Raw genomic sequence first — 57,475 nt, 5'->3', positions numbered from 1 at the left:
GTTGCGCAACATCGAAATTGGAGACGCCGATAGCGCGAATCTTTCCCTGTTCGCGGGCAGCGGCCAACGCCGATAGCGCCTGCTCGATCCCTTCACTGCTAGCGTCGGCAGGAAAAGCCGGCCAGTGGATCTGATAGAGGTCGATGGTTTCGACTTGCAGTCGGCGCAGGCTTGCCTCGACCTCGGCGAGCAACGATCGAGGCGCCAGCGAATGTGAGATCGTCTTCGTGAGCGGGTCCCAGACCAGACTGCCCTTGGTGAACACCAACGGACGCCGCGAAGCCGGTACCCGACGCAACAACTGCCCGACCAATTGCTCTGCATGGCCCAAGCCATAAACCGCCGCCGTGTCGATCCAGTTCACCCCGCGCTCGACGGCATATTCAAGGGCGCCAAGGCTGTCCTCGTCATCCTGCGCGCCCCAACTGTATGCCCAGCCGGTGCCGGCGATGGCCCAGGTGCCCAGGCCAATAGGGGAAATCAGGAAATCCGATGATCCAAGACGATTCTTTTGCATAGCGCGTTCTCCACAGAAGATGTGGGCCAGTATCCGCGAGCGATCTCATGACGATAAGATGGGTAATCTTGTTTGAACTATTGAAGAGTATTCATGAGTCACAACCCCGATTTGTCCGAATTGGATGCCTTTGCCGCCGTCGCTCGCCATCGCAGCTTTCGCAAGGCCGCCGATGAGCGTGGCGTTTCGGCTTCTGCATTGAGTCATGCGATGCGTGCATTGGAGGGACGCCTGGGTGTCAGGCTGCTCAACCGCACCACGCGCAGCGTTACCCCGACCGAGGCTGGCCATCAGCTGTTGGCAACGCTGGCCCCTACCCTGCAGCACATTGCCGATGCCTTGGCGCAACTGACCTCGCTGCAGGACGTACCCGCCGGCAAGCTTCGCCTCAACGTGGCGCGTCCGGCGGCGCGTGCGGTCTTTGCCAAGGTGCTCGGGCCATTCGTGGCCCGATACCCGCGCATTCAACTGGACCTGGTCACCGATGATGGCCTGACCGACATCGTCAGCGGCGGGTTTGACGCTGGTGTGCGCTTTGGCGAAAGCCTGGCCGGCGACATGATCGCCGTCCCTGTCGGGCTCCCTCAATCGTTCGTGACCGTGGCGGCGCCAACCTATCTGGCCGCGAAGAGGATCGTCCAGGCGCCACGGGACTTGCTCGACCATGCCTGCATCGCCCGGCGTTTTCCCAGCGGCAAGCTCTACACCTGGGAGTATCAGGCAGAGGGGCAACCGATCCGGTTGTCCGTCACCGGCCCACTCATTCTTGAAGACGATGCGCTGATGATCCAGGCGGCAAAAGATGGCGCCGGGATTGCCTACGTGTACGAGGAGCTGGCGCGCGACGACCTGCGCAACGGGCATCTCACGGAACTGCTTGCGCAATGGAAAGCGCCGCCAAGCCGGTTTTTCCTCTACTACCCCAGCCGACGCCATGTGCCGCCGGCCCTGAAAGCGCTCATCGAATTCCTCCGGGCGCAAGATTGGCTAACCTGAAACCGCCAGGCAAAAAAAAGCCCCGCGACCGAAGACGGTGCGGGGCAAGGGAATTGGTTGGTTGCGGCCAACCAAAGGAGCACGGTGAAAAACGTTTACGGGCCGGTCAGATGCATTCCTGTGCGGCGCGTTCAAAACTTGAAGGCAAGAGATTGGAAGCCAGCAGGTGGCGCTCGTAGATGAACACCTTGCCGCCGCTGCCTGCCTTGTAGGCTTCCAGCACGTTGTCCGCCGACACCTTGCTCGGCACCACGATGCGGTAGCTGCGCTGGGTCTGGGATACCAACGGGTTCAAGGCATTGCCCTGCAATTTGGGTACGACGCACTCGGCGTATTGGGCCGGCGTCTTGCTGGTCTGCAAGGTCAGCGTCGGGTCATTCGGTGCCGAGGCACAACCGGCCAGCAGCAACGGGGAAAACGCCAGGGAAAGCAAAAATAAACGGCGCATGGGTTGGGGTCCTGAAAACAAAAATACGGGCTGCGTGTTCGATGGCGCTGATTTTCCAATGATTGCCGGCAAAGCAGAACTTGCATTTGGTAATGGTCACTATTACTCCTAGCAATAGTTGCAAGCCGAGAAAGATTGATGAGGTCTATCCATGAGAACGTTTGATCTGATCCGCGACGCGGTATTGCCCGACTTCCGTGAGCGGGTGGCGGACTATCTGGTCGAGTACGAAAGCGTGCTGTTGAGCGACACCGAACCTGATCCGGAGCTCAAGCGGGCCACGGCCCATCAACTGCGAGGTTATTTGCGCGGGTTGAACACGATGCGGGTATTAGGCATGGCGGATTGGGAGGAGTTGGATCGGCGGGTGGTGGATACGTGGCTTTAGCGCCCGGCCAATGACAGGCTGGCCTTCGTGGAATGTGCTCGATTCATTGTGGCGAGGGAGCTTGCTCCCGCTGGGCTGCGCAGCAGCCCCCTGCCGGCTGCGGCCCAACACTGGCTTGCGCCCTGTCCACCAGCCGTTGCACCCACGCGGCATCCTGGTCATTGACCACCCCATAGCGGTTCGGCGGTAAGAAATTCCAGTGATGGGCGGCCTCGTCCAGGCGCTTGAGTTCATCGGCAGACAGCCAGTACGGCGTATCCATCAATGGCATCGGCGCACCGTCGAAACGCCGGCCCAGCGGCAGGTTCGTACCGGGGGCGAAAGCGATCGCCAGTTCCTGACGGGGTTGCAGCAGCTTGTCCGACGCCGGCATTTGCCCTACCCGACCGTAGCTGAAGTCGCCCGAAAACTGCTCCTTGAGCACCAGCCAATGCCCCGCCGCGGTCCGGGCCAGGATCCATTGCGACACACCGCTGTCCTGCACGTACTTCACTTTGCCGTCGGACCATTGCATGAGGGTGTTGCAATCCGGGTCATAGTCGTTGGACCACAGGCAGATGCCGGAAACCAGGGTATGGTGTTCGAGCTCGACCAGCCCTTGATCGGGCATCGACGCCCAATAACGCTTGGTCGGGTCGCGCGTATCACGCCAGACGTTGTGCACGATCCACGCCGCCATGAACAGCAAGGTGGCGAGCACAAGCCAGCCAAAGGAGGCCCCGATGATCCGGTCAAGGTCAACGCCTGGAGCGGATAACCCCTGATAGGCCAGCAGCCCCAGCAGAAACACGATACCCGGCAACACCGGGCCCAGGCACAACGGCGGCACCAGCACCACGACCCAGCTGAAGCGATGCATCGTCGCACGCTCGCGCGCCCAGGCCAGTTCCTGAGCCAGCATCGGCGCCCGCTCCCGTGGGCCGATGCCAGGATCGGGGGTCTGGAAGCGGGTGAACAGGTTGTAGATGTCATCGCTCATGGATCGGATCATGCCCTTGAAATCATCATGGTCGAGCGCCCCTTCGGGACGCCCTTTGACGCTGGAACAGGCGTATTATCCGGGTAACCAAGCGCCGTGTAGACCCCCAATCATGCCCATCTCCCAGACCCGCCCTTCACCCGCGCCCTTGCTCAAGCCAGGCGAGACAGTGGTCCTGTTCGACGGCGTTTGTAAACTGTGCAATGGCTGGGCGAAGTTCCTGATCCGCCATGACCGCGACCGACGCGTGCGGTTGGCCTCCGTCCAGTCGCCTGAAGGACAAGCGTTGCTGGCCTGGGCGGGCTTGCCCTTGCAGCAGTTCGACACCATGGCCGTGGTTCGCGACCAAATTTACTGGGTGCGCTCGGAGGCGATTCTTGAAGTGGTTGCCCTACTGCCCTGGGTTTGGCGTCCGGTGCAACTGCTGCGTTACGTCCCCCGCGTGTTTCGGGATTGGGCCTACGATCGCATTGCCCTGAATCGTTATCGGCTGTTTGGCAAGTACGACGTGTGCCTTTTGCCGAGCCCGGATCATGAGCGACGTTTCTTGAAGATGCCAACGCCTGAGAGCAATCCGGTGGAGCGGATCGGTACTTAGCCCGCCAATAGCTCAATCCACTGAAGTGGCGTCATCTTCGTCACCATGATCAGCACAATGACAAACATCCCCAAAAATCCAAAAACACCCATCCAGAACCACTTTTGATACACGGATGAGTATCGATCATCGAGCGCCCGCCCGTCCCCAACCGCGTTCGAAGCCATCACATGTAGCCGCTTCTGGAGCACCAGTACCGGAAGCCAGAGCGCGCCCACGCAAAAAAAGATGATCAGCGACGTCATGACCCATTCAGTGGTCAGGGGAAGTCCGGCCAGCCTCAGCAGCAGGTAGCCCGTCCCTATCTGAATAAAGCCCGCGGGCGTGGTAATCCAAGTGTCGAACTGAACGACCGTCCTGGCCACGTGGGCAATGACCTGAGGGTTGGCGGTGCGGCTGGCCGCGATCAGGTAGAGATAGGACCCCATGCCGAAGCCGAAGAGAAAAATGGCAGCAATGATGTGGAGGTACTTCAGGCAAAGATAGAGCATCTGTCAGCCCTGCTCGTCAGAGAAGTGTACAGACAGGCTCAAGTTTTCGGGGTCGTTGATGGCGGCCATGTATTCGTCGACACTGATTTCACCCACGCAGGCCCTAGCACCGGGTTCGGGCAGATACCCTTGGGCGACTTTTGCCGCCAACGCAACGGCTGCACAGCTGGGAATCTCCGGGCCCTTATCGTTCATGGCGGTGAGTTGCACGTTCATCGACAACGGTTCGCCATTGGCCCCCATGCCATGGACGTCGATGTACATTGCGCTTTTGCCATCGCCAAATCGTTCGAACCAGAGCCCCCACCGATGTAGCCTGGCGGCCCAAATAACATGATCACGCACCAGCCCCATCCGCATTGCCTGGGCCAGCAGGTAGTTGGCGATGCCGCCTAGCTTCAGGCCTGCGCCGGCCTTGAAGCTCAGGTTCCGGGCACCATAGCGGCTGGCGAAGATATCCATGTCCGGCACGTCGACATTGGCCAATACCCGGGTCCCCATGTGCCGCAATCTGCGAAGCGTCAGATCCTGCCATCCCAGGACCTCATGCACCCGGCCATTCCTGAGTTGCTTGATCGGCTTGCCCGCATAGGCGAGGACGCCTTCGACGGTGGACAACCCCGGCATCTTGGCCGAAGAGGAAATGCCATGTTCGATGGTGTCGATGCGTTTAAATCGATACCGCTGCTGATCGATAAGGGCGGCCGAGAGCGTCGGCACTGAGCTGCAACCACTGAGGATCGCCACGCCTGCCTGTTTTGCCCTGGCGTCGAGTGCGCCAATGCCGGTGACAAAGGCTCTGGAATCGGACAGGTCACAGTAGTTCACGCCCGCGTCGATGCAGCTCTCGGCGACTGCATAGGATTGCCCTTGAAAGGGGCCGCCGGTATGAATGACCCATTGGATGTTCATCGAGCCAAGGACGGATTTGAAGCCCGGCCCCATGGCGTCGCCGCACCAACTTTCACACACCGAGTTCGATTGAGTGTTCAACTCATCGACTTTGCGCTGCAGTTTTTGGGCGTCACGCCCGGAAATAACCAATTGCACGCCTGGCATCACCACCAGATGCCTGGAAACGATACTGCCGAAATTTCCATACCCACCGACCACCATGACCCTGAGCGCCATTCCATCCGTCCCTAAATATTCGATGAGGCAAGCACCTTGCCACAAGAAAGACTCGGTGGTGTACCCCCAGCGGTGGGTCACTGTCCCTTTGTGGCGAGGGAGCTTGCTCCCGCTGGGCTGCGCAGCAGACCCATGTCGTCAACTCAATTAGCCTGACACACCAAGGTGTCAGGGTTCAGGGCCGCTTCGCGCCCCAGCGGGAGCAAGCTCCCTCGCCACAAGAGCGGTTCGGTGGTGGGGCAGTTCAACAGGCGCAGGCTGTTGCCTTTGTGGCGAGGGAGCTTGCTCCCGCTGGGCTGCGCAGCAGCCCCATGTCGTCAACTCAATTAGCCTGACACACCAGGGTGCCTGGTTTCAGGGCCGCTTCGCGCCCCAGCGGGAGCAAGCTCCCTCGCCACAAGAGCGGTTCGGTGGTGGGTCAGTTCATCAAGAGCGGTTCGGCAGAGGGTCAGTGAGCGGCCGCATTTGCCCCCTGCTGATACTCCCGGGGCGTGCAGCCGAATTCGCGGCGAAACACGGTGTGCAGGTATTGCGCCGATTTGAAGCCGCAGTTCTGGGCGATGTCGGCAATCGGCGCGTCGGTGTTTTCCAGTCCGTTGGCGGCGGCGGCGAGTTTGAAGCGCAGGATTTCGTCGTGGACGCTGCAGGCCCGTTCCTTGCGAAAATGCGCTTCCAGGGATGAGCGCGATATTCCTACGTAAGCCGCCACCTGGGCCGTCTTGATGCCCTGGCAGGCGTATTGGCGGATGAAGAGCAGTGCCTGCATGACATAAGGATTGCCCAACGGTTGATGCAGGCTCGATACCTGTACGTTGATCGCATCAGGCGGGACCAGGATCTGCGTGCCCGTGGACGGCATGCCGTGCAGCATCTGGTGGAGCAGGCGCGCGGCGGTGCGGCCCATGGTTTCGGTGCCCTGGATCACCGAACTCAGCGGCACCCGCGTCAGGCTGCGGGTGAGCGGGTCGTTGTCGATGCCGATCAACGCCACTTGCTCCGGTACAGCGATGCCGGCGGTCAGGCAGGCTTGCAGCAGTTGCCGGGCGCGGGCGTCGCTGACGGCGATGATGCCGATGGGTTTGGGCAGGCTTTGCAACCAGGCGATCTGCTGTTCGACGGCGCTGTCCCAGAGCGGTGCACTGGTGCCCATGCCGCGATAGACCTCGGCGTGCAGGCCATTACGCTGTACCAATCGGCGAAAGGCTTTCTCCCGTTCCTGGGCCCAGCGATTGGCTTGCGCTTCGGGCAGGCTGAAACAGGCGAAGCGGGTCAGCCCGGCCTCGATCAGGTGCTCGTAGGCCAACTTCATCAACGCGTCATTGTCGGTGGCGACGTAGGGAATGCCCTTCGGGTAGGCGCGGTCATCCTGATAGGAACCGCCCACCGCCACCACCGGCAGCTTGATCCCGGCCAGCGCCTCGCCGATCAGCGGGTCGTCGAAGTCGGCGATGATCCCGTCGCCCTGCCAGCGCTCGATGCCTTTCAAGCGGCAGAGAAAATCCTCCTCGAGAAACAAGTCCCAGGACGCACGCGTGCTGCTCAGGTAGTTGCCGATACCGCTGATGATGCCACGGTCGTAGATCTTGCTGCCATTGAACAACAGCGCAATGCGGTGAACGGGCGGGACGGTTTTCATTGGTTTAACCCTGTGCCAGTCGTCACAGACTAGGCGCGCACACGGCGAATCTCAATACTCAAAATCGAACTGCCCGTTGGTGATTTTCATAATCAGCAGCCACGGGGCCGGCGTTAGTATCGGGACACCGCCAAGAATAAAAAGGAAACCCGCACATGCCGTACTTCCCCGGTGTCGACACGATTCGCTACGAGGGCCCCGCCAGCGATTCACCATTGGCCTTCCGTCATTACGACGCCAACAAACTGGTGCTCGGCAAACCCATGCGCGAGCACCTGCGCATGGCGGCCTGCTACTGGCATACCTTCGTCTGGCCAGGGTCGGATGTGTTTGGTGCCGGCACGTTCAAGCGCCCGTGGCAGCACGCCGGGGATCCGATGGAAGTGGCCATCGGCAAGGCCGAAGCGGCCTTCGAATTCTTCTCCAAACTGGGCATCGACTACTACTGCTTCCACGACACCGATGTCGCCCCGGAAGGCAGTTCGCTCAAGGAATACCGCGAACACTTCGCCCAGATGGTCGACCACCTGGAACGCCATCAGGAACAAACCGGGATCAAGCTGCTGTGGGGCACCGCCAACTGCTTCAGCAATCCGCGTTTCGCCGCTGGCGCCGCCAGCAACCCGGATCCGCAGGTGTTCGCCTGCGCCGCCGCCCAAGTGTTCAGCGCCATGAACGCCACCCAGCGCCTCAAGGGCTCCAACTACGTGCTATGGGGCGGTCGTGAAGGCTACGAAACCCTGCTCAATACCGACTTGAAACGCGAGCGCGAACAGCTGGGCCGCTTCATGCGCATGGTGGTCGAGCACAAGCACAAGATCGGCTTCAAGGGCGACCTGCTGATCGAACCCAAGCCCCAGGAGCCGACCAAGCACCAGTACGATTACGACAGCGCCACGGTGTTCGGCTTCCTGCAGCAGTTTGGCCTGGAAAACGAGATCAAGGTCAACATCGAAGCCAACCACGCCACCCTGGCCGGTCACAGTTTCCACCACGAGATCGCCACGGCCGTCTCCCTGGGGATTTTCGGCAGCATCGACGCCAACCGCGGCGATCCGCAAAACGGCTGGGACACCGACCAGTTCCCCAACAGCGTCGAGGAAATGACCCTGGCCACCTATGAAATCCTCAAGGCCGGTGGCTTCGGCAATGGTGGGTTCAATTTCGATTCCAAAGTCCGACGCCAGAGCCTGGACGAAATCGATCTGTTCCACGGCCACGTCGGCGCCATGGACGTCCTCGCCCTCGCCCTGGAGCGCGCGGCGGCCATGGTGCAGAACGACCAGTTGCAACAGTTCAAGGACCAGCGCTATGCCGGCTGGCAAGAACCGTTTGGCAAAGCGGTCCTGGCCGGCGACTTCAGCCTGGAATCGCTGGCCGAGCACGCCTTTACCAACGACCTGAATCCCCAGGCCGTCAGCGGTCGCCAGGAGATGCTCGAGAACGTGGTCAATCGGTTTATCTACGCCTGACAACGGGCAATGGTCGGGACACAGGGGCTGTTACATTCGCGCGACAAATCTGTGCCCACGGCGCCCTGCAACGCTCTACAGTTCTACCCGGTATCACGCTCATCGTCAGGCAGTGTCTTTCAAACAACAATAAAAGGACGCACCACATGAAAAGCTTCAAACGTACCCTGCTCGCCGGCGCCCTCGCCCTGCTCTCGCTTCCGGTCATGGCCGATGCGACCCATCCTAAAATCGGTTTCTCCATCGATGACCTGCGCCTGGAACGTTGGTCGCGGGATCGTGACTACTTCGTCGCGGCGGCGGAAAAACTCGACGCCAAGGTCTTCGTCCAGTCCGCCGATGCCAACGAGCAGAAGCAGATCTCGCAGATTGAAAACCTGATCTCCCGTGGCGTCGATGTGATCGTCATCGTGCCGTTCAACGCCACCGTGCTGACCAACGCCGTCGCCGAAGCCAAGAAGGCCGGGATCAAGGTCGTCTCTTATGACCGACTGATCCTCAACGCCGATATCGACGCCTACATTTCCTTCGATAACGAAAAGGTCGGCGAGATGCAGGCCAGCGGCGTGCTGAAAGCTGCGCCCAAGGGCAACTACTTCCTGCTCGGCGGCGCGCCTACGGACAACAACGCCAAGGTCCTGCGCGAAGGCCAGATGAAGGTGCTGCAACCGGCCATCGACAAGGGCGACATCAAGATTGTCGGCCAGCAGTGGGTGAAGGAATGGAACCCCACCGAAGCCCTGAGCATCGTGGAAAACGCCCTGACCCGGAACAACAACAAGATCGATGGCATCGTTGCTTCCAACGACGCCACCGCCGGCGGCGCCATCCAGGCCCTGGCCGCGCAGAAAATGGCCGGCAAGGTGCCGATCTCAGGCCAGGACGCCGACCTCGCGGCGGTCAAGCGCGTGATCGACGGCACCCAGACCATGACCGTCTACAAGCCGCTGAAGCTGATCGCCTCCGAAGCCGCCAAGCTCTCGGTGCAACTGGCCCGCAACGAGAAACCGACCTTCAGCTCGCAGTACGACAATGGCAGCAAGAAAGTCGACACCATCCTGCTCACCCCCACGCCGTTGACCAAGGACAACATCGACCTGCTGGAAAAGGACGGGTTCTATACCAAGGCGCAGATCGCCGGGCAGTGATCCAGGCACGGATCCTTGGTTAGGCAAAAATCCTGGTGGGAGCGAGCCTGCTCGCGAAGGCGGCGTCACAGCCGATGATGGTATTGGATGTGCCGGCCTCTTCGCGAGCAGGCTCGCTCCCACAGGTTTTATGTTGTGCGAGCCTTTATTTACGAGCCCTTGCCATGTCCGACTACCTGCTGCAAATGAACGGCATCGTCAAAACCTTTGGCGGTGTCAAAGCCCTTAACGGCATCGATATCAAGGTCCGGCCGGGCGAGTGCGTCGGCCTGTGCGGTGAAAACGGCGCGGGCAAATCCACGCTGATGAAAGTGCTGTCGGCGGTCTATCCCTACGGCACTTGGGAAGGCGAGATCATTTGGGACGGCCAGCCGCTCAAGGCACAGTCCATCAGCGAGACCGAAGCCGCCGGGATCGTCATCATTCATCAGGAACTGACCCTGGTCCCCGACCTGTCGGTGGCCGAAAACATCTTCATGGGCCACGAGCTGACGCTGCCCGGCGGACGCATGAACTACCCGGCGATGATCCACCGCGCCGAAGCCCTGATGCGTGAACTCAAAGTGCCGGACATGAACGTCTCGCTGCCGGTTTCCCAGTACGGCGGTGGCTACCAGCAGTTGGTGGAAATCGCCAAGGCGCTGAACAAGCAAGCGCGACTGCTGATCCTCGACGAGCCCTCCTCGGCCCTGACCCGCTCGGAAATCGAGGTGCTGCTCGACATCATCCGCGACCTCAAGGCCAAGGGCGTGGCCTGCGTGTACATCTCCCACAAGCTCGATGAAGTGGCCGCCGTGTGTGACACCATCTCGGTGATACGCGACGGCAAACACATCGCCACCACCGCCATGGCGGACATGGACATTCCCAAGATCATCACCCAGATGGTCGGGCGGGAAATGAGCAACCTCTACCCCACCGAACCCCATGAGATCGGCGAGGTGATTTTCGAGGCGCGCCACGTCACCTGCTACGACGTCGATAACCCCAAGCGCAAGCGGGTCAACGACATTTCATTCGTCCTCAAGCGCGGGGAGATTCTCGGCATCGCCGGGCTGGTCGGCGCCGGTCGCACGGAACTGGTCTCTGCGCTGTTCGGCGCCTACCCCGGTCGCTACGAAGGCGAAGTCTGGCTGGGCGGTCAACAGATCGACACCCGCACACCACTCAAGTCGATCCGCGCCGGCCTGTGCATGGTCCCCGAAGACCGCAAGCGCCAAGGCATCATTCCCGACCTGGGGGTGGGCCAGAACATCACCCTGGCGGTGCTGGACAACTACGCAAAACTGACCCGCATCGACGCCGAAGCCGAACTGGGCAGCATCGACAAGGAAATCGCGCGCATGCACCTCAAGACCGCAAGCCCGTTCCTGCCGATCACCAGCCTCTCCGGCGGCAACCAGCAAAAAGCCGTATTGGCGAAAATGCTCCTGACCAAACCCCGCGTGCTGATCCTCGATGAGCCCACCCGCGGCGTGGACGTCGGCGCCAAGTACGAGATCTACAAGTTGATGGGCGCCCTGGCGGCCGAAGGCGTCTCCATCATCATGGTGTCCTCGGAGCTGGCCGAGGTCCTGGGGGTTTCCGACCGCGTCCTGGTGATCGGCGACGGCCAGTTGCGCGGCGACTTCATCAACCACGAACTGACCCAGGAACAGGTGCTCGCCGCCGCGCTCAGCCATCCCGATGGCCATAACAATAACGATCGGAAGTCCGCGTAGATGAATCAGGTCAAACAGCTGTTTTCCCGCTACAAAATGCTCGCGCTGGTGATCGCCGTGGCGCTGATCTGGCTGTTCTTCAGTTGGCAGACCGACGGCGGCTTCCTGACCCCGCGCAACCTTTCCAATCTGCTGCGGCAGATGTCCATCACCGGGATCCTGGCCTGCGGCATGGTGCTGGTGATCATCAGCGGCGAGATCGATTTGTCGGTGGGCTCGTTGCTTGGGCTATTAGGTGGCCTGGCGGCGATCCTCGATGTGGTCTATCACATCCCGCTGCTGGCGAACCTGAGTCTGGTGGCTCTGTGCGGCTTGGTGATCGGCTTGGGAAACGGCTACATGACCGCCTACCTGCGCATCCCGTCGTTCATTGTCGGGCTGGGTGGCATGCTCGCGTTTCGCGGCATCCTGCTGGGCGTGACGGGCGGCACCACCATTGCCCCGGTGTCACCGGAGCTGGTCTATGTCGGCCAGGGTTATTTGCCGCACACGGTGGGGACCGGGCTGGGCATCCTGCTGTTCGCCCTGACTTTGTTCCTGACCTGGAAACAACGGCGCAACCGCGCGCTCCATGGCCTGGCGGCCCATTCCCTGGTGCGTGATGGGTTGCGCGTGGTGTTGATCGGCGCGGTGCTGGCCGGGTTCGTCTATACCCTCAACAGCTACGACGGCATCCCGGTGCCGGTGCTGCTCCTGCTGATCCTGCTCGGGGTGTTCAGCTACGTCACCAGCCAGACCGTGTTCGGCCGACGCGTCTATTCGGTGGGCAGCAACATGGAAGCCACGCGCCTGTCCGGCATCAACGTGCAGGCGGTGAAGCTGTGGATCTTCGGCATCATGGGCGTGATGTGCGCCCTCGCCGGCGTGGTCAATACCGCGCGCCTGGCCGCCGGCTCACCCTCGGCCGGCAACATGGGCGAACTGGACGCCATCGCCGCGTGTTTCATCGGCGGCACTTCCATGCGCGGCGGTTCCGGCACGGTCTACGGCGCTCTTCTCGGTGCGCTGGTGATCACCAGCCTGGACAACGGCATGTCCATGCTCGACGTCGACAGCTACTGGCAGATGATCGTCAAAGGCAGCATCCTGGTGCTGGCGGTGTGGGTGGATGTGAGTACCCGCACGGGCCGTCGTTGACCTGTATCCATCACTTGCTGGCAGAAGCCATCAACACGCCGAAGCACAGGAAAGTGATGCCCGACAGCTTGCCGACAATCCTCGCGCCCTTGTTCGTGGAGAGCCAGCCTCTTGCGGCTTGGGCCGTCAGGGCATAACCGGAATGCACCAGTAGGACGAGCACACTGTAGGACGACACCAGCAAGAAAAACTGGCGGTAGTCATCGCCCTCCGGCTTGATGAACTGAGGGAACACGGCCAGGAAGAAAAACCCGGCCTTGGGGTTGAGCAATTGGATTGACAGCGCCTCGATGAATCGCCGCCACGGGCGCGGCGACGTGGTTTTGAGTTCAGGAATAAAGCGCTGTGTGCGCCACATCTTGATGCCCAGGTACAATAAGTACGCCGCCCCGATGTATTTGAGCAGCGTGAAAGCCGTCGCCGAGGCGGCCAGGATCAAGCCCAAGCTGCTGGCGCAAATAGCCGCCACGATAAACGCGCCCGTCGCGATCCCAAAGATACCCGGCAGCGCACCGCGCCAGCCATGGCGCAAGGCATTGGACAGGGTCAGCACTACGCCAGGGCCCGGGCTGAGCACCGTCAGGGTCGCCAGGATCAGAAAAAGTCCGTAACCGGCCATGCATTACTCCACATTGAAGGCGAATTGCTGTGGCCTTCAGGGTGGCGTGGCAGCAGGAGGCTGACAAACGCTTTAATTGCGCCGCATATGTGACTAAATTAGACACATGATCACCAACCTCCCCCCGTTGAACGCCGTCCGCGCCTTCGCCGCTGCCGCTCGCCACCAGAGTTTCAGCCGCGCCGCCGAAGAGCTGCACGTCAGCCACAGCGCCGTCAGCCGTCACGTCAAGTTGCTCGAAGAGCGCCTGGGCGTACTGCTGTTCGAACGTCGAACCCGGCAATCCTTGCTCACCCCGGCGGGTCGGGTTTTCTATGAGCAGGTCAGCGAAGCCCTGACCCAGATCGCCAACGCCGCCACGGCGCTGACGCGCAGCGCGGCCCAACGCAAAGTGACCATCAACGTACGCCCCTCCTTCGCGGTGCGCTGGCTGATCCCTCGGCTGCCGGACTTCATGGCGCGCCATCCGGACATCAAGCCCGAGGTCGTCACTAGCACCCGGCCCCCGGATCCCGCACGGGAACCGTTCGACGTGGTCATTCGCCGTGGACACGCCGGCTGGTCGGCCGAGGTGCAGCCCACCCTGTTGCTGGAAGACGAACTGCTGCTGGTCGCCGCCCCGTCGTTGCTGAAAAACGTACCGGTGGAAAGCGTCCACGACCTGGCCCGGCACACTTTGTTATCGGGCAGGACACGCAGCAGTGATTGGCAAGATTGGGTGGAACACGCCGGGATCGATCCATTGAACAACCCACCGACCCTGCAATTTGATCATATGCACCTCGTGCTACAGGCGGCCGTCGATGGCCTGGGCGTGGCGTTGTGTCCGGCTTCGCTGCTGGGCCGGGATTTGTCCAACGGGCGCCTGGCCTGCCCACTGCCGGCGTTGCGCATGCCGCTGGCCCGTTATTACTACGGGGTTTCGGGGAGTGCGGAGGCTGAGACGCAGGTTTTTGTTGAGTGGTTGTTGAATCAAGTCCATCAGCCCATCGCTTGCCCGCCCGATCATTGACTGAGCGAGCCCTTTGACCGCTTTGAGCTGTGGGAGCAAGGCTTGCCCGCGATGAAGATGACGCGGTCTCCCAGGGAAACGAGGCGCCTGCATCGCGAGCAAGCTTTGCTCCCACAGAATTCCTCGCAGTTCAGTGGTAGCGGCAAGAGGCGGTCCGAAAATCTCGTAGGAAATTACTTCCCGTGGCGAGGGAGCTTGCTCCCGCTGGGGCGCGAAGCGGCCCCGAACCAGGTGCCTCTTTTCGCCAGATACTGCGCAGGCACCGGTTTTGCGACTGCTGCGCAGTCGAGCGGGAGCAAGCTCCCTCGCCACAGGGTGCGGGGACGTCCTACAGATCGGTTGTGGGTGGCGGGATCGACTTCTATAGTTGGGTCGTCGCTGGCTTTGGCTGGCGATTGGGTTTCGCAGCCCGATAGATACGCTGGCAACTAGGCATCATAAAAGTAACAATGGGCGCGTTTGGCGTTCAACGTCACTTATGGTGGCTGTGTGTGGGAGATCTTCGGGTCTGCCGAGTTCCTCGTATCCTCGGTCTGCGAACCCACATGCAGCTACCACCCGTTCGTTTCGCAGCGAATTGCAGTAGCTATCTTTCTTGATATGAGGAATGAGTAACTATGCGCCAGAATACTATGGATCAACGCTTCACCCCTCTCACCCAAACCGCCACCACCCACCCCGTTTTACTAATCGACACCCAAGCCCCACTCCCCGAACTCCACGCCTGTGCCAGCGAACGCCTGCACGCCACACTCGATTACCTGACCTTGGTGGCCTGCAGCAGCCTGCGTGACTCGGCGGCCAGTGACCTCAACACCATCACCAATGTCGCCCGGATCCTGGTGCAGGATGTCGCCGATGTGTTCGGCGTGATCGAGCGGCGCGGGCTCGAAGACTGAGCCATTGTGGGAGCGAACCTGCTCGCGATGACGGTGCATCAGCCCCTATCGATGCCAACTGAACCGACGCCTTCGCGAGCAGGCTCGCTCCCACAGGGATCTGGGTCGAACCGAATCTCAAGTTCAAAGCCAATCTACTGTGGGCTTGCTCGCGAAAGCGGAGTATCAGGCCAATTGATACCGACTGAACCGACGCCATCGCGAGCAAGCTTTGCTCCCACAGGGCAGGTCCGGCACAAACAGAGCTGAGGGGTGTACGACCGAAAGAGCCAGGTCGGCTACTAGGCCGCCTCGCTTTTGCTTTTGATCTGCAGGCCCCGTTAACTACGATGGCCGAACGCAGGCATTGTGGAGTGGGCATCCCGGCATGGATGCCGGGATAGCCGCGCTGGACCATGGATGGGCCTTCGCGGCGGGCCCACGGAGCAATGCCGGAGTGAGGGCATGCCGAGCCCTAGCGAGGCACCGAGTGGTGGGGCAAGCCTTTTTTGCTTACTTTTTTTGGCGTCTGAAAAAAAGTGAGCCGCCGTCAGGGCGGAACCCTAAGTAGCCGTTACCGCAGCAATGGATATGTACCCGGCCAACAAAATCCACATCGACTTACACACCGCCATCGCGAGCAAGCCCGCTCCCACAGTTGGATTGGGCACAGCCGGAGAGACAGGCCGGCTGTCAGGCCGCCTCGCGAGCAAGCTTTGCTCCCACAGGGCAGGTCCGACACAAGCAGAGCTGAGGGGTGTACGACCGAAAGAGCCAGGTCGGCTACTAGGCCGCCTCGCTTTTGCTTTTGATCTGCAGGCCCCGTTAACCACGCTGGCCGAACGCAGGCATTGTGCAGTGGGCATCCCGGCATGGATGCCGGGATAGCCGCGCTGGACCATGGATGGTCCTTCGCGGCGGGCCCACGGAGCAATGCCGGAGTGAGGGCATGCCGAGCCCTAGCGAGGCACCGAGTGGTGGGGCAAGCCTTTTTTGCTTACTTTTTTTGGCGTCTGAAAAAAAGTGAGCCGCCGTCAGGGCGGAACCCTAAGTAGCCGTTACCGCAGCAACGGATATGTACCCGATCAACAAAATACATGTCGACTGACACACCGCCATCGCGAGCAAGCCCGCTCCCACAGTTGGATTGGGGCACAGCCGGAGAGACAGGCCGGCTGTCAGGCCGCCTCGCGAGCAAGCTTTGCTCCCACAGGTTTCAACTGCTCAAGCCTCAGAACCAGGTCTCCATCTGAATGCCGTACTGCCAGGTGCCGCCGGCATTGAAGTCGGTCTTGCCAAATGAATCCGTGGTGCTGTACCTGTCCAAGTCCGAGGACCAGTTCATGACACTGGCAAACAGACGCAGCTCAGGACGCGTGAGCAGATCGCCCAAGTCAGGCTTGAAGGTCGGGGCGACCGTGAACTTCCAGAAGTTGCCGTCGACCGCATTGCGTTGCAGGTAACCCTTGGGGTCGAGCTGCATGGTTTGCCAACTCATCTCGTAGGCCATCTCGAAATTGCTGTTGATTTCGTTGGCCAACCGCACGTTCAAAGTCATCCAACGATAGTCGTCGCCCTTGACGTAGCGATCCTTGCTTTGCTCGGCCAGCAGGCTCGGGCCGATGCGCCAGTTGGGCGCCAGGGGCGTCTCGCCGTACAGCGCCAGACGCAGCGCACGGGCGTCGTCGATCAGTTCGCCGTCGGCGCCGACGTTTTTGACCTCAGCCCCCAGCCCCTGGCCATAGAGCAGCGCCGTCTTGAAGAAGCCTTCGCGACCGAAGAAGTTCTTCTGGTGATTGGCGACCATGCTGTGCAAGCCGGAATCGGCCGGCGTCAGCCCCGCTTCATTGGTGCGCGTGCCAACGTCGTTTTTCCTCGAACCGATGGCGTTGAACATCCACTGCCACTGCCCGCCGTCGAAAAACTGATTGGAAGTCAGGATGTAACTTTCCACGTCGGCATTGACGCCGCCCTCGCTGAAATCCCCGTAGTTGCGACCGATCAACGAATAGTTCGAGCGCCAGTCCTTGGTCATCTGTATGTCATAGATGCCGCCGCCGGTGCCGGCCAGATAGACCACGTCAGAGTCCAGCCAGTGGATGTCGAAGTTGTCCCTGTCGAAGCGCTTGCCAGCCCACAAGGTGGAGTTTTCGAACATCGAGTTGCCCTTGAAGGCCGCCAGGTGATCGAGTTCGGTGAACACCTGGCGCACGTTCAGGTTGCTTTCCTCGGCGGTCCAGTCGTTGGAACTCTCCACGCCATCGGCGATGGACACCGTGAATTTGGAGCGGGTGCCGTTCTGCGCATACAGCTCTTTCGACAAGTCGATGCGCATGTAGGTGTCGTCCTCGTTACCGAGTCGCCCGACGGCGCCGCCGACAGAACCCGCGGGGGTGGTGTACGGACCGCCACGACCGCCGCCCAAGCCATCGTTGATCAGCAAGCCGGAACGGGCGTAGCCCTTGAAGCTGAAGCCGTCGGTGAGGTGTGCGCCACTGCCCGGCTTATCCGTGCTTTGCTGACTGGCTTCGAGTTTTGCCAGGCGGGCATCGACTGTTGGCGTCGCGACAGCGGCAGCAACCGGTGGCGTGGCGAGTTTGATTTGCTGCAACTCCCTGGCGAGTGCCTGGGTTTGCTGTTCGGCGGCGGCGGCACGTTTTTCCGCTGCGCTGGCACGGGCCTCGAACGCGGCCATGCGCTCTTCCAGCGTCGCAGCCTGAGAAGTGGTCGCCGAGACGCCGAGCACGCTTGCGAGTAGCCAGCTTGATGCTTTCTGCATGTGGATTTTCCCTGTTTTGTTTTTATTGTTCTGTTGCCGCAAACGGCCTTTTTCGCCCAGGTTATGAATTGTCTAACCGAAGGAAAAAAAGGATGCCTCAGCGCAAATACACTGCTACATTTGGCGATGTTAACGTTAACTTTTCTAAAAACAAAAATAAAGAGGGCTTTATGAAACAGCTCAAATCGCTCCTTCCAGCGGCGTTGCTCGGTCTTTGCGTCGGGTTTCCAACTCTGTCGATGGCCGCCAACCTGACGATTTCCTGCGGTGCCGTGGGCGCGGAATTGCAACTGTGCAAGGAGGCTGTCGAGGCCTGGTCGAAGCAGACCGGCAACAGCGTCGAGGTGGTGTCCACGCCTAACTCGGCGACCGAGCGGTTATCGTTCTACCAGCAGATTCTCAGCGCGCAATCCAGCGACATCGACATCATCCAGATCGACATGGTGTGGCCGGGCATGCTGGCCAAGCACCTGATGGACCTGCGCGAAGTGCTGCCTGCCAATGCGACCCAAGGTTATTTCCAGGCCCAAGTGGACAACGCCACGGTGAACGGGCGCCTGGTGACCATGCCGTGGTTTACCGACTCGGGGCTGTTGTATTACCGCAAGGACTTGCTCGAGAAGTACAACAAGCCCGTGCCCCAGACCTGGGAAGAAATGACCACCACCGCCAGGGCTGTCCAGCAAGCCGAGCGCGATGCCGGCAACGCCAATGCCTGGGGTTATGTGTTCCAGGGGCGCGCCTATGAAGGCCTGACCTGTAATGCGCTGGAATGGATCAGCAGCCAACCGCAAGGCGGCCTGGTCAATGCCCAAGGCGACATCGTGGTCAACAGCCAGGCCTCAAGGGCGGCGTTGACCTTGGCCAAAAGTTGGGTCGGCGACATCGCCCCCCGTGGCGTTCTCAATTACACCGAGGAAGAAGGACGCGGTGTGTTTCAGTCCGGCAATGCGCTGTTCATGCGCAACTGGCCGTATGTCTGGGCCTTGGTGCAAAGCCAGGACAGCGCCGTGAAGGACAAGGTCGGCGTCGCGCCCCTGCCCCGTGGCGGCGCGACGGGCACCCATGCGTCCACCCTCGGCGGCTGGGGCCTGGCGGTGTCGCGCTACAGCGCCAACCCCAAGCTCGCCGCCGAACTGGTGAGCTACCTGAGCAGCGCCCAACAGCAAAAACATCGTGCCTTGGTGGGCGCCTATAACCCGGTGATCGAGTCGCTCTACCAGGACCCCGAATTGCTCGCGGCCATGCCTTACTACAGCCAACTGCACAGCATTCTCAACGATGGCGTCATGCGCCCCGCCTCGATCACCGCCGACCGCTATCCACGGGTCTCCAATGCGTTCTTCGATCAAGTCCACGGCGTTCTCGCCGGCGAGCGACCGGTGGATCAGGCCCTGGCCGAGCTGGAAAGCGAACTCACACGGATCAAACGCCGGAACTGGTAAGCCACAAGGAAGGAAATCACCATGTCTGTCTCCACCACGCTCGCCCCCGACGACGAGTACCTGCTCACCCGGGAAACGCCGGTACAACGCCGTCGCGTTCGCGCCGCCTGGCTGTTCCTGACCCCGATGCTGCTGTGCCTGGCGCTGGTGGCGGCCTGGCCGCTGCTGCGTACGTTCTGGTTCAGCCTGACCGACGCCAGCCTGGCCGACACCGGCGACGCGACCTTTGTCGGTTTGAGCAACTACCTGTTTCACAGCAGTGCCGGCTGGTCAGGCCTGCTCGTCGATCCACAGTGGTGGAATGCGGTGCGCAACACCTTGCATTTCACCGTGGTGTCGGTGGGATTGGAAATCGTCCTCGGGCTGCTGGTGGCGTTGCTGTTGAACGTCCAGTTCGCAGGACGCGCCTTGGTACGGGCGTTGATCCTGATCCCCTGGGCGATCCCGACCATCGTCTCGGCGAAAATCTGGTCGTGGATGCTCAACGATCAGTTCGGCATCATCAATCACTTGATGATGGGCCTTGGCCTGATCGATGCGCCCCTGGCCTGGACCGCGGACGCGGACCTGTCGATGTGGGCGGTGATCATCGTCGACGTCTGGAAGACCGTGCCGTTCGTTACCCTGCTGATGCTGGCGGCCTTGCAGATGTTGCCCAGCGATTGCTACGAAGCCGCCAGGGTCGATGGCATTCACCCGGTCAGGGTGTTCTGGCGGGTCACCCTGCCGCTGCTGATGCCGGCGTTGTTGGTGGCTGCGATCTTCCGCATCCTCGACTCGCTGCGAGTATTCGATGTCATCTACGTGTTGACTTCGAATTCGTCGAGCACCATGAGCATGTCGGTCTATGCCCGCCAACACCTGGTGGAATTCCAGGACGTCGGCTACGGCAGCGCCGCCTCGACCTTGCTGTTCCTGGTCGTCGCGGTGATCGCCATGGCATATCTGTACCTCGGACGCCGTCAGTTGGAGGTGCGCTCATGAGCCCGCGCCTGCTGAAAAAAGCCCTGTTGCGCGCCGGCTTCTGGTGCCTGATCGGGATCTTGCTGGTGTATGCGGTCTTCCCGTTCTACTACGCCATCGTGACGTCGCTGAAACCGTCCAGCGCCTTGTTCCAGGTGAGCTACTGGATCGACAATCCGGACTTTTCCAACTATGCCGCCGTGCTCAACCAGGCTTCGTTCCTGCGGGCCATCGGCAACTCGCTGGTGGTGGCGCTTTGCGTGGTCACCCTGGCGCTGTTCCTCAGCCTGACCGCCGCCTATGCCTTGGGCCGAGTGAAGTTTCGCGGACGCGGCCCGGTGCTGATGATGGTCCTCGGTGTTTCGATGTTTCCCCAAGTCGCGGTGCTGTCGGGATTGTTCGAGGTGATCCGTTTCCTGGGCCTGTACAACACCTCTTGGGCGTTGATCCTGAGCTACACGATTTTCACCCTGCCCTTCACCGTCTGGGTGCTGACCACCTTCATGGGGCAACTGCCCCATGAGCTGGAAGAGGCCGCGATCATGGACGGTGCCTCACCCTGGATTACCCTGACCCGGGTGCTGCTGCCGCTGCTCTGGCCGGCACTGGTCACCACTGGCCTCTTGGCCTTCATCGCCGCGTGGAACGAGTTCCTGTTTGCCCTGACCTTCACCCTGACCGACTCGCAACGCACGGTCCCGGTGGCCATCGCGCTGATTTCCGGCGGCAGCCCCCATGAGTTGCCCTGGGGCCTGTTGATGGCAGCGTCGGTGCTGGTCACGGTGCCACTGGTGATTCTGGTGCTGATCTTCCAGCGCCGCATCGTTTCCGGCCTCACTGCCGGTGCGTTAAAGGGTTGAGGCCCAACACAGATAAGAAAGGAACCGCATCGTGATCAAGTTGAAGCTGGACAACGTGAACAAACAATTGGGTGGCGCGCGCATTCTTCGTGACGTCAGCCTGGAAATCTCGGCCGGTGAGTTCGTGGTCTTCGTCGGCCCTTCGGGCTGCGGAAAGTCGACCCTGCTGCGCCTGATCGCCGGACTGGATTCGATCTGTGGCGGCGACCTGCTGATCGACGGTCGCCGGGTCAACGACCTGGAGCCGCGCGAGCGTGGCGTCGGCATGGTGTTCCAGTCCTACGCGCTGTACCCGCACATGAGCGTCTACGACAACATCAGCTTTGGCCTCAAGTTGGCCAAGACCGAAAAGACCAGCCTGCGCGAGCGGGTGTTGAAAACCGCGCAAATCCTGCAGTTGGACAAGCTGCTGCAACGCAAGCCACGGGAACTGTCGGGCGGCCAGCGCCAGCGTGTGGCCATGGGCCGGGCCATGGCGCGGGAACCGGACATTCTGTTGTTCGATGAGCCACTCTCCAACCTCGACGCCTCCCTGCGCGTGCAGATGCGCAACGAAATCGCTCGCCTGCATGGACGACTCGGTTCGACGATGATCTACGTGACCCACGACCAGGTTGAAGCGATGACCCTGGCCGACAAGATTGTCGTGCTCAATGGCGGGCGCATCGAGCAGGTCGGCTCGCCACGGGAACTCTATGAGCGTCCGGTCAGCCGTTTTGTCGCCGGCTTCCTCGGTTCACCCCGGATGAATTTCATTGCCGCCTTCCTGCATACGCCGGGCGAAACCAGCCAGGTGGAAAGCCTGGTGCTGGGCATGACGTCCCTGCCCGTCGACAGCTCGGACCTGACGGCGAATACGCAACTGAGCCTGGGGATTCGCCCGGAACACCTCTCCCTCAAGGCGGCACAGGGAACGACCGGCCTCGTGGTGAGCGCGGTCGAATACCTGGGGAGTGAAACCTATGTGCACCTCGACACCGGCCAGGACGACCCCATGGTCTGTCGTTGCGAGGTCAACGCCGGATGGCGGGTGGGAGACCGGGTCGAGCTGCAACTGGATATCGACAACCTGCATGTGTTCGACGCGCACGGCACGGCGTTGCAGCGCCGCGCCATCGACAGCCTGCCTGCTGGCGTGGCTCCACACCCGGCATCTGCGGGCGCCCTATGACCTTGTCCTTGAAGAACATGAACAACCCAATGCCAGCCTCTCTCGAAAGGGCCCAGCAGGCCCTGATCGATAACCTGCCTCACCTGATCCATGACTATCGACCCGACTATCACCTGGCCCCGCCAACGGGTTGGATGAACGACCCTAACGGGGTGGTGTTCTTTCGTGGCGAATACCACGTGTTCTACCAACACCATCCCTTCGACGCCAAATGGGGCCCGATGTACTGGGGCCATGCCAAGAGTGCCGACCTGGTCCATTGGCAGCACCTGCCCATTGCCCTGGCACCGGGCGACGACTTCGACCGCGACGGCTGTTTTTCCGGGAGCGCGGTGGTGTGCGGTGACACCCTGGCACTGCTCTACACCGGGCACACCTGGTTGGGCGACGTCGGCGACGAACGCTTCATCCGCCAGGTCCAGTGCCTGGCCACCAGTGTCGACGGCGTCCGGTTCGTCAAGCATGGCGCGGTCATCGAGCACGCACCGCAAGCGGCGATCATGCACTTTCGCGACCCCAAGGTCTGGCAGGAAGATGGCTATTGGTACCTGATTGCCGGCGCACGCCTGGGCGACACGCCGCTGCTGCCGCTGTACCGCTCCACCGACCTGCATGCCTGGGAGTTTCTCGACTACGTGTCCAGCGGCAATGAAGGCGATGGCTACATGTGGGAATGCCCGGACCTGTTTCGCTTGGACGGGCGCGATGTGCTGCTGTATTCCCCCCAGGGCATGCGACCGTCGGGTTACGAACGGCTCAACAAGTACCAGACCGGGTATCGCATTGGCCAGCTCGACAGCGACTGGCACTTCAGCGGCGGGCCGTTCATCGAGCTGGATAACGGTCACGACTTCTACGCCGCGCAAACGCTGGTGGCCGCCGATGGTCGGCGCCTGGTGTGGGCCTGGCTGGACATGTGGGAAAGCCCGATGCCGAGCCAGGCCCATCACTGGTGCGGCATGCTCGGTTTGCCCCGCGAGCTGGAATTGCAGGGCGATCGCCTTGGCGTGTTTCCGGCCCGAGAGCTGACGGCGCTGCGCCAGGCGCCGTTGCCGAGCGTCGCGCCATGGGCCGAGTCCGGCAGCCGCTGGGTGCCGCAGGTGACAGGCGACCGGTTGGAAATCCATGTGCACCTGGATCTGCTCGGTTGCAGCGAAGGCCAACTGGGCATCGCCTTGCGCTGCAGTGCCGATGAGCGGGAACTGACGCTGCTTTACTACGACGCGACCCTGCAACGCTTGGTGCTCGATCGCAGCCGCTCGGGGGCGCAAGTGAGCGGTCAGCGCAGCGTGTCGATCGATCAGGCGCAAACGCAACTGCACCTACGGGTGTTTCTCGATCGCTCGTCCATCGAGGTGTTCGAGGACAGCGGCCGCTTCAGCCTCAGCAGTCGCCTCTATCCTCGGCCCGACAGCCTCGGGGTGAAACTGTTGGCCAACGGCACTGGCGGGCGCGTGGCCATTGCCAACGCCTGGCCGCTGGGCTCGGGTTGGCTATGAGTCACGTCATCCGAGTCGCGAGAAGCGCGGGCGCTGTGGCATGATTCGGCGTCAACCTGACTGGCCGCACTTCGCATGACTTCCGTGAAAGACGTTGCACAGCTGGCCGGCGTATCCCTGATGACGGTTTCGCGAGCGCTCAACACGCCGGAAAAACTGAGCCCCGAAACCCTCGAGCGGGTCCGTCGCGCCATCGATGAACTGCAATTCGTACCGAGCCTGTCGGCGCGCCGGATGCGCGGCGACAACCTGCAAGCACGCACCATCGGGGTGTTCGCACTGGACACCGCGACCACGCCGTTCGCCGTCGAGTTGCTGCTGTCGATCGAGCAGACCGCGCAGCAGGCGGGCTGGAATGTGTTCATCCTCAACCTGCTGAGCAACCCGCCCACCGACCAGAACATCGACCTGATGCTGTCGCACCGTCCCGATGGCTTGATCTTCAGCGCCATGGGCTTGCGCCAGGTGAGCATTCCGGAACGACTCAAGCGCAAGCCGCTGGTGCTCGCCAATTGCCTGGCCGATGACCGCCAGTTGGTCAGTTATGTGCCGGATGATGAAGCCGGGCAGTATCGCGCCGTGCATCATGCGTTGAGCCAAGGCTACCGGCGCCCGCTGTGCATCAATTTGCCCAGGAAAAGTGTGGCCTGGCGCCTGCGCCAGCAAGGCCTGCAACGCGCCTGCCAGGCCTTCGGGCTAGCACCGGATGCGCTCCTGCAATACGACCTTTCCGATCACGACGCCTACGGTGAAACCGCCGCCATTCTCGACCGGCATATCGTCGATGGCCGTCCGCAATTCGACGTCCTGGTCTGCGGCAACGACCGCATTGCCTTTTGCGCCTATCAATGGCTGTTGGGCCGCGGCTTGAAAATTCCCGACGATGTGGCGGTGCTGGGCTATGACAACATGATTGGCATCGCCGAACTGTTCATGCCGCCACTGACCACGGTGCAACTGCCGTACTACGAAATCGGTCGCCAGGCGGCCCGGCACCTGATCGAGACGCTTGAGGTGACAGGCCCTCAGCCGGTGGATTGCCCGCTGGTGGTCAGGGCATCGCTATAAGGCCGCCGGCAACTTGTGGCCAGAGATGCACCTTTTTGCTTAAGTAAACAGCATGATGATCACTCCAATCCCTGTGGGAGCTGAGCTTGCTCGCGATAGCGGTGGGTCAGGCTGCATTGAAGTTGTATGTGCCGCCGTCATCGCGAGCAAGCTCGGCTCCCACATTGATCTCGGGTGCTTATGATTCGGTGTCCACGGCAGGCTGCTGCGCTGGCGATGGCGGCAACGACGCGATGATCCGGGCGCGGCACACCTCGAGGATTTCATCGGCCAGGGCGGAATCGTCCGGGCAGGACCGCGACAACATGATCGCGCCGACGACATGGGCCAACATGTCGAGCATCTTCGCCCTCACCTCTTGCTGCGGCGCTTCTTGCCCGGTCTCGTACTGGCTTTCGAGCGCCGCCAGCGTGTTTTCGATGCCGTTGGCAAAAGTCGCCTTCAGCTCGGGCGATTGACGGGCAGCGTCCCCGCACAATGCCGCCAGGGTACAACCGCCGCCCGGGGCGTCACGGTGCTCCCTGGACACGTAGAGATCAACGAACTCTGGCACCCCGACGCCCACGCTGTTGATCAGCGATTGCGCCAGGCTGCTCGCCGCCGCTTCGGTCATTAGGTCGGCCTTGGAGCCGAAATGCTTGTAGAAACCGCCATGGGTGAACCCGGCGGCCGCCATCAGATCCGCCACACCCACGCCGTCAAAGCCTCGCTCACGAAACAAGACAGAGGCCGTCTCGACGATGTGCTCCCGATTTGCCTGGGCCTGGGCCTTGGTTACGCGCATTTCTCACTCCCTCGTGCTGCTGGAAAATCATGCTCACATCATACATAGATGTCGAGCATAATCAAATTCGTTGACATTTTAGATTTCGATCATCATCATAATGGCAAGCCACTAGCAGTCCGGTGCGCATGACTCGCCCATCAATCCCTGAAGAAGAGAATCACCCATGAACACTCGCACAACCGTTCTCATCACTGGCGCCTCCACCGGCATCGGCGCTGTCTATGCCCAGCGCTTTGCCCAACGCGGGCACAATCTGGTCCTGGTGGCCCGCGACAGCACGCGCCTGGAAGCCCTGGCCGCCAAGCTGCGCAGCGAACACAACGTTGCCATCGACATTCTCCAGGCCGACCTCACCCAGATCAGCGACCTGACCACCGTCGAAGCCCGCCTACGGGACGACGCCAGCATCGGCATCCTGGTCAACAACGCCGGTGCCGCCCAGTCCGGCAGCTTCATCGAACAGTCGACCGACAGCGTCGCGCACCTCGTGTCGCTCAACACCACCGCGCTGGTCCGGCTGGCCAGCGCCATCGCCCCACGCCTGGTCCAGGCGGGTGACGGGGCGATCATCAACATCGGCTCTGTCGTGGGCCTGGCACCGGAGTTCGGCATGTCGGTCTACGGCGCGACCAAGGCGTTCGTGTTGTTTCTCTCCCAGGGCCTCAGCCTGGAACTCTCCCCGAAAGGCGTCTACGTTCAAGCTGTCCTGCCTGCGGCCACTCGCACCGAGATCTGGGAACGCGCGGGCATCGACATCAATACCTTGAACGAAATCATGGAAGTCGCTGACCTGGTCGATGCCGCGCTGGTCGGCTTCGATCGTCGCGAGCCGGTCACCATCCCGCCCTTGCAGGAAGAGGCGCGCTGGGATGCCTTGCAGGCGGCGCGCCAAGGCCTGCTCGGGCAAATCAAGCAGTCCCAGGTCGCCGAGCGCTATCAAGACCTGGCGTGATCGACGTCTAGCGGGCGCCGGCGCGAAGGAACGCGCCGGATGCCTCGATGGCTGGCCAGCCTGCTGACCCTTATGAGAACCAAGCACCATGAAGGCATTTCTAATCGACCGCTACGGCAAGCACAGTGGCCGTATCGGCGAGGTACCGGCCCCTGAAGTGGCTGACCACGACGTTCTGGTCCGCGTCCACGCCGCCAGCGTCAACCTCCTGGATTCGAAGATCCGCAAAGGCGAATTCAAACTGATCCTGCCCTACTCGTTTCCGTTGGCCTTGGGGCATGACGTGGCCGGAGTCGTGGTGCGCGTGGGATCCCGTGTCCAACAGTTCAAGCCGGGCGATGAAGTCTATGCCCGCGCCCCGGATGGGCACATCGGCACCTTTGCCGAGCAAATTGCAGTGAACGAAAATGCCCTGGCCCTGAAACCGGCAAACCTCAACATGGAACACGCCGCCGCCCTGCCCTTGGTCGCCCTGACGGCCTGGCAGGTATTGGTGGAAACCGCGGGATTGAAGAAAGGGCAAAAAGTCTTCATCCAGGCCGGTTCAGGGGGCGTCGGCACCCTCGCCATCCAGCTTGCCAAACACCTCGGTGCCTTCGTTGCGACCTCCACCAGCACCACCAATGTGCCTTGGGTCAAAGCGCTAGGGGCCGACGTTGTCATCGATTACAAGCAGCAGGATTTCTCCAGCGTCCTGCAGGACTATGACGTCGTGTTGAACAGCCTGGGCGCCGATGAACTGGAGAAGTCGCTGAAGATCCTCAAGCCCGGCGGCCAGCTCATTTCCATCTCCGGACCGCCGACCCCACAGTTCGCCCAGGCCCAGGGATTTTCCTGGCCGCTGCGGCTGATCATGGGCCTGTTGAGCAGCGGCATCCGCCGCAAGGCCCGCCGACAGGGCGTGAGCTACGCCTTCGTGTTCATGCGCGCCAGCGGCGCCCAACTGCGCGAGATCAGCACACTTGTCGAGTCAGGTAGCCTCAAGCCGGTGATTGACCGAGCCTTCCCTTTCGAGGCGACGGCCGATGCCTTGGGTTATGTCGAACAAAGTCGTTCGAAAGGCAAGGTCGTCATCAGGATTCACTCAGGAATGACCGATGAGTGAAACCCGTTTGCCTACGTTCATCACCACACCGCAATGTGCGAATCCGCCCTCGGTTCGGTCCCGCCGCACAGCACGCCGCTGACCGGGTCGCGCAGGATGATCTGGCCGCGACCATAGTCGGTCAGGTCGCTGGCGATCTGAACCTCATGCCCCCGTCGCGCCAGGGCATTGGCCAGGTCCCGTGAAGCTCCATGCTCGATCCCGACCTTCATGTCGCCCAGCCATTGCCAGCGCGGTGCGTCCAGGGCCGCTTGCGGGTTCAGGCCAAAATCCACCAGGTTCATGACCATCTGTACATGTCCCTGGGGCTGCATGTAGCCGCCCATCACGCCGAACGGGCCAAGGGCTTCGCCATCGCGGGTAAGGAACCCGGGAATGATGGTGTGGAAGGTCTTCTTGCCCGGGGCCAGGCAGTTGGCGTGGCTCGGGTCGAGGCTGAACTCCTGCCCACGGTTCTGCAGGGCGATGCCGCTGTCGGGCAGCACCACGCCGGAGCCGAACCCGTGGTAGTTGCTCTGGATGAACGAGACCATGTTGCCCTCGCCATCCGCCGTCGCCAGGTACACCGTGCCGCTGGCGTGGGGGTCGCCAGGCTTGGGCGGTTGGGCCTGCTCGCCGATCTGCCCTCTGCGATGGGCGCTGTAGTCATCGCTGAGCAGGTCAGCCACCGCCACGCGCATGTGCAGGGGGTCGGTGATGTAATGCAGGCCGTCGCTGTAGGCCAGCTTCATCGCCTCCAGTTGGCGATGCCAGGTCTGTTGGCTGTCACGCTGATCGAAGTCGAAACCTTCCAATATCTTCAGGGCCATCAAGGCCACCAGGCCCTGCCCGCTCGGCGGGATTTCCCAGACATCCACGCCTCGGTAATTGACGTGTATAGGGTCGACCCACTGGGCGCGATAGTCCTTGAGGTCCGAGGCGCGCAAGTAGCCGCCGCTGGCCCGGGAGTGAGCGTCCAGGCGCTCAGCCAAGGCACCGCGATAAAGGCTTTCGCAGGCGGTGTCGGCCAGTTCCTGGAGCGTGCGCGCCTGGGCCGGATTGCGAAAGATCTCCCCGGCCCGTGGCGCCCGGCCGTCGATCAGGAACGTCTCGAACCAGGCCTCCAGAACAGCATCGCGATGGGGTGCGAACTCGTTCACGGCGATCTGCCATTGATGGGCAACCACCGGCGACAGCGCAAAGCCGTCCCGGGCCAGGCTGATGGCCGGTTGCAGCAGCTCGGCGAAAGGCAGCTTGCCAAAGCGTCGGGACAGCTCGGCCCAGGCCGATGGGCAGCCGGGGACCGTCACGGGTGTCCAGCCATACACCGGCATTTTTTCATGGCCGGCAGCCTTGACCGCCTCGATGCTCAAGGCCGCCGGCGCATGACCGTTGCCGTTGAGGCCATGCAGTTGGCCCTTGCACCAGACCAGCGCGAAGGCGTCACCGCCGATCCCGCAGCCCGTGGGCTCCACCACCGTCAGCGCCGCCGCGGTGGCGATGGCGGCGTCGATGGCATTGCCGCCTTTTTGCATGATCTCGATGCCCGCCTGGGCCGCCAGGGGCTGGGACGCGGCGACCATGCCCCGGCGGGCGAAAACGCTTTGGCGTTGCGATGGATAAGGGTATTCGTAGGCAGAAAATTTAAGCATGGCTAAAACTCTTCAATGCAGGAATTCAGTGACCGGGGGACGTCACAACACGCGACTGAGAAACGCCCGGGTGCGCGGATGAATCGGGTGACAGAAAATCTGCTCCGGCGGCCCCTGCTCGATAAGCTCGCCCTGGTCCAGGACCACCACGCGGTCGGCCACTTCCCGGGCAAAGCCCATTTCATGGGTCACCACGACCATGGTCATGCCCTCCTCGGCCAGCTCCTTCATCACTTGCAGCACCTCGCCGACGGTTTCCGGGTCGAGGGCGCTGGTGGGTTCGTCGAACAGCATGGCCTGGGGCTTCATTGCCAAGGCCCGGGCAATCGCCACCCGTTGCTGCTGGCCGCCGGAGAGCATCGATGGGTAGTGATCGGCCTTGTCCGCCAGGCCGACCCGCTCCAGCAAGCCGCGAGCCTGTTCCAACGCGGCGGCGCGAGTCACCCCAAGCACCTGGATCGGCGCCTCGATGATGTTTTCCACCGCAGTCATGTGCGGGAACAGGTTGAAGCGCTGGAACACCATGCCAATGTCCCGCCGCTGCCGGGCGATGTTGCGCTCCGACTCGCGCACCAGGCGGCCATCCGCCCGTTCGCGATAGCCCATGGGCTGGCCATTGACGCGGATGCGTCCGCCCTGGATGTCTTCCAGCAGGTTGATGCAACGGATGAAGGTGGTCTTGCCCGAGCCCGACGCACCGATCAACACCACCACTTCGCCGCGCCGCACTTGCAACGAGATGCCCTTGAGAATCTGCAACTCGCCGAAGGACTTGTGAACGCCCAGCGCCTCGATGATCAGCTCTTCGCTTTTATGCGCCATGGTCAACGTGCCCTCAGCAGGTTCAGGGTGCTGCGACCGAACATCCGCGTCGACGCCGGCGGTGGCGACGAAGGTCGGTCCGATTGGCCGAAACGGGCCTCCAGCCAGCGCTGGAAAAAGCCCCACAACGTGGTCAGCAACAGGAAGTAGATCGCCACCACCAGGTACAACTCAAACACCCGGAACGTCGCCGACGTGACCATCTGGGTACTGAGCAGCAGTTCCTGGACGCCGATCACGCTGACCAGCGTGGTGTTCTTGAGCATCACGTTGAACTCGTTGCCCAGCGGCGGAACGATGACCCGGAACGCCTGGGGCAAGACAATACGGCGCATCAGTTTGGCGAAGGTCATGCCCAGGGAACGTCCGGCCTCGTATTGGCCCTTGTCCACCGCGCCGATGCCGGCGCGGATGATCTCGGCCATGTAGGCACCCTCGTTGAGGCCCAGGGCAATGATTGCCGCCTGGATATTGCCGGGGATCACCAGGCCAAGGAGGTCGATGTCTTCGAAGCGGAAAATCCCGCCGGCGGCCAGCGCGGTGTAGAGGAAGACGATCTGCACCAGCAGCGGCGTGCCGCGCATCAGCCACACGTAAAAACGCACCGGTAAATGCAGCAATGGGTTCTTCGACAACCGCAACAGCGCCGCGGCCAGCCCCAGCACGCAGCCCAGCAACATCGCCAGCACACTGATCAGGCAGGTCAGCCAGAGCCCGGTGAGGTACACCCCACTGGGCTGGAGCAGGTACTGCCAGAACACATCCCAATTGAAATTCATCGACGGTTCACCTCAATCGAGCGTGTCACTGGAGACATGCCATTTACCGAGCAGTTGGCTGTAGCTGCCGTCGCTGCGCATATCGCCGATCACCTGCTGCACGGCGGCGGTCAGTTGCGGATCGTCCTTGCGAATACCCAGGCCGGTGAGAATCCGGCTGAAGGCCGGCACGCCTTCCTCAAACAAGTCGGGGGCCATGGTGGCGTAGTAACCGGCGGTTTCCACGGTGGTGCCGTAGGCGTCGACCTGGCTGATGCGCAGGGCCTGGAAGGCATCGGTGTCGGAGTTGTAGACCACCAGTTTCATCGGCGGCTTGCCGGCCTTGGCCAGGGTTGCGTTCTCGGCGTCGAGCAAGGTCTTGATGGTGGAACCGTTGAGCACCGCGACCTTGTGTCCGGAGAGATCCGGCAGCGTCTTGAGGCCCTTGGGATTGCCCTTGGGCACCACCACCGCCTGGCTGGAATACATGTAGTTGACGATGTCGATCACCTCGCGGCGCTCGGGCTTGTCGAACAGCTGGTCGACGATCATGTCGCACTGTTGGGCCAACAGCGCCGGGAGCAATCCGGAAAACGGAATCACCCGCCACTCCACTTTTTTGTCACCCAGGCGCTTGGCGATTTCCAGCCCCAGGTCCACGGTCAATCCCTTGGGTTTCTGCGCCTCATCGAAGGACACCAGCGGCGGCGAATCCATGCCCGAGCAGTAGACGAGTTTATCGGCCTTGAGCAAACGCTCCGGGACAACGGGCGCGGCAACCGCCCATTGCGCACAGAAACCCAAGGATAAAGCGGCAACCAACAGGCGAGGCTTATGCATGACCAGACACTCCAGTTCATTAATGACGGGCAGTACTCAAAGTCAAAACACGGGGCAGGCTCTAAGTGACCCGCTCTCGTTATTTTTTCGATTGCAGGAACTCGATCAATTCAGGGACGGTGCCTTCGATGTGCGCCCGCACCACCGCCTCGGCCTTCTCGGCATCGCCCGCACGCAGGGCATCGAGGATCAGCATGTGCTCCTGGCGCGCGCTCAAGGGCTTTTCCACGTGCTGCAGCCAGAGGCGCATGGGCGCTTCGATCAGGGAATACAGCGCGCTGATCTGCTTGAGCAATCGCGGGCGACCGCTGAGGCTGCACAGGTATTCATGGAACGCGCGATGGCGGCCGACCCACTCGGCGCTTTCCTCGCGGTAATCGTCCATCTCGTCCAGCAAGCGCTCCAGGGCGGCCAACTGACGCTCACCAATCTTCGCCGTCGCGACACGCGCCGCCAGGCCTTCGAGGGCGCTGCGCATTTCGAAGACTTCATGCAATTCATTGATGTCGAGGCCGCTGACCACCGCCCCGCGATTGGGCCGCAGCGTCACCAGGCCCTGGGCATCCAGACGGCGAAAGGCTTCGCGCACCGGCATGCGGCTCATGCCGATCTCGTTGGCGATGTCCTCGGCAATCAGCCGGTCGCCCTTGCGTAACCGACCGCCACAAATGGCATCGAGCAGGAAGTTGTAGGCCTCCTCCTCGGCCGTCATGGGCGGGCGTTCAGCGTACGTCGGAGCAAATTGCATGGCAGCACCTTCTGCATTTTTGTATCCAATTATCCATGGATTCAAAAAAGCAGAATGCGTGCCAACCCCACGCGTTATCCTGCAAGCGTTTGATTTTAAGGAATTAATCGAGGAAAACGGTTGTCCGCCTTAAGCCCTGGTTCGCACAGGTGTGCTACCAAACAGCTCAGCGGCTGCCTTTTATGGGTGCAGGATGGCGCTTCGGTAACACCGCAGGATACCGCTCCTCAAGCCGGCGCCCTGGGCGTATCCGAGGGAGACTCGCCAAACAGCGCCCGGTAATGGACGGCAAAATGGCTCAGGTGGAAAAACCCCATCGCCACCGCGATTTCACTGACATTCAGCGCGGCCGCACGGGTCGTGATCAGTCGACGGCGCACCGCATTGAGCCGCAGGTTGCGCAGGTACTCCACCGGACGCATGCCGGTGACGGCCTGGAAACTGTTCTGCAGGGTCCTGCGGCTGACCCGCAATTGCTCGCACAAATCGAGGATGCTCAAGGGCACATCGGCGCTGGCCACCACCAGTTCCTGGCAACGCTTGACCAGGTAGGCACTGACGGCAAAATTGCCGCGCCGGCCGCGCACCTCGTCCGTGGCGTGGCTGAACAGGTCGAGGAAGGCGTTGAGCAAAACGTCTTCGAGGATTTTCTCCGCGGCGGGATTGACCGCATCGGTCTGTTCCAAAAGGTGACGAAACAGTGGATGGATCCGTTGTTGCACCCGACGCAGCACCACCTCATCCACACTGACCTGGGACACGCTTTTCAAGCGCTTGAGCTGTTCGCCCGACAGTTCGTAGGCCGCGAGCTTGGCAAACCGCACCGTGTCGACATTGGCCGCGAAGAAATGCGTGCCTTCCGGGGCGTGCAGGACGAAATCTTCGCCATCGCGCAACAGCACGACGCTGTGGGCGCCCACCTGGTGCCCCTGCACCACCGGCGCCCCGCCCAGGGACATGGCAATGCACAAGCGTCCTTTTGGCGCGCAACCACGCTGCACGACGCGTTTATCCAGCACCTCCTGGAAAATCTGGAAACGCTCGGCGCACACCTGCCGCAGCTCGCTGGACAGGCAACCGCGCCCGAGCTGGTCATAGACTTGTTGCCAGCCCAGGATCGAACCGGCGTGTTGCTGAGGATCATTGAAGGTACGGACTTCGGCGAACATGATCATTGTTCCTCGGTGGCGCTGTGCTTAAACCTGAAGCTGATATCCAAAGAAGTCGATAAACCTGTGGCGAGGGAGCTTGCCCCCGCTTGACCGGGCTGGCGCTCCAGGGCGAAGCGCTCACAAAAATGGGTCTGCTGCGCAGCCCAGCGGGAGCAAGCTCCCTCGCCACGGACTCGTGAACCGTTCTTATTGCCGGAAAACCAAAGCCAGTTCCATGCCAAGCATGTGCAACCGGTACTCGGCGGCCTTGATGTCCAGTGGCGCCAACAAAGATCCGGACAGCACCACCTGCCCCGCTTCGACACACTGCCCATCGGCCAGCAAGCGCCGGACCAGCCAGCACAGATTGGCCTGGGGCGTGTCCTCCCGCGCCTGGGCATTGCCCTCGCCACAGGGCACCCCGTCACATTCCAGGCGATAGTTCACGTGGGCCAGTTGCCCGGGATGAAACCTGACCCGCGAACCCAGGCAATACAGCGCCGCGGCAGCATTGTCGGCCAGAAACGCGCCGACGCCGAAACGCCAGCCTTGCCAACGGCAATCGGCGATCTCGAACGCCGGCGCGACCTCGGAAATGGCGGCGAGAATGTCCTCGTCGCTATAGAAACCGGGCACCAGCGTGCGCCCCAGGACAAACGCCAGCTCGATTTCCAACTTCGGCTGGATCAGCCGTGCGAGGGACACCGTCTGTCCAGGTTCCACGACCATGGCATCGGTCAGCGCCCCCAATACCGGCTCATCGATACCGAAACGGTCCTGGGCGGCGCGGCCAGCGAAGGCCACTTTCCATCCGCTCAGCCGCTCACCGCCGACCTGGCGCCGACGCAGCGCCTCGCGCTGCAAGGTGTAGCCCGTCGGCAAATCGACGGCCTCGGGTTCCAACGAAGGCAAGGCGTGTATGGCCTGCCCGGCATCGTGAAGCCGGACCAGCAGATCCTCTTCGCGCCTCATGACAGTTGCTCCGCCAGTTTGCGCAACACGCCTTCGAGTCGCTCGGGGGTGGTGATCGCCGCAACGAACCGATCCGGCCGCACCACCACGACGCAATCTCGCACCTTGGCAAACCATTCCCCCAGGCGGTTATCGACGTCTTCGACGCAAATGGCACCGCTGGCAGACAAGGGTTGATTGCGCCCCACGCCACTGCGTGAGCGATTGATTTGGATGAAACGCGTGTCCCAGCGCGCCCAATAAGCAGCGGTCTGCTCGCTGAGTTGTTCGCTCGGATTGACCCGATACCCCAGCACCGCATACGAATGCCCCAGTACCTCGTCCAGGCGCCGACGCTGACCCTGGGCATCTTCGATGGACGGTTGGATGAACAACTGTCCAACCAGATCATCCTCATGCAATTCGGCACGCTCGTGATACACCAGGCCTTTGGTGATGGTCGCCTTGGGTTTGAACTTGAATTCCAGCAAATGCGAACGCAGGTTGTCGACGCTGTTGACGGCCTGGAACAACCAGTCCCGCACCCCGGCCATCAACGGGTTGGTCAGCCCCAGGACCGCGCCCATGTTGTCGGCCAACGCGATGAGATCGGTCGCGTGCCCGCGGCGCTCCTGGTCGTAACTGGCCAGGATCGCCGGCGCCGCCCGCCCCTGGAGAATCGCGGCGAGCTTCCAGGTGACGTTGGCGACATCACGCAGGCCCGAATTGAGCCCCTGCCCGGCCCAGGGCGGGGAAATATGCGCCGCATCCCCCACCAGTGCCACACGGCCCTGGACAAAGCGCGCCGCGACCCGGGAATTATGGGTGTAGGCGCGGATCCGGATGATTTCAAGTTGATCGACTGCCTCGCCGATATGCCCGCGGATCAAGTCCCGGATCGTCGCCTCTTCGCACATTTTGCCCTCGTCTTCGCCCTCCAGGAGCATGAACTCCCAGCGCCGTTGCTGATACGGCAGGTAGATGCAGACAAACGGCCGCTGAGGGTCGGCATGCAAGGCCGTATAGGGTGCATCGAGGCTGTCATTGGCCGTGTCGATCACCACCCATTTGCGCGGATGGGTCAGCCCCAGCAGCTCGATGCCGAGTTTCTTGCGCACGCTGGAACGTCCGCCATCGGCACCGATCACGTACTGCGCCTGCAACTGATACAGCTCCCCTTGGGCATCGCGCACCTGCAAGGTCACACCCTCGGCGTCCTGCTCCAGATCGAGCATTTCATGGCCCTGGCGCAACTCGACACTGGCGTGTTTGCCCAACTGCTCGCGCAACGTCGTTTCCAGCAACTGCTGCATGAAGATGTTGCGCATCGGCCAGCCATAGTTCGCCGTGCTCGGCTTGACCTCGGCAAAACACACGCCCCGCGCGTTGTAGTAACGCAGGGGCACGTTGCTGATCATGTCGCGTGCGGCCAGCTCAGCGATGCCGATGCCCTGCAACACCCGCAGCGCCTCGTCATCCATGCCCACCGCACGGGGATACGGCAGGACGCCGTCAGCCAATTCGAGGACGATGCAGTCGATACCGTACAGCCCCATGTAATGAGCGGCCGTGATCCCGTTCGGGCCGCCGCCCACGATGACTACCTGGGTTTTCTCCTGCTTCATCGCTATTCACCGCTTTGTTGTTGTGGTTTTAGGCATTGGTCGTACAAATAGTCCATGACGACAAGGTTGAACATTGCGCTCTGGTCATCATGAACGTAATGGCTGGCGTCGGCGATTTCCTCTGTGCTCACCCACTTGTTGGCCTGTTTTATCGACTCGAGGGTCGCCAGGGGCAGGAAGTCGGAACGGGCGCCACGAATGAACAGCGTCGGGCAATCCAGCGCCCGCACCGCCGGCCACAAATCGGTCGGGGTAATGCTCAGGCGCGCTTGGGCAATACTTTGCTGGTCGTGACGCCATTCGATTCCAGCCAGGGTTTCCTTCATCGAATACATCAACCTGGAGGCCAGCCCCTCCTCAGAGAGACCAGGTCGCGCTTGCAGCCAGAACTGGGCGGCGCTCTCCCAGTCAGGAAACAACAGCGGTGTCTGGCTCATCTCGCGCCGAATCCGCGCGGCGCCGTCACCGCTGACCGAAGAACCCGGGCCGATGTCCTCGATCACCAGTGCTTGCAGTCGTCCCGGATGGAGCCGCGCATACTCCAGCGCATTGGTGCCACCCAGAGAATGCCCCACCAGGACGAAACGCTGCAGCCCCAGATGCGCCACCAGGTCTTCAAGATCGTTGACATAGACCTCGGTCCGGTAACTGGAGGCATCCGCCCAGTCACTGTAGCCGCGACCGCGCTGGTCGAGGGCATAGCAGCAGTATCGCTCGCCCAATGCATTGGCCAGGCCATCCCAGGTCTGGGCATAGGAGCGCAGCCCATGCAGCAACAGCACGGGAATGCCTGACGCATCGCCCCACGACAAATAGTGCAGGCGCATCCCCGAGCGATTGATGAAGAACTGGCTGTTTGCAGATATTCCTTGGCTTTCCACGATCAGCGCCCCTCAATACAGGCCGTCATTGCCCTTGACGTCGGCAGCCTGGAGACCACCCAGACGGGCATGCAGACGCCCACGCGTGGCGAAGGCCCAGATGATGATCAACTCGTCGGCCGCCGGACCATCGCCGAACGACAGGGAAATGCTGTCGTAATGGGAGCGGACATACAGCGCGTCCTTGTGGGCCAGCGGCACGTCGATGGTTACGCCAGGCCCGCCGCGCTTGCCGGTGGAAGGCACCCAGGACTTGCCGCCGCCCAACGCGACACGGATCGGATCCGCCGCCGGATTGGTCAGCAAGGCATTGCCGTGCTCGTACTCGCCTTGGCTGCCCACCAGGCACGCCTTGCCGTAGCTGACGATCTCACGCTGGCCCGCCAGTACCCGGATGCGCCGACCGAACTCCTGGCCCAGCAAGGGCGACGGCTCTATCAGCTCGGCCAGGCTTTCACTGAAACGGCCAGCGTAAGGGTTGGCGATCACCGCGCCGATGGCGTACTTGAACAGTGGCTCACCGTCGGCCAACTGGCCGGTTTCGTTGGCCAGGGTTTCCTCGACGAAGCTGTACCATTTGCGGATGTGATAACTGGCGAAATTCGCGGTTTTCATAAGAGCAGTCTCATTCAAAGTGGGTCGAGATCGAAATGCCGGCTGGGGGCGCCAGCGGCCTTGAAGCGGGCCTTGCCGAGCGCATCGTCGTGTTCGGACTCGAGGAAAAACTCCATGCGATTGCCATCGGGGTCGTTGAAATACACGCCGTTGCCGATCTCGTGGTCGGTGATCTTCACCACCTCGACGCCCTTGTTCAGCAACATGCCGTAGAGCTTGCGCAGGGTGGTCATGTCGCCCGCGATCTCCAGCCCATAGTGCTGCAATCCCAGGCCGCCCTGGTGGGCACCGGGCTCGGCGCGGAGCAACGCGATGTCGTGATGCTTGGCACCAAACGCCATCATGATCCAGCTTTCACCCCGGGCGCTTTCATGCATACCCAGCACGTCGGCATACCAGCGTGCCGACACTTCCGGGTCGCGCACGAACAACGACAGGTGAGTACGAACGACTTCGACTTTCATCGCACGGTCCCTCAGTTTTTCTTGATGATGGATTGATGCCCGGACTTGATTTGCGCCACGGCGGGCGTCCAGAGCACATCAGCGATTTCACTGAACTCACGCCACTGCTTCTGCCAGCCGTCACCACCGTTTTCGGAGGTGAACAGGTGCCCGTACTTGGTACCGGCGACGATCTGGCGAGGGTCGGCAGGGTTCAAGGCAATCGCCCAGACACAGGAGTTGGGTTGTTGCGGCAGTGGCAGCACTTCCCAACTGACGGCGGCATCCCGGGAGACCAGCACCTTGCTGGTGGTGCCTGGGGTGCCGTCGGAGATGCTCAGGTACAGCGTATCCTCGCTGCCCAACGCCGCATTCATGGCGCGCACGTAGTACAAGCCGAAGGTTTCCCGGGCGACGATGCCGGTCCAGGTCTGCCCTTCGTCGAGGCTGCGGTACACGGCGTTGACGCACACCACGACGATGACCTTTTGCCCGTGATTGGGCAGGACCACGATGTTGTGCACGTCCGAGTTGTAGTCCCACAGCAAGCGATCATCGACGCGGGTCCAGCTGTCGCCACCGTCACGGCTGTGGAACAACCCGCCCTCTTCCAGGCCGAACCAGAGCTGGTTGCGATCTGTCGGGTCGTAGGCGAAGGCCAGCAAGCGTGGGCGACTGACGCCGTCGCAGAATTCCGGGATTTCCACCGGGGCACGGTCCCAGCTCTGGCCACCGTCGAGGGTGCGCCACAGCACGGCGCGCGACGGCGCACCGGTGCCGACGAAAATCCGCTGCGCATCCTGGGGATCCACCGCGACCTTCCAGACTGTCTGCCCATTGAACGGCGAATCCACCCGCTGCCAATAGCCGCCGGTATCGCGGCTGACGCACAGGCCAACGTCGGTGCCGGCGTAGATCACCTCGGGCGTGCCCGGATGAAAACTCAAGGACCGGGTGATCGCATCGAATTCCAGGTCCTGGCCCAGGCCCAGGCGATGCCAGGTGCGACCGTCGTCGGCGCTGCGGATCACCGCTTGCCCGACGGTGGCGACCAAAAGGGTTCCGTTACTCATCACTGCTGCTCCTCAAATGAAGATGCCACGGGTCAAGCCGCCGTCGATGCCAATCGATTCCCCGGTCACCGCACCGGCCTTGGGGGACGCGAGGAAACCGATCAGCCAGCCCATTTCGATGGGGGCCAGGGTGCGTCGGATCGGCGTCGCGTCGATGTAGCCCTGCTCCACCTGCTCGGGCGTCTTGCCCTGCTTGACCCCTTCGCGCTCGTACAGCTCCTGGATGTGCGGGGTGTCGACCACGCCGGGGTGGATCAGGTTGACCGTGATGCCGGACGGGCCGAGTTGGTCGGAGAGGGTCTTGGTCATGTGGGCGATGGCCAGGTTGCGCATGCCCGAGAGCACCTTGCTGCCACGCCCGGTCAGGCCACCGATGTTGATGATGCGACCGAAACCGCCGGCCTTCATGTGCGGCGTCACCGCCTTGGCGCAACGGAAATAGCCGATCACCTTGGTGTTGAGATCCGAGAGCAACTCATCGTCGCCGGCATGTTCGATGTCGTTGCGCACCACGCCGGACGGGGCCGCCGCGCCGTTGACCAGGATATCGATGCGGCCAAAGTGCTTGTGGGCCGCTTCGACCATGTCGGACACCGCCGACATCTGGTTGGTGTCACAGAACAGCGGCAGCACCTCGTTGCCGGTCTCTGCGCTGATTTCCTCGGCGGCCTGCTGGAGATATTCCATGCGCCGCGCGCAGATCACCACCTTGCAACCTTCCTGGGACAGAAAGCGCGCGACTTCCTTGCCGATGCCCATACCACCGCCGGTGACGATCGCCACGCGGCCTTGCAATTCCAGATCCATAGCAGTTCCTCTTGTGATTATTCGGCTCAGGCCAGATCGACGAAGACACTTTTGGTTTCGGTGTAGGCATCGATCACGTTCTTGCTCATTTCCCGACCCCAGCCGGATTGCTTGTAGCCGCCAAAGGGCGAGGCCGGATCGACGACGTTCCAGCAGTTGATCCACACCGAGCCGGCCTTCAACTGCGCCGCCACGCGGTGGGCGGAGCGCAAGTCACGGGTCCACAGTCCGGCCGCCAGGCCATAAGGCGAGTCGTTGGCACGCAGCACCAGCTCGTCGATTTCGGTCCAGCTCATGACGGTCAGCACCGGGCCGAAGATTTCTTCCCGGGCGACACAGGCGCGCTCGGCGCGGTCGAGAAACACGCTGGGGCGGATGAAGTGGCCGCGCTCCAAATGGTCGGGGCGATCACCGCCGCAGATCAGTTCCGCGCCCTCTTCCTGGCCCCGTTGCAGGTAGCCACGCACCGTGCCCAATTGCCGGGCCGAGACCAGCGGGCCCATGCTGTTGGCCGGATCCAGTCCTGGCCCCAACACATGGGCGGCGGCGTGGTGCTGGAGTTCTTCGAGCACCTGGTCGAGGACACTGGCGTGCACGTACAGACGCGAACCGGCGGTGCAGACCTGGCCCTGGTTGTAGAAAATGCCATCGGCGGCGCCTTTGGCGGCCCGGACGATGTCGGCGTCCGGCAGGATGATGTTGGGGGACTTGCCACCCAGCTCCAACGAGACCTTCTTCATGTTGCCGGTGGCCGCCTGGGCGATCAGCCGGCCCACTTGGGTCGAACCGGTGAAGGCGATCTTGTCCACGTCCGGGTGCTGGGCCAGCGGTGCGCCAGTGCGCGCGCCGAGGCCGGTGAGCAGGTTGACCACCCCGGCCGGGAAACCGGCGGCTTCGATCAATTGCACCAGGCGAATGGCGACCAGGGGCGTCTGTTCGGCGGGCTTGAGCACCGCGACACAACCGGTCGCCAGCACCGGGCCGAGCTTCCACACGCACATGGTCAGCGGAAAATTCCACGGCACGATCAACGCGCAGACGCCCACCGGCTCGCGCAAGGTGTAGTTGAGCATCGGCGCGCCACTGGCGGGCGACACCGGCAACGTGCTGCCTTCGATCTTGGTCGGCCAGCCAGCGAAATAACGGATGATGTTGGCCGCGCTGGCCGCTTCACCCCGGGCCGCGGCGATCGGCTTGCCGTTTTCCAGGGTGATCAGTTGCGCCAGCTCTTCGCGATGCTGGTCGAGCAGTTCCGCCAGGCGAAACAACAGCAACCCGCGCTGGGCCGGCGACTGCTGCGCCCAAGCTCCAGTGAAGGCCGCGCGGGCGGCGGCGACGGCGGCATCCACGTCCCGTTCGCCGCCTTCGGCGACTTCCGTCAGGGTGTGTTCAGTGGCCGGGTTTTCCACGGCAAACCGACGTCCATCGGCGGCGTCCTGCCAGGCGCCGCCGATAAACAGGTGCCCGGGTAACGACAGGAACTTCTCGACCGCGGGCAACAATTGAATCTGCTTCATATCCCCTCCTTCACAGCGCCATTTCAATCAGGCAAGGACCGCCGTCGGCCTTGGCGTTGGCCAGGGCGCGCTGCAACTCGCCGTTGGTGTGCACGGTGCTGGCCGGCAAGCCGTAGCCCTTGGCCAGGGCCTTCCAATCGATGCGAGGACGGTCCAGTACCGTCAGGCTCAGGGCCTCGGGGCCCAGCTCGGTCATGCCGAAGCGGCGCAGTTCGTTTTGCAGGATGGCGTAGCGATGGTTGGCCGCGATCAGGATCACCACCGGCAATTGCTCCCGGGCGATGCTCCACAAGGTCTGGATCGTGTACTGGGCACTGCCGTCCGATTGCAGGCAGAACACCTTGTTGCCACGCTCGGCCATGGCGGCGCCAAAGCCCACCGGGATGCCCTGGCCGATGGCCCCACCGGTATTGGTCAAGACCCGATGCCGTGCGGCATGGGCCGAGGCAGTGAAGAACGGATAGCCGCACGTCCCGCCTTCCACCGACACGATGCAGTCGTCCGGCAGCGACGCGGCCAGCACCTGGCCCACGGACTGGGGCGTCAACGTGGCTTCGCTGGGCGGCAGTTCGATACCGCTTGGCGTGGGCACATAAGCCGGTGCTTCAAGGGCATCGGCCAGCGCAGTGAGCGCCCCGGCAACGTCGTCCCCCACCTCAGCCAGGCACAGCAGGCGTTCGCGCTCTGCCAGCCGCGAGGCAATGCCTTCGTAGCCGAAATAGCTGATGGGTTCGGGGACGCCGGCGCAGACCACCGCGTCATATTGATCCAGGATCTCGATGGCCACTTCAGGGAAGTAAGGCAGGCGATCCAGGTCCGGCAGGCCACCACCGCGATAACTCACGCGGGGAAAGGTTTCGGCGAACAGGCGCACGCCCGGCAGTCGGGCCAGGCGTCCCGCCGCTTCGAGTCCGGCGACGGACAAGCCTTGGTCGCCGACGATAAACACCAGGCGCCGGCCATCGCGCAGTGCCTGGGCGACCGCCTCGATCCGGTCACCGGCAAAACGCCGGACCGGGGCCTGCAATGCCGTGAAGGCTTTCTCGTGCTGAACGGTGTTGGCTTGCAGGTCCATCGGCAGGATCAGGCTGGCGATCTGGCCGTTGGCTTGCCAGGCCGCACGCACCGCCTCCTGGAAGTCTTCACCAACGCCCGATGCCGTGCGCGAGGTACGTACCCACGCGGAAACGCTGCCGGCCAAGGCCTGGATATCACTGGCCAACGGCGGATCGTAATTGACGTGCCAGGACGCGTGATCGCCGATGACGTTGACGATCGGGGTGTTGGCGCGACGGGCGTTGTGCAGGTTGGCGATGCCATTGGCAAAGCCGGGACCGAGGTGCGTCAAGGTCATCGCCGGTTTGCCGGCAATCCGGCCGTAGCCGTCCGCCGCACCGGTGCACACCCCTTCGAACAAGGACAGTACCGGCTTGAGGGCTGGCGCGCTGGCCATGGCTGCCACCAAGGGGATTTCAGTCGTTCCGGGATTGGCGAAGCAGTATTCGATACCGCTTGCCACCGCCGCCTTCACTATCAGTTGCGCACCATTCATTTCCAGCCCTCTTCATCGAGCGTTTGCAGTGGCTGAGATTTATCACACAACCAAATCGACAAAACAAGCTATTTTTATGCATTAAAATCGTATTTTGAGATAAATGCATATTTTTGAAGGGCAAATGACTGGAAATCAGTTTGCATTTCTCAAGCATTCGATTACCGTGGCAACGCGCTCCTGAGGACATGCGCGGGCTTTTCATCACCGCCGCGGCTACCTATAGTGCTCACCCAACGCCCCCCACGCGCCATTCCCCCTCTAGGAGCGAAATGAGCAGTCTGAGCAAAATGCTGAGCGTGCTGGACCTTTTCGGCCCGGCCACGCTGAAGATCGACCCCGATACCATCGCCGAGCGCATGGGCCTGTCACGGGCGACCGTGTACCGCTACGTCAAGGATTTGTGCGATGCCGGCCTACTGGTGCGGGTGGATGCCGGCAGCTACGGCCTGGGGCCACGCATCATTGAGCTGGACTGGATGATGCGGCAGTACGACCCGATCCTCGTGGCCGGCCGCGAGTTGATGCACGAGCTGTCCGATGCCACTGGCCTGGCGGTGTTTGCCAGCGTTTTCTACGACGGCCGCATCATCAACACCTACATCGCCGAACCCAGCGACACCTACCAGTTCTCATTCGGGCGCGGCCAGCCGCTGCCGTTCTTTCGCGGTGCGCAATCCAAGGTGTTGATCGCTTTCCAGAAGGGTCGACGCCTGCAACGCCTGTTCGAAGAGCACCTGGCCAACGACCCCCAGGGCAGCTATGACTGGGCAAGCTTTTCCAAGGCCGCGAAAAAGATCCGCAAGGACGGCTATTGCATGACCCATGACGAACTCAACCTGGGGCTCACCGGCATCGCGGCGCCCATCGTCAACCCGGAGCTCGACGACGTGGTGGGCAGCCTTTCGGCCGTCGGCAGCACCGACAGCTTCAAGCTGCTGCGCCAGGAAACCGTGATTGAAATGGTGATGGACACGACCCGGCGGATTGCCGAGCGGATGCAGAATCCGCCTGCGGTTGGCTAGAAAACACAGACGCCGCGCACTCAAGCAAAACGATCCCCCTGTGGCGAGGGGATTTATCCCCGCTGGGCTGCGCAGCAGCCCCCTAAGCAGTCAACTCAATCTGTCTGACACACCGGGTTGCCTGCATTTAGGGCCGCTTCGCGCCCCAGCGGGGATAAATCCCCTCGCCACAGGGGTTTAGCGAGCAGCTCCGGCCTCAGAACGGCACGGCCACCGTCACCTGGCTGTAGACGTTGGTGCCATTGCCGCTCACTTGATTGCCCCCCGTCGTTGCGTCCCGATCCGGCTTGTAGAGGCCGATCAGCGGCGTGACGATCAAATGCTCGTTCACCGCCCATTCGGCGTACAGGTCCAACTCGCGGGCATCCAGGTTCAGCGCGTTGTCTTTACGCACGGTGTTGTAGTCGAAGTACAACGCACCAAGGGTCAGATTCTCCAACGGCTTGGCTGTCAGGCCGACATGATGAATGCCCGTGTTGCTGTTGAAGGGCCCGGCATAATTACCCGCGACTTCGCCCTGGAACCAGGTGCCATAACCGGTGCTCTGCCCGGTGAACAACGAATCCCACTTCTGCGAATAGCGGGTGTAGCGGTACGTCAGCTTGGGGGCCCAGGCGAGATCGACAAAGGTGTAGCCGGCCTCGGCGTACCAGGCGTTCTGCGGGCCGGCGTCCTTGTCTTGCCAAGCGTATTCGAACGCCAGGCTCGCATTTTCAATGCCGGCGTCGCCTTCACCGCGAAGACTGTAGACGTCCATGCCCTTGCGTTGCCGCTGGAAATCGCTGGCCCAGCGGTCATTCACATCCAGGCCGTGGATCCAGGTCAACCCCAAGGTCCCGGCCTTGGCGGTGTAGTCCAGCGTGCCGGCGGCCAGTTCGGTTTCCGCCTGGGCGCGGTTGTCGGACTTGAGCCACACCACGCTGCCATGCAGCCCCTCCTGCCCGCCCAGGCGCAACACCGCGGTCTGATCGAACGCGTGCCGGGCCGCCAGGTAATAGGCGCCACCGCGATTCAAGCGACCGTCGGCGGGCCCTTTGCCCAGGTTCGGCCCGTCATCGTTGATCAAAAATCCCCTGCCCAACTTGACCACCTGGCGCCCGCCGGAGATATCGACACCGTCCTGCCCCAGCACGGGGAACAGGTCGGCGGAGCGCCACCCCAGGTAAGCGTCTTCGATCTTCGTCGTGCGCTCGCTGCCCAGCGAATTGCCGGCCGCGTCACCATCGCCCCAGGTGGCGGAACTGACCAGGCTGAACGCGCCGTAGGCGGTGCCATGGCCGGCCAGGCCCTGGTCGCCGCTGACGCCATACTTGATAAAGCCTTCACGCCAGGTTGAACCGCCGGACCTGCCGTCGTAGTTCTTGCGACTGTTGAAATGGCCGAACACGGCAAGGAAGTCGGCGTTGAAATGCGTGTCGTCATCGGCATACAACTCATAGGCCTGGACCTGAGTCGCGGCGCAAAGCGCCAGCGTACAGGCCAGGCCACTGCCGAAAATTTCCATACGCGATAGGTTCCGCATGGTTGAAGCTCCTTGTGCTGCGCCTTTTGAAGGCTGTTTTTATATTCAGGGAGCCGGCACGGCATACCGCGCCGGCTTACAGATCAGCGGCAGTCGGCGAGCGCACCGTCCAACGCACCGACCATCAGCGCGGCCTCGTCGCTGGTGAGGGTCAGCGGCGGCGACATCACGATCTTGTTGCCAATCGGGCGCACCAATACGCCGGCCCGACGCGCCTGCTCGGCGATGCGCGAGGCCAGGCCGTTGGCGGGGTCTAGCGGCTCACGGGTGAGCTTGTCCGCCACCAGGTCCACGGCGATCATCAAGCCCTTGCCGCGAACCTCGCCCACCACCGCATAACGTTCGGTCAGCGGCTGCAATTGCTCCAGCAATTGGGCACCGACTTTGCCGGCGTTGCCCGGCAAGTCCTCGGCCTCGACGATGTCCAATACCGCCAGGGCCGCCGCACACGCCGTCGGATGTCCGCTGTAGGTGTAGCCGTGCATGATCACGCTGCCGAAGCCCGGAGCGTTTTCGATGGCATCGACGATGCGCTGGTTGAAGACCGTGGCGCCCATGGGGATGTAACCGGCGGTGATGCCCTTGGCCAGGCACAGCACGTCAGGCGCGACGCCCCAACCCCGGCTGCCAAGCATGCAGCCGGTGCGACCGAATCCGGTGACCACCTCATCGGCGATCAACAGGATGCCGTGGCGGTCGCAGACTTCCCGCAGCCGCTTCCAGTAATGCGCTGGCGGCACGATCACGCCACCGGCGCCTTGCACCGGCTCGGCGATCAACGCGGCAATGGTCTGCGGGCCGAGCAGCGCGATCTGGTCTTCCAACTGGCGAATGCAATGAGCGGTCAATTCCTCTGGGTCACGGCAGTCCCAAGGGTTGCGGTACAGCCACGGCGTATCGAGCAGATGACAGCCGGCCAACAGCGGCCCGTGGTTGTAGTGATAGACCCCATTGCCACCGACGGAGGTACCGCCCATGTGCACGCCATGGTAGCCATTGCGCAACGACAGGAAGCGCGTGCGCCCTGGCTCGCCGCTGGCGATCCAGTATTGGCGAGCCATTTTCAGGGCCGTCTCGACCGCATCGGAACCGCCGGAACTGAACAGCACCCGCGCCATGTTTTCCTGGGCGAACATCGACGTCAGCCGCTCGGCCAGGTCGAACACCCGTGGATGGGCAATGCCGTCGAAGGTCTGGTAATAAGCCAGTTCGTCCATCTGCGCGGCGATGGCCGCCTTCACCGAAGGCCGGTTATGGCCCACGTTCACGTTCCACAGGCCGCCAACACCGTCGAGCATGCGATGCCCCTCGATATCGGTGATGTAGTTGCCGTCGCCGCGGGCGATGATCAACGTCTTGGAGCGGTTGGCGGGCGCCGAAGAACTCATCGGGTGCCAGAACTTCTTCTGTGCTGTCTTGTAGTGCTCGTACATGGTTGCAGTCCTCACTTTGTTTCACGCTTGCGTACGTACAGCAGTTGCTGGCCGGTGAACTCCAGTAACCCTTCAAGGCCGAACTCGACGCCGAACCCGGACATCTTGCTGCCGCCAAACGGCGTATTCGGCTGGATCTGCGCATGGCAGTTGACCCAGGCCATGCCGCATTCCAGGCGACTGGCCAGGGCCTGGGCCTGCTCGCTGTCGCGGCCCCAGACCGACCCTCCCAGGCCCATGTCGCCGGCATTGGCGCGACGCAGGACGTCCTCGACATCCTCATAGGCGATCAGGGGCAACACCGGGCCGAACTGTTCCTCGTCCACCAGGCGCTGCCCGTCGGTCACATCGGCGACCAACGTCGGCGGGTAGAAAAAGCCCGGGCGGTCCAGACGGGCACCGCCGCACAACACCCGCGCTCCATGGGCACGGGCATCGGCCACCAATTCCTCAACCAGCTTCAACTGTTCGAGGTTCTGCACCGGGCCAAACGTGACCCCAGGCGCCAAGCCGTCACCCACCACCTGACGCTGGGCGATCTGGGCCAGGGCCTGGGCAAAGGCTTCGTACTGGGATTGGTGGATGTACAAACGCTTGAGCGCCGCGCAGGTCTGGCCCATGTTCAGGAAGGCCGCCTGGAAAATGTCTTCGGCCACCGCCTCCACCGGGGTCCCGGGCAGCACGATGGCGGCGTCGTTACCGCCCAGTTCCAGGGTCAGGCGCTTGAGGTTGCCGGCGGCACCGCGCATCACGCTTTGGCCGGTGGCGGTCGAGCCGGTGAAGACGATTTTCTGGATACCGGCATGGGCCGTGATCGCGCTGCCAAAACCTTGTTCGCCGGTCACGCTATTGATCACGCCTCGAGGCACATGGCGCGCGATGATCTCCACCAGGTGCAGGGTGCTCAGGGGCGTCAGGCTTGACGGTTTGCTGATCACACAGTTACCGGCCCGCAACGCCGGCATGATGTGCCAGACGGCGATCATGAACGGCCAGTTCCAGGGCGTGATCGACGCGACGACGCCCAACGGCTTGCGGTGCAGCTCGATGCGCTGGCTCGGGGTTTCTTCCACCAACTCCACGGGGATCTGTTGTTCGGCGGCGTAGCGCGTCCAGGCCACTGCGCCCATCACTTCGGAAAAAGCCAGTTCCAGCGGCTTGCCCTGCTCCAGGACAATCAGCCGGGCCAACGACTCGGCGTCCTGCTCGATGTCTGCCGCAATACTCAGCAGGCGTTGGCGGCGATCTTCATGGGTGCTGTGGCGCCACTCGACAAAGGCCGCTTGCGCCGCCTCGACGGCAAGGTCCAGTTGGGCCAGGGAACCGGCCGGGCAGCGGGCGAACACCGTGGCGGTGGCTGGATTGAGCACATCGAAGTGGCCGTTCTCGCCGTCGACCCGGACCCCATTTATGAGCATTTGATAATCGTGCATGACACCTTCCTTTCGCGCGCTGCCGGACCGTCCCGAACGACAGCGGATTTATTGTCTGGGTAGATTGATGGGGTCGCGCGCTGCCCTAGAGCTTGTGGCTGCCCAACGCCATGAACCGCTCGGGCGAGGCCTTGCGCAATCGGGCGGCGAGGTACACGCCGACGATCAGCGCGACGGGAATCACCGCACAGAGTCCGTAGGACAAAAGTTGGCTGGCGCCGGTCAGCACGTCGAAATGAATCACCGCAAGGGCCAGGACCGCCAACAAGGCCAGGCACGAGAAGCCCGGTAGAATCCGACCGCGCCAGAGCCCCAGCTTCAACTCCGGGTGCGCGCGGAAATAAACCAATACCGCCGCCGAGGTCAGGGCCATGAGCAGGATCACGCACAGCGTGGCCAGGTTGGAAAACCAGGCGAACAGTTGCAGGATCGGATCGGCATCCAACGCGGCGAAGATCAGCACCACCACCGCGGCGATCAGGCTTTGCAGGACCGAGCCCATGTGCGGGCTTTGATGCACGCGATGAGTGGTGCCCAAGCGGCTGTGCAGCAAACCGTCACGCCCGATGGCATAGAAGTAACGTGCCGCGGCGTTGTGGAACGCCAGCAACCCGGCGTAGATGCTGACCATGAACAGCACGCGGATGATCTGGGTCAGGTGTGGGCCGACAAAGTGATCGGACATGCCGTAGATGAACGTGGTGGGATCCTGCAGCGCTTGCAGGGTCGGCACGATCTTGTCCGCCCCTACGCCAATCACCATGGCCCAGACCGACAAGGCATAGAAGCCACCGATCAACAGCACCGAGCTATAGGTGGCAATGGGAATCGTACGGTGCGGGTTCCTGGCCTCCTCGCCGTAAATGGTGGTGGCCTCGAAGCCGATGAACGCCGCGAAGCAGAACAATAAACCGATGGATGGCGTACCGCTGAACACATGGCTGCGATCGAACGAATCGAGGTTGATGCCGCTGTCGCCACCGGTCTTGAGGATGGCGAAATCCAGCGTCAGGATCGCCAGGTATTCGGCAATGACCACCACCGACAGCACCCGGGCCGACAGGTCGATCTTGCGATAGCCAAGAATCGCGATGCTCGCCATCGCCAGGAGCGAATAGGTCCACCACGGCAAGTCCAGGCCAAAGACGCTGGCCATCGTGCCGCTGACCACGCCGCCGAACATGCCGTACAGGCCGACCTGGAGAATGTTGTAGGCGAACATCGCCAACACCCCCGCCGCGCCACCGGCCAAGCCACCCAGGCCGCGGGAGGTGAACGCATAAAAACCACCGGCATTGGTCATGTGCCGGGACATGGCGGTGTAGCCCGCCGAAAATGCCAACAGCACCAACAGCGCCAGGAGCAGCAACGCCGGGGTACCAGCGCCATTGCCCAGCATGATGCCAATGGGGAAGCCACCGGCGATGACACTCAAGGGGCTCGCCGCCGAAATCACGAAGAAGATGATGAAGCCGACACCCAGGGCACCGCGTTTCAACTCCGTCGAGCTGCTGATCGGGAAAGATACGCTCATTGTTCTTGACCTTATTGTATGAGGCAGTTGTTGCTGGATCGCAGATGCCAACTTCGCCGACTTCCAAGCGCTTATTGTTCTGCTTGCACGCTGGATTCGATGCTAGGCCTTGGCCAAAACCCTTCGCTATCCCAAAACGGCAGCATCCGAAGCCGCGCCCCAAAACAGGTCAGCCCAGCTGTAACCCTATTCACTTAGGACCCACGACATCCCTGTGGCGAGGGAGCTTGCTCCCGCTGGGTCGCGCAGCGGCCCCTCTTTTTTGGGCCTGCTGCGCAGTCCAGCGGGAGCAAGCTCCCTCGCCACAGGTTTTGTGTTTTCTTGGCGGAGCCGCATTGCCCAATGCCGGCGCACAACCGCTGCCGATTCGGGATAACGGGAAAGTGCCCCCTGCCGCAAGATAACCTCGCCCACCGCTCAAACCGTGCTGGGCACAGAACAATAAAAATCCCCACGCGCAGGAAAACCTCAGCATGTCCTTCACTCGTCTCTCTATCCAATGGCGGATCACGCTCCTGAGCGGCCTGTGCCTGCTGGCCGTCGTCGGGGCACTGACCGGTGCCTCGCTGTATCAGAGCCAGCAAAGCGCAACGTTGCTCAAACAGCAAAGCAGTCAACTGCTGGGGCGCTCGGCCCTGGAAGGTTTGCAGGCACAGGGCTTGGCACACGGCCAGCGGGTGGAACGGTTTTTCAGCGAAACGGCGATCTATGGGGAAGGTTTTGCCCAGCAAGTCCTGCAACTGCGCGCCCAGGCGTGGAACGGGCGACTGACACCGGGGCAACTGCGTCGGGACTTGATCGCCGCGACCCGCCAGGCCCTTCAGAACCGCGAAAAAGTGCTGGGCTTCTACGTGGTGCTGCTTCCCGACGCGCTGGTCGGTGAAGATGCCGGCTTCACCGGCCAACGGGATCTGGCCGGCAATGAAATAGGTCGCTTTGCCCTGTACTGGTCGCAAAGCCAACCCGGCCATCTGGTGCAAGAAGTGCTCAGCGAAGCCCAGATCAGTGCCAACACCGCGCCACCGGGCAGCGAGCCAGCCAACGCCTGGTACGTCTGCCCCCAGACCCAAGAGCGCACCTGCGTGACCGAGCCCTATGCGATCGAGGTCGAAGGCCAGAAGACGTTGATGAGCAGCATCTCCATACCGCTGCTGGACCAGGGCAAAGTCATCGGTGTCGTCGGCATGGACATCAGCCTCGATACGCTCCAGCAGCTCGCCGCGAGCCTGGCCAACGACCTGTATCCCGGCCACAGCGAAATCAACATCCTTTCCCCATCCGGGCAAATTGCCGGCCACAGCGGCACCGTGACGGGTACGTCTGTCGACGTGCAGCAAACCGTGCAAACCGCTCCGGCAAACGCCCCCTGGCAATTGCAGATACGCGTGCCGCAAGCGCTGGTGCAAGCGCCGGCCCTGCACATGCAGGCCCAGTTGGACGACAAGCATCGCCAGGCCAACTGGTTCAACCTCGGCCTGGGCTTGCTGGCTGCCGGCCTTGGCCTGGTGCTTATCTGGCTCACCGCTTATAGCGTGACCCGGCCGCTGCTGAGGGTGGCGCAAATGCTCGATGCGATTGTCGATGGCGACGGCGATCTCACCCAGCGCCTGCCCAACGACCGTCACGATGAATTGGGCCATCTGGCCCATGGCTTCAACCGTTTTCTCGATAAATTGCAGCCCATCATCCGCGATATCCAGCAAGCCTCCCTCGACACCCGCAACACCGCCGACACCTCGGCGCAGGTGGCCCGGGAAGTCAGCGCGGGCATGCACACGCAGTACCGGGAAGTCGAACTGGCGGCAACCGCCTTGCATGAAATGAGCACCAGCGCCCAGGAAGTCGCCCGTCATTCCCACCAGGCTGCCGATGCCGCCACCGTTGCCGAAAACGCTAGCCGATCGGGGCGTGAATTGTTCGCCAACGCGGTCAACAGCATCGACAGCCTCGACCGCTGCCTGGAAACCACCCTCGAGCAAGTGCAGGCACTGGCCGGCAACAGTCAGCACATCGGCCAGGTGCTGGATGTGATTTGTGCGATTGCCCAGCAGACCAACCTGCTGGCGTTGAATGCCGCCATCGAGGCCGCCCGCGCTGGCGAACAGGGCCGTGGCTTCGCGGTGGTGGCCGACGAAGTCCGGCATCTGGCAAGCAATACGCAGAACTCGGTCGAACAAATACGCTCGGTGATCGAAGCGTTGCAGCAACTGAGCCAGGACGTCGTGCACAGCACTCAGTCAAGCCGCGAGCTGGCCCGGGACAGCGTCGTTCAAGTCGATAAGACCCAGGCAGCGCTGCAGCGCATCACCGACGCCGTGGAAGTGATCGAACACATGAACCAGCAGATCGCCAGCGCGGCCCTGGAGCAAAGCGCTGTGGTGGAAGACATCAGCCACCGCGTCAGCGACATTCGCGGCATCAGTGAAACCTTGACCAGCCGCATGGAAGAGGCCTCGCAGGCGAGCCACTCGTTGCATGCCATGGCCAACCATCAGCAGCAGTTGGTGGGGCATTTTCGGATCTGATTACACAATTTCACAGAGCGCCTACAAAGCTTCACCCCTGCCGCCGGCCTCGATCCCTACCATGGGCGGCTCAATCGTGGGGAAGCACCATGTCCAAGACTCCTTTCGTCACCCTGGGCCTGTTGGCAGGCGCATTGCTGCTCAGTGGCTGTGACAGCGCCTCGAACCCGGAAGCGTCCGCCCCGCTGCCCAGCGTGCGTGTCGAAACCGTCCAGGCCCGGCCACTGTCGATCAGCAACGAGCTGAGCGGGCGGATCGCCGCGCCACGGGTCGCCGAAGTCCGGGCGCGGGTGGCCGGCGTGGTCTTGCAGCGGGTGTTCCATGAGGGCCGTGACGTCAAGCAGGGCGAGGTGCTGTTTCGCATCGATCCGGCGCCGTTCAAGGCCGACCTGGACAGTGCCGAGGCGGCGTTGCGCAAGGCCGAGGCCAATGCGTTCCAGGCCCGCTTGCAAGCCCAGCGTTATGCCCAGTTGATCGATGACAAGGCGATCAGTGGCCAGGACTACGACAACGCCCGGGCCAACGTGCGCCAGACGGCCGCTGACGTCGCCGCCAGCAAGGCCGCGGTGGAACGGGCGAAGCTGAACCTGGGGTATGCCACGGTGACCGCGCCGATTTCCGGGCGCATCGGCCGCGCCCTGGTGACGGAAGGTGCCTTGGTGGGGCAGAACGAAAGCACGCCGTTGGCGCTGATCCAGCAACTGGACCCGATCCACGCCGACCTCACGCAATCGACCCGCGAACTCAACGACCTGCGCCGCGCCTTTCGCGCAGGGCAGTTGCAGGCAGTCGGCCAGGGCCAGGCCAAGGCCACCTTGATCCAGGACGACGGCAGCCCTTACCCGTTGCCCGGCAAGTTGCTGTTCACCGACCTCAGTGTCGACCCGAGCACCGGTCAGATCACCTTGCGCAGCGAATTCCCCAACCCCGACCTGGACCTGCTGCCGGGCAGTTTCATCCGCGTGCGCCTCGAACAAGCGGTCAACAGCCAAGGCATCACCGTGCCGCAACGGGCCATCCTGCGGGACAGTGCCGGGGTCGCCCAGGTGTTGCTGCTGGACGCCGAGCAAAGGGTCAGCCAGCAACCGGTGCAACTGGGCGCCGCACAAAACGATCGCTGGGTCGTTACCCACGGCTTGAAACCCGGCGACCGCATCGTCATCGAAGGCCTGCAACACGCACGTCCCGGCGAGCAAGTCCAGGTCGACGACTCCCCACTTCCCCTCGCCCAGGTTCCCGGGCCACAGGCAGGACACTAAGCCATGCCGCAATTCTTCATCGACCGCCCGGTGTTCGCCTGGGTCGTCGCCTTGTTCATTCTGTTATCCGGTGTCCTGGCCATCCCACAACTGCCGGTGGCGCAATACCCGGTCGTGGCCCCACCACAAATCGAGATCTACACCGTGTACCCGGGCGCTTCGGCGCAAACCGTGGACGAAAGCGTGGTCAGCCTGATCGAGGAAGAACTCAACGGCACCGACAACCTGCTGTATTTCGAATCCCAAAGCAGCCTGGGCAGCGCCACCATCACCGCGACCTTCCAACCCGGGACCAACCCGGAACTGGCCCAGGTCGATGTGCAGAATCGCCTCAAGGCGGTGGAGTCGCGCCTGCCGCAAGCAGTCACGCAGCAGGGCTTGCAGGTGGACAAAGTCTCGGCCGGCTTCCTGCTGCTGATCACCCTCACCTCCAACGACGGCAAGCTCGACGACGTGGCCCTCAGCGACTACCTGGCGCGCAACGTGATGAACGAGATCAAGCGCCTGGACGGTGTCGGCAAGGCCCAGCTGTACGGCGCCGAGCGGGCCATGCGGATCTGGATCGACCCCCGGAAACTGGTGGGTTTCAACCTGACCCCGGCCGACGTCAACGCCGCCATCGTGGCACAGAACGCCCAGGTGTCGGCGGGCAGCCTGGGGGATCTGCCGAGCCGCAGCACCCAGGAAATCACCGCGACCATTGTCGTCAAAGGCCAGCTCAACACGCCCCAAGAGTTCGCCGACATTGTGCTCAAGGCCAACCCCGATGGCTCGACGGTGCGCATCGCCGATGTGGCACGGGTGGAAATCGGCAGCCAGGAATACCAGTTTTCCACGCGCCTGAACGGCAAGCCATCCACTGCGGTGGCGGTGCAGTTGTCACCGGGCGCCAACGCGTTGAACACCGCGACCCTGGTGCGCAACAAGATGGATGAGCTGGCGCGCTACTTCCCGGCCGGCGTGGAATACAAGATCCCCTACGACACCTCGCCGTTCGTCAAAGTCTCGATCACCAAAGTGATCTATACCCTCGGCGAAGCGATGCTGCTGGTGTTCGCGGTGATGTTCCTGTTCCTGCAGAACATCCGCTACACGCTGATCCCGACATTGGTGGTGCCGGTGGCGTTGATGGGCACCTTCGCCACGATGCTCGCGCTGGGGTTCTCGATCAACGTGTTGACCATGTTCGGCATGGTGCTGGCCATCGGCATCCTGGTGGACGACGCCATCGTGGTGGTGGAGAACGTCGAGCGAATCATGGCCCAGGAAGGCTTGTCGCCCAAGGAAGCCACGCGCAAGGCCATGGGGCAGATCACCGGTGCGATCATCGGCATTACCCTGGTGCTGGTGGCGGTGTTCATTCCGATGGCGTTCATGCAGGGCTCGGTGGGGGTGATTTACCAACAGTTCTCGCTGTCGATGGCGACGTCGATTTTGTTCTCGGCCTTTCTCGCCCTGACCTTGACCCCGGCACTTTGCGCGACCTTGCTCAAACCGGTCGCCCAAGGTGATCACCACGGCAAAAACGGTTTCTTCGGCTGGTTCAACCGTGGCTTCGACCGATTCGGCGACCGCTATCAGGGATGGGTGGCTTATGCGCTGAAACGCAGCGGCCGTTATCTACTGATCTACGGCGTGCTGCTGGTGGGCATGGGCCTGCTGTTCAGTCGCTTGCCCTCCTCGTTCCTGCCGGTGGAAGACCAGGGCTACACCATCACCGACATCCAGCTGCCACCGGGCGCGAGCAAAAACCGGACGGTGCAGGTGGTGGAGCAGATCGAAGCGCACAACGCCGGTGAGCCGGGGGTCGGCGACAGCACGGTCATCCTCGGTTTCAGTTTCTCCGGCAGCGGGCAGAACGCGGCCCTGGCGTTCACCACCCTCAAGGACTGGTCGCAACGCGGCGCCGAGGACTCGGCGGCGTCCATCGCCGACCGCGCGAACCTGGCGCTGAGTCAGATCAAGGACGCCATGGCGTTCTCGGTGTTGCCGCCGCCCGTGGACGGCCTGGGCACCTCCAGCGGTTTCGAGTTCCGCTTGCAGGACCGTGGCGGCCTCGGCCACGCCACGCTGATGCAGGCCCGCAGCGAATTGCTCGCCGCCGCCGAAAAAAGCCCGGTGCTGATCAATGTCCGCGAAAGCGCCCTGGCGGAGGCACCGCAGGTGCAATTGGAGGTCGACCGCAAGCAGGCCAATGCCCTGGGCATTTCCTTCGCCGACGTCGGTGGTGTGTTGTCCACGGCGGTGGGTTCGGCCTATATCAACGACTTCCCCAACCAGGGGCGGATGCAGCGCGTGGTGGTGCAGGCCGAGGGCGACCAGCGCAGCCAGGTCGAGGACTTGCTGAAGATTCACGTGCGTAACAGCAGCGGGAAAATGGTGCCGTTGTCGGCCTTCGTCCAGGCCCGCTGGACCCAGGGGCCGGCGCAATTGACCCGCTATAACGGTTATCCGGCGGTGAGCATTTCCGGCGAACCGGCACCGGGCTACAGCACCGGGCAAGCCATGGCTGAAATCGAACGGTTGGTGGCCCAAGGGCCGACGGGCCTGGGCCAGGAATGGACCGGGTTGTCCTTGCAGGAACGTCTGTCCGGCAGCCAGGCGCCGATCCTGCTGGGCCTGTCGCTGCTGGTGGTGTTCCTGTGCCTGGCGGCGCTGTACGAGAGTTGGTCGATCCCGACCTCGGTGTTGCTGGTGGTGCCGCTGGGTGTGCTCGGCGCGGTGCTGGCCGTGTCGTTGCGCGGGATGCCCAACGATGTGTTCTTCAAGATCGGGCTGATTACCATCATCGGCCTGTCGGCAAAGAACGCGATCCTGATCATCGAGTTCGCCAAGAGCCTGTACGACGATGGGCATGACCTGATCGACGCCACGCTCCAGGCCGCGCGCCTGCGCCTGCGGCCGATCATCATGACCTCGCTGGCGTTCATCCTCGGCGTGGTCCCGCTGGCGATTGCCACCGGAGCCAGTTCGGCGAGCCAGCAGGCCATCGGCACCGGGGTGATCGGCGGCATGATCACCGCCACCCTGGCGGTGGTATTCGTGCCGGTGTTTTTCGTGGTGGTGATGAAGCGTGTCAGGCGTGTTGATCCAAAATGAGGCCAGGCCGGGCCACCGCTATCGCGAGCAAGCTTTGCTCCCACAGGGATTTGAGTTGAACGCCTATCCGGCGATCGCCCGGGACAAACTGTGGGAGCGGGCTTGCTCGCGAAGAGGCCGGCACATTCAACATCTTTATTGACGGTGACGCCGCCTTCGCGAGCAGACTCGCTCCCACAGGGATTTGAGTTGAACGCCTATCCGGCGATCACCCGGGACAAACTGTGGGAGCGGGCTTGCTCGCGAAGAGGCCGGCACATTCAACATCTTCATTGACTGTGACGCCGCCTTCGCGAGCAGGCTCGCTCCCACAGGGATTTGAGTTGAACGCCTATCCGGCGATCGCCCGGGACAAACTGTGGGAGCGGGCTTGCTCGCGAAGAGGCCGGCACATTCAACATCTTTATTGACGGTGACGCCGCCTTCGCGAG

At 62.3% G+C, this 57,475-nt stretch carries 49 protein-coding genes (1 of these 49 only partly in view); 21 read left to right on the top strand and 28 right to left on the bottom strand.

Going from position 1 to position 57,475, the window contains the following annotated elements:
* Window positions 1–517: the 5' portion of an aldo/keto reductase gene (locus J3361_RS02820; RefSeq protein ID WP_207962288.1), read on the bottom strand. It extends 491 nt beyond the left edge of the window; 517 of the gene's 1,008 nt are visible here — the first part of the coding sequence; its start codon is at window positions 515–517; its stop codon lies off the left edge, out of view.
* A 93-nt stretch (window positions 518–610) separates the two neighbouring features.
* Between J3361_RS02820 and J3361_RS02815 the strand changes: the two genes are divergently transcribed.
* Complete coding sequence (locus tag J3361_RS02815) at window positions 611–1,513, top strand: LysR family transcriptional regulator (RefSeq protein WP_207962286.1); 903 nt, start codon at window positions 611–613, stop codon at window positions 1,511–1,513.
* Between the two features lie 106 nt (window positions 1,514–1,619).
* Here J3361_RS02815 and J3361_RS02810 read toward each other — a convergent pair whose 3' ends face one another.
* A complete protein-coding gene (locus tag J3361_RS02810) occupies window positions 1,620–1,961 on the bottom strand; it encodes a hypothetical protein (RefSeq protein ID WP_207962284.1) in 342 nt (113 codons plus the stop codon).
* Between the two features lie 151 nt (window positions 1,962–2,112).
* On the opposite strand from J3361_RS02810, the gene J3361_RS02805 reads away from it, so the two are divergent.
* The gene (locus tag J3361_RS02805; RefSeq protein WP_207962282.1) at window positions 2,113–2,349 is read left to right on the top strand and encodes a hypothetical protein; all 237 of its coding nucleotides are present in this window, start codon (window positions 2,113–2,115) and stop codon (window positions 2,347–2,349) included.
* Between the two features lie 43 nt (window positions 2,350–2,392).
* Here J3361_RS02805 and J3361_RS02800 read toward each other — a convergent pair whose 3' ends face one another.
* Window positions 2,393–3,328 carry a hypothetical protein gene (locus J3361_RS02800; protein ID WP_207962279.1) on the bottom strand — a complete coding sequence of 312 codons (936 nt, stop codon included), beginning with the start codon at window positions 3,326–3,328 and terminating at the stop codon, window positions 2,393–2,395.
* Window positions 3,329–3,440: 112 nt separating this feature from the next.
* On the opposite strand from J3361_RS02800, the gene J3361_RS02795 reads away from it, so the two are divergent.
* On the top strand, window positions 3,441–3,926 hold the full coding sequence (locus tag J3361_RS02795) for a thiol-disulfide oxidoreductase DCC family protein (protein ID WP_207962277.1): 486 nt from the start codon (window positions 3,441–3,443) through the stop codon (window positions 3,924–3,926).
* Here the strand turns inward: J3361_RS02795 and J3361_RS02790 are convergent.
* The 3 genes from J3361_RS02790 to J3361_RS02780 form a co-directional block, all read right to left on the bottom strand.
* The gene (locus tag J3361_RS02790) at window positions 3,923–4,417 is read right to left on the bottom strand and encodes a DUF2269 domain-containing protein (protein WP_207962275.1); all 495 of its coding nucleotides are present in this window, start codon (window positions 4,415–4,417) and stop codon (window positions 3,923–3,925) included. The two genes, J3361_RS02795 and J3361_RS02790, sit on opposite strands and share 4 nt — an antisense overlap.
* A gap of 3 nt (window positions 4,418–4,420) precedes the next feature.
* Window positions 4,421–5,548, bottom strand: coding sequence for a saccharopine dehydrogenase NADP-binding domain-containing protein (locus J3361_RS02785; protein ID WP_207962410.1), 1,128 nt, complete (start codon window positions 5,546–5,548; stop codon window positions 4,421–4,423).
* Window positions 5,549–5,996: 448 nt separating this feature from the next.
* Complete coding sequence (locus J3361_RS02780; RefSeq protein WP_207962273.1) at window positions 5,997–7,184, bottom strand: XylR family transcriptional regulator; 1,188 nt, start codon at window positions 7,182–7,184, stop codon at window positions 5,997–5,999.
* Between the two features lie 155 nt (window positions 7,185–7,339).
* Between J3361_RS02780 and xylA the strand changes: the two genes are divergently transcribed.
* The 4 genes from xylA (at window position 7,340) to J3361_RS02760 (ending at window position 12,662) form a co-directional block, all read left to right on the top strand.
* Complete coding sequence (gene xylA / locus J3361_RS02775; protein ID WP_207962271.1) at window positions 7,340–8,656, top strand: xylose isomerase; 1,317 nt, start codon at window positions 7,340–7,342, stop codon at window positions 8,654–8,656.
* Between the two features lie 146 nt (window positions 8,657–8,802).
* On the top strand, window positions 8,803–9,804 hold the full coding sequence (xylF, locus tag J3361_RS02770) for a D-xylose ABC transporter substrate-binding protein (protein ID WP_207962254.1): 1,002 nt from the start codon (window positions 8,803–8,805) through the stop codon (window positions 9,802–9,804).
* Window positions 9,805–9,968: 164 nt separating this feature from the next.
* Complete coding sequence (xylG, locus tag J3361_RS02765) at window positions 9,969–11,525, top strand: D-xylose ABC transporter ATP-binding protein (RefSeq protein WP_207962252.1); 1,557 nt, start codon at window positions 9,969–9,971, stop codon at window positions 11,523–11,525.
* The gene (locus tag J3361_RS02760) at window positions 11,526–12,662 is read left to right on the top strand and encodes a sugar ABC transporter permease (RefSeq protein WP_207962251.1); all 1,137 of its coding nucleotides are present in this window, start codon (window positions 11,526–11,528) and stop codon (window positions 12,660–12,662) included.
* Between the two features lie 10 nt (window positions 12,663–12,672).
* On the opposite strand, the gene J3361_RS02755 is transcribed toward J3361_RS02760, so the two are convergent.
* The gene (locus J3361_RS02755; protein WP_207962249.1) at window positions 12,673–13,281 is read right to left on the bottom strand and encodes a LysE family translocator; all 609 of its coding nucleotides are present in this window, start codon (window positions 13,279–13,281) and stop codon (window positions 12,673–12,675) included.
* A 106-nt stretch (window positions 13,282–13,387) separates the two neighbouring features.
* Here J3361_RS02755 and gcvA point away from each other — a divergent pair, with 106 nt between their 5' ends.
* Window positions 13,388–14,293 (top strand): transcriptional regulator GcvA, encoded by a 906-nt coding sequence (gene gcvA, locus J3361_RS02750; RefSeq protein ID WP_207962247.1) that lies wholly within the window; start codon window positions 13,388–13,390, stop codon window positions 14,291–14,293.
* A 617-nt stretch (window positions 14,294–14,910) separates the two neighbouring features.
* A complete protein-coding gene (locus J3361_RS02740) occupies window positions 14,911–15,192 on the top strand; it encodes a fructose-bisphosphate aldolase (RefSeq protein ID WP_207962243.1) in 282 nt (93 codons plus the stop codon).
* 1,210 nt (window positions 15,193–16,402) lie between these two features.
* Here the strand turns inward: J3361_RS02740 and J3361_RS02735 are convergent.
* Window positions 16,403–17,950, bottom strand: coding sequence for a carbohydrate porin (locus tag J3361_RS02735; protein ID WP_207962241.1), 1,548 nt, complete (start codon window positions 17,948–17,950; stop codon window positions 16,403–16,405).
* A 170-nt stretch (window positions 17,951–18,120) separates the two neighbouring features.
* Here J3361_RS02735 and J3361_RS02730 point away from each other — a divergent pair, with 170 nt between their 5' ends.
* The 6 genes from J3361_RS02730 to J3361_RS02705 all read left to right on the top strand — a co-directional run bounded on the left by J3361_RS02730 (window position 18,121) and on the right by J3361_RS02705 (window position 24,956).
* Window positions 18,121–19,395, top strand: a complete 1,275-nt coding sequence (locus tag J3361_RS02730; RefSeq protein ID WP_207962239.1) for an ABC transporter substrate-binding protein — start codon at window positions 18,121–18,123, stop codon at window positions 19,393–19,395.
* A 21-nt stretch (window positions 19,396–19,416) separates the two neighbouring features.
* Complete coding sequence (locus tag J3361_RS02725) at window positions 19,417–20,379, top strand: sugar ABC transporter permease (RefSeq protein ID WP_207962237.1); 963 nt, start codon at window positions 19,417–19,419, stop codon at window positions 20,377–20,379.
* Complete coding sequence (locus J3361_RS02720) at window positions 20,376–21,218, top strand: carbohydrate ABC transporter permease (protein WP_207962235.1); 843 nt, start codon at window positions 20,376–20,378, stop codon at window positions 21,216–21,218. The genes J3361_RS02725 and J3361_RS02720 overlap by 4 nt, the downstream gene beginning before the upstream one ends.
* A 31-nt stretch (window positions 21,219–21,249) precedes the next feature.
* A complete protein-coding gene (ugpC, locus tag J3361_RS02715; RefSeq protein ID WP_207962227.1) occupies window positions 21,250–22,389 on the top strand; it encodes a sn-glycerol-3-phosphate ABC transporter ATP-binding protein UgpC in 1,140 nt (379 codons plus the stop codon).
* Entirely contained in the window at window positions 22,386–23,888 is a 1,503-nt protein-coding gene (locus J3361_RS02710) for a glycoside hydrolase family 32 protein (protein WP_207962225.1), read from the top strand. Before ugpC ends, J3361_RS02710 begins: the two co-directional genes overlap by 4 nt.
* Before the next feature lie 75 nt (window positions 23,889–23,963).
* Window positions 23,964–24,956, top strand: a complete 993-nt coding sequence (locus J3361_RS02705; protein WP_207962222.1) for a LacI family DNA-binding transcriptional regulator — start codon at window positions 23,964–23,966, stop codon at window positions 24,954–24,956.
* A gap of 178 nt (window positions 24,957–25,134) precedes the next feature.
* Here the strand turns inward: J3361_RS02705 and J3361_RS02700 are convergent, their stop codons facing one another.
* Complete coding sequence (locus J3361_RS02700; protein ID WP_207962220.1) at window positions 25,135–25,740, bottom strand: TetR family transcriptional regulator; 606 nt, start codon at window positions 25,738–25,740, stop codon at window positions 25,135–25,137.
* A 166-nt stretch (window positions 25,741–25,906) separates the two neighbouring features.
* Between J3361_RS02700 and J3361_RS02695 the strand changes: the two genes are divergently transcribed.
* Window positions 25,907–26,695, top strand: coding sequence for an SDR family oxidoreductase (locus J3361_RS02695; protein ID WP_207962218.1), 789 nt, complete (start codon window positions 25,907–25,909; stop codon window positions 26,693–26,695).
* An 88-nt stretch (window positions 26,696–26,783) separates the two neighbouring features.
* A complete protein-coding gene (locus tag J3361_RS02690) occupies window positions 26,784–27,800 on the top strand; it encodes an NADP-dependent oxidoreductase (RefSeq protein WP_207962216.1) in 1,017 nt (338 codons plus the stop codon).
* A 20-nt stretch (window positions 27,801–27,820) separates the two neighbouring features.
* Here the strand turns inward: J3361_RS02690 and J3361_RS02685 are convergent, their stop codons facing one another.
* The 15 genes from J3361_RS02685 to J3361_RS02615 all read right to left on the bottom strand — a co-directional run bounded on the left by J3361_RS02685 (window position 27,821) and on the right by J3361_RS02615 (window position 43,214).
* Entirely contained in the window at window positions 27,821–29,431 is a 1,611-nt protein-coding gene (locus tag J3361_RS02685) for a gamma-glutamyltransferase family protein (protein ID WP_207962214.1), read from the bottom strand.
* 42 nt (window positions 29,432–29,473) lie between these two features.
* The gene (locus J3361_RS02680; protein ID WP_207962212.1) at window positions 29,474–30,253 is read right to left on the bottom strand and encodes an amino acid ABC transporter ATP-binding protein; all 780 of its coding nucleotides are present in this window, start codon (window positions 30,251–30,253) and stop codon (window positions 29,474–29,476) included.
* A 2-nt stretch (window positions 30,254–30,255) separates the two neighbouring features.
* A complete protein-coding gene (locus J3361_RS02675) occupies window positions 30,256–31,032 on the bottom strand; it encodes an amino acid ABC transporter permease (RefSeq protein ID WP_207962211.1) in 777 nt (258 codons plus the stop codon).
* 12 nt (window positions 31,033–31,044) lie between these two features.
* Complete coding sequence (locus J3361_RS02670) at window positions 31,045–31,851, bottom strand: ABC transporter substrate-binding protein (RefSeq protein WP_207962209.1); 807 nt, start codon at window positions 31,849–31,851, stop codon at window positions 31,045–31,047.
* A 79-nt stretch (window positions 31,852–31,930) separates the two neighbouring features.
* On the bottom strand, window positions 31,931–32,599 hold the full coding sequence (locus J3361_RS02665) for a GntR family transcriptional regulator (protein ID WP_207962207.1): 669 nt from the start codon (window positions 32,597–32,599) through the stop codon (window positions 31,931–31,933).
* A 227-nt stretch (window positions 32,600–32,826) separates the two neighbouring features.
* Window positions 32,827–33,768, bottom strand: a complete 942-nt coding sequence (locus J3361_RS02660; protein ID WP_207962205.1) for a helix-turn-helix domain-containing protein — start codon at window positions 33,766–33,768, stop codon at window positions 32,827–32,829.
* A gap of 189 nt (window positions 33,769–33,957) precedes the next feature.
* The gene (locus J3361_RS02655) at window positions 33,958–34,722 is read right to left on the bottom strand and encodes a 2-keto-4-pentenoate hydratase (protein WP_207962203.1); all 765 of its coding nucleotides are present in this window, start codon (window positions 34,720–34,722) and stop codon (window positions 33,958–33,960) included.
* Window positions 34,719–36,326, bottom strand: coding sequence for a bifunctional 3-(3-hydroxy-phenyl)propionate/3-hydroxycinnamic acid hydroxylase (locus J3361_RS02650; protein ID WP_207962201.1), 1,608 nt, complete (start codon window positions 36,324–36,326; stop codon window positions 34,719–34,721). The genes J3361_RS02655 and J3361_RS02650 overlap by 4 nt, the downstream gene beginning before the upstream one ends.
* A gap of 2 nt (window positions 36,327–36,328) precedes the next feature.
* Window positions 36,329–37,192 carry an alpha/beta hydrolase gene (locus J3361_RS02645; protein WP_207962401.1) on the bottom strand — a complete coding sequence of 288 codons (864 nt, stop codon included), beginning with the start codon at window positions 37,190–37,192 and terminating at the stop codon, window positions 36,329–36,331.
* A 27-nt stretch (window positions 37,193–37,219) separates the two neighbouring features.
* On the bottom strand, window positions 37,220–37,822 hold the full coding sequence (locus J3361_RS02640) for an amino acid synthesis family protein (protein WP_186705872.1): 603 nt from the start codon (window positions 37,820–37,822) through the stop codon (window positions 37,220–37,222).
* Window positions 37,823–37,836: 14 nt separating this feature from the next.
* Window positions 37,837–38,286, bottom strand: a complete 450-nt coding sequence (locus J3361_RS02635) for a VOC family protein (protein WP_053122009.1) — start codon at window positions 38,284–38,286, stop codon at window positions 37,837–37,839.
* Between the two features lie 11 nt (window positions 38,287–38,297).
* Entirely contained in the window at window positions 38,298–39,338 is a 1,041-nt protein-coding gene (locus J3361_RS02630; protein ID WP_207962199.1) for a YCF48-related protein, read from the bottom strand.
* A 12-nt stretch (window positions 39,339–39,350) separates the two neighbouring features.
* On the bottom strand, window positions 39,351–40,145 hold the full coding sequence (locus tag J3361_RS02625; RefSeq protein ID WP_186705869.1) for an SDR family oxidoreductase: 795 nt from the start codon (window positions 40,143–40,145) through the stop codon (window positions 39,351–39,353).
* Between the two features lie 26 nt (window positions 40,146–40,171).
* A complete protein-coding gene (locus J3361_RS02620) occupies window positions 40,172–41,662 on the bottom strand; it encodes an aldehyde dehydrogenase family protein (RefSeq protein WP_207962197.1) in 1,491 nt (496 codons plus the stop codon).
* Window positions 41,663–41,672: 10 nt separating this feature from the next.
* On the bottom strand, window positions 41,673–43,214 hold the full coding sequence (locus tag J3361_RS02615; protein WP_207962195.1) for an acetolactate synthase large subunit: 1,542 nt from the start codon (window positions 43,212–43,214) through the stop codon (window positions 41,673–41,675).
* 272 nt (window positions 43,215–43,486) lie between these two features.
* Here J3361_RS02615 and J3361_RS02610 point away from each other — a divergent pair, with 272 nt between their 5' ends.
* Window positions 43,487–44,239, top strand: coding sequence for an IclR family transcriptional regulator (locus J3361_RS02610; protein WP_207962193.1), 753 nt, complete (start codon window positions 43,487–43,489; stop codon window positions 44,237–44,239).
* Between the two features lie 196 nt (window positions 44,240–44,435).
* On the opposite strand, the gene J3361_RS02605 is transcribed toward J3361_RS02610, so the two are convergent.
* From J3361_RS02605 to J3361_RS02590, 4 genes are all read right to left on the bottom strand, one after another.
* On the bottom strand, window positions 44,436–45,761 hold the full coding sequence (locus J3361_RS02605; RefSeq protein WP_207962191.1) for a hypothetical protein: 1,326 nt from the start codon (window positions 45,759–45,761) through the stop codon (window positions 44,436–44,438).
* Window positions 45,762–45,844: 83 nt separating this feature from the next.
* On the bottom strand, window positions 45,845–47,194 hold the full coding sequence (locus tag J3361_RS02600; protein ID WP_207962189.1) for an aminotransferase class III-fold pyridoxal phosphate-dependent enzyme: 1,350 nt from the start codon (window positions 47,192–47,194) through the stop codon (window positions 45,845–45,847).
* A gap of 11 nt (window positions 47,195–47,205) precedes the next feature.
* Window positions 47,206–48,627, bottom strand: a complete 1,422-nt coding sequence (locus J3361_RS02595) for an aldehyde dehydrogenase family protein (protein WP_207962181.1) — start codon at window positions 48,625–48,627, stop codon at window positions 47,206–47,208.
* Between the two features lie 85 nt (window positions 48,628–48,712).
* Entirely contained in the window at window positions 48,713–50,161 is a 1,449-nt protein-coding gene (locus J3361_RS02590) for an APC family permease (protein WP_207962179.1), read from the bottom strand.
* 473 nt (window positions 50,162–50,634) lie between these two features.
* Here J3361_RS02590 and J3361_RS02585 point away from each other — a divergent pair, with 473 nt between their 5' ends.
* From J3361_RS02585 to J3361_RS02575, 3 genes are all read left to right on the top strand, one after another.
* Window positions 50,635–52,686, top strand: a complete 2,052-nt coding sequence (locus tag J3361_RS02585; protein WP_207962177.1) for a methyl-accepting chemotaxis protein — start codon at window positions 50,635–50,637, stop codon at window positions 52,684–52,686.
* An 89-nt stretch (window positions 52,687–52,775) separates the two neighbouring features.
* A complete protein-coding gene (locus tag J3361_RS02580) occupies window positions 52,776–53,945 on the top strand; it encodes an efflux RND transporter periplasmic adaptor subunit (RefSeq protein ID WP_207962175.1) in 1,170 nt (389 codons plus the stop codon).
* 3 nt (window positions 53,946–53,948) lie between these two features.
* Window positions 53,949–57,044: an efflux RND transporter permease subunit gene (locus tag J3361_RS02575; protein WP_207962173.1), complete on the top strand. Its 3,096-nt coding sequence runs from the start codon at window positions 53,949–53,951 to the stop codon at window positions 57,042–57,044.
* Window positions 57,045–57,475: the final 431 nt, after the last annotated feature.

Source organism: Pseudomonas sp. OA65 (genome assembly GCF_017498305.1).
Classification (GTDB): Bacteria; Pseudomonadota; Gammaproteobacteria; order Pseudomonadales; family Pseudomonadaceae; genus Aquipseudomonas; species Aquipseudomonas zanjanensis.
The sequence above is the reverse complement of the archived record's forward strand: the minus strand, read 5'-3'. Positions and strand labels throughout refer to the sequence as shown.

Excerpts from the sequence above, each read along its gene's own strand:
- J3361_RS02815 (WP_207962286.1), top strand. The coding sequence starts at position 611 with ATGAGTCACAACCCCGATTTGTCCGAATTGGATGCCTTTGCCGCCGTC.
- J3361_RS02810 (WP_207962284.1), bottom strand. The coding sequence starts at position 1,961 with ATGCGCCGTTTATTTTTGCTTTCCCTGGCGTTTTCCCCGTTGCTGCTG.
- J3361_RS02805 (WP_207962282.1), top strand. The coding sequence starts at position 2,113 with ATGAGAACGTTTGATCTGATCCGCGACGCGGTATTGCCCGACTTCCGT.
- J3361_RS02800 (WP_207962279.1), bottom strand. The coding sequence starts at position 3,328 with ATGAGCGATGACATCTACAACCTGTTCACCCGCTTCCAGACCCCCGAT.
- J3361_RS02795 (WP_207962277.1), top strand. The coding sequence starts at position 3,441 with ATGCCCATCTCCCAGACCCGCCCTTCACCCGCGCCCTTGCTCAAGCCA.
- J3361_RS02790 (WP_207962275.1), bottom strand. The coding sequence starts at position 4,417 with ATGCTCTATCTTTGCCTGAAGTACCTCCACATCATTGCTGCCATTTTT.
- J3361_RS02785 (WP_207962410.1), bottom strand. The coding sequence starts at position 5,548 with ATGGCGCTCAGGGTCATGGTGGTCGGTGGGTATGGAAATTTCGGCAGT.
- J3361_RS02780 (WP_207962273.1), bottom strand. The coding sequence starts at position 7,184 with ATGAAAACCGTCCCGCCCGTTCACCGCATTGCGCTGTTGTTCAATGGC.
- xylA (WP_207962271.1), top strand. The coding sequence starts at position 7,340 with ATGCCGTACTTCCCCGGTGTCGACACGATTCGCTACGAGGGCCCCGCC.
- xylF (WP_207962254.1), top strand. The coding sequence starts at position 8,803 with ATGAAAAGCTTCAAACGTACCCTGCTCGCCGGCGCCCTCGCCCTGCTC.
- xylG (WP_207962252.1), top strand. The coding sequence starts at position 9,969 with ATGTCCGACTACCTGCTGCAAATGAACGGCATCGTCAAAACCTTTGGC.
- J3361_RS02760 (WP_207962251.1), top strand. The coding sequence starts at position 11,526 with ATGAATCAGGTCAAACAGCTGTTTTCCCGCTACAAAATGCTCGCGCTG.
- J3361_RS02755 (WP_207962249.1), bottom strand. The coding sequence starts at position 13,281 with ATGGCCGGTTACGGACTTTTTCTGATCCTGGCGACCCTGACGGTGCTC.
- gcvA (WP_207962247.1), top strand. The coding sequence starts at position 13,388 with ATGATCACCAACCTCCCCCCGTTGAACGCCGTCCGCGCCTTCGCCGCT.
- J3361_RS02740 (WP_207962243.1), top strand. The coding sequence starts at position 14,911 with ATGCGCCAGAATACTATGGATCAACGCTTCACCCCTCTCACCCAAACC.
- J3361_RS02735 (WP_207962241.1), bottom strand. The coding sequence starts at position 17,950 with ATGCAGAAAGCATCAAGCTGGCTACTCGCAAGCGTGCTCGGCGTCTCG.
- J3361_RS02730 (WP_207962239.1), top strand. The coding sequence starts at position 18,121 with ATGAAACAGCTCAAATCGCTCCTTCCAGCGGCGTTGCTCGGTCTTTGC.
- J3361_RS02725 (WP_207962237.1), top strand. The coding sequence starts at position 19,417 with ATGTCTGTCTCCACCACGCTCGCCCCCGACGACGAGTACCTGCTCACC.
- J3361_RS02720 (WP_207962235.1), top strand. The coding sequence starts at position 20,376 with ATGAGCCCGCGCCTGCTGAAAAAAGCCCTGTTGCGCGCCGGCTTCTGG.
- J3361_RS02710 (WP_207962225.1), top strand. The coding sequence starts at position 22,386 with ATGACCTTGTCCTTGAAGAACATGAACAACCCAATGCCAGCCTCTCTC.
- J3361_RS02705 (WP_207962222.1), top strand. The coding sequence starts at position 23,964 with ATGACTTCCGTGAAAGACGTTGCACAGCTGGCCGGCGTATCCCTGATG.
- J3361_RS02700 (WP_207962220.1), bottom strand. The coding sequence starts at position 25,740 with ATGCGCGTAACCAAGGCCCAGGCCCAGGCAAATCGGGAGCACATCGTC.
- J3361_RS02695 (WP_207962218.1), top strand. The coding sequence starts at position 25,907 with ATGAACACTCGCACAACCGTTCTCATCACTGGCGCCTCCACCGGCATC.
- J3361_RS02690 (WP_207962216.1), top strand. The coding sequence starts at position 26,784 with ATGAAGGCATTTCTAATCGACCGCTACGGCAAGCACAGTGGCCGTATC.
- J3361_RS02685 (WP_207962214.1), bottom strand. The coding sequence starts at position 29,431 with ATGCTTAAATTTTCTGCCTACGAATACCCTTATCCATCGCAACGCCAA.
- J3361_RS02680 (WP_207962212.1), bottom strand. The coding sequence starts at position 30,253 with ATGGCGCATAAAAGCGAAGAGCTGATCATCGAGGCGCTGGGCGTTCAC.
- J3361_RS02675 (WP_207962211.1), bottom strand. The coding sequence starts at position 31,032 with ATGAATTTCAATTGGGATGTGTTCTGGCAGTACCTGCTCCAGCCCAGT.
- J3361_RS02670 (WP_207962209.1), bottom strand. The coding sequence starts at position 31,851 with ATGCATAAGCCTCGCCTGTTGGTTGCCGCTTTATCCTTGGGTTTCTGT.
- J3361_RS02665 (WP_207962207.1), bottom strand. The coding sequence starts at position 32,599 with ATGCAATTTGCTCCGACGTACGCTGAACGCCCGCCCATGACGGCCGAG.
- J3361_RS02660 (WP_207962205.1), bottom strand. The coding sequence starts at position 33,768 with ATGTTCGCCGAAGTCCGTACCTTCAATGATCCTCAGCAACACGCCGGT.
- J3361_RS02655 (WP_207962203.1), bottom strand. The coding sequence starts at position 34,722 with ATGAGGCGCGAAGAGGATCTGCTGGTCCGGCTTCACGATGCCGGGCAG.
- J3361_RS02650 (WP_207962201.1), bottom strand. The coding sequence starts at position 36,326 with ATGAAGCAGGAGAAAACCCAGGTAGTCATCGTGGGCGGCGGCCCGAAC.
- J3361_RS02640 (WP_186705872.1), bottom strand. The coding sequence starts at position 37,822 with ATGAAAACCGCGAATTTCGCCAGTTATCACATCCGCAAATGGTACAGC.
- J3361_RS02635 (WP_053122009.1), bottom strand. The coding sequence starts at position 38,286 with ATGAAAGTCGAAGTCGTTCGTACTCACCTGTCGTTGTTCGTGCGCGAC.
- J3361_RS02630 (WP_207962199.1), bottom strand. The coding sequence starts at position 39,338 with ATGAGTAACGGAACCCTTTTGGTCGCCACCGTCGGGCAAGCGGTGATC.
- J3361_RS02625 (WP_186705869.1), bottom strand. The coding sequence starts at position 40,145 with ATGGATCTGGAATTGCAAGGCCGCGTGGCGATCGTCACCGGCGGTGGT.
- J3361_RS02620 (WP_207962197.1), bottom strand. The coding sequence starts at position 41,662 with ATGAAGCAGATTCAATTGTTGCCCGCGGTCGAGAAGTTCCTGTCGTTA.
- J3361_RS02615 (WP_207962195.1), bottom strand. The coding sequence starts at position 43,214 with ATGAATGGTGCGCAACTGATAGTGAAGGCGGCGGTGGCAAGCGGTATC.
- J3361_RS02610 (WP_207962193.1), top strand. The coding sequence starts at position 43,487 with ATGAGCAGTCTGAGCAAAATGCTGAGCGTGCTGGACCTTTTCGGCCCG.
- J3361_RS02605 (WP_207962191.1), bottom strand. The coding sequence starts at position 45,761 with ATGCGGAACCTATCGCGTATGGAAATTTTCGGCAGTGGCCTGGCCTGT.
- J3361_RS02600 (WP_207962189.1), bottom strand. The coding sequence starts at position 47,194 with ATGTACGAGCACTACAAGACAGCACAGAAGAAGTTCTGGCACCCGATG.
- J3361_RS02595 (WP_207962181.1), bottom strand. The coding sequence starts at position 48,627 with ATGCACGATTATCAAATGCTCATAAATGGGGTCCGGGTCGACGGCGAG.
- J3361_RS02590 (WP_207962179.1), bottom strand. The coding sequence starts at position 50,161 with ATGAGCGTATCTTTCCCGATCAGCAGCTCGACGGAGTTGAAACGCGGT.
- J3361_RS02585 (WP_207962177.1), top strand. The coding sequence starts at position 50,635 with ATGTCCTTCACTCGTCTCTCTATCCAATGGCGGATCACGCTCCTGAGC.
- J3361_RS02580 (WP_207962175.1), top strand. The coding sequence starts at position 52,776 with ATGTCCAAGACTCCTTTCGTCACCCTGGGCCTGTTGGCAGGCGCATTG.
- J3361_RS02575 (WP_207962173.1), top strand. The coding sequence starts at position 53,949 with ATGCCGCAATTCTTCATCGACCGCCCGGTGTTCGCCTGGGTCGTCGCC.